The 57,671-nt window shown below is 41.0% G+C and carries 53 protein-coding genes, 1 tRNA gene and 3 pseudogenes (1 of these 57 running past the window's edge); 18 read left to right on the forward strand and 39 right to left on the reverse strand.

Annotated elements, in window-relative coordinates:
- Positions 1-55: 55 nt before the first annotated feature.
- From MF4640_RS05670 to MF4640_RS05710, 9 genes are all read right to left on the reverse strand, one after another.
- Positions 56-418: a hypothetical protein gene (locus tag MF4640_RS05670; RefSeq protein ID WP_078388966.1), complete on the reverse strand. Its 363-nt coding sequence runs from the start codon at positions 416-418 to the stop codon at positions 56-58.
- The gene (locus tag MF4640_RS05675; protein ID WP_078388967.1) at positions 415-678 is read right to left on the reverse strand and encodes a hypothetical protein; all 264 of its coding nucleotides are present in this window, start codon (positions 676-678) and stop codon (positions 415-417) included. Before MF4640_RS05675 ends, MF4640_RS05670 begins: the two co-directional genes overlap by 4 nt.
- Positions 675-1,508 carry a DNA adenine methylase gene (locus MF4640_RS05680; RefSeq protein WP_078388968.1) on the reverse strand — a complete coding sequence of 278 codons (834 nt, stop codon included), beginning with the start codon at positions 1,506-1,508 and terminating at the stop codon, positions 675-677. Before MF4640_RS05680 ends, MF4640_RS05675 begins: the two co-directional genes overlap by 4 nt.
- On the reverse strand, positions 1,505-2,113 hold the full coding sequence (locus tag MF4640_RS05685) for a restriction endonuclease (protein ID WP_078388969.1): 609 nt from the start codon (positions 2,111-2,113) through the stop codon (positions 1,505-1,507). Before MF4640_RS05685 ends, MF4640_RS05680 begins: the two co-directional genes overlap by 4 nt.
- Complete coding sequence (locus tag MF4640_RS05690; protein WP_078388970.1) at positions 2,110-2,988, reverse strand: hypothetical protein; 879 nt, start codon at positions 2,986-2,988, stop codon at positions 2,110-2,112. The genes MF4640_RS05685 and MF4640_RS05690 overlap by 4 nt, the downstream gene beginning before the upstream one ends.
- Positions 2,985-3,701 carry a phage antirepressor KilAC domain-containing protein gene (locus MF4640_RS05695; RefSeq protein WP_078389010.1) on the reverse strand — a complete coding sequence of 239 codons (717 nt, stop codon included), beginning with the start codon at positions 3,699-3,701 and terminating at the stop codon, positions 2,985-2,987. Before MF4640_RS05695 ends, MF4640_RS05690 begins: the two co-directional genes overlap by 4 nt.
- A gap of 71 nt (positions 3,702-3,772) precedes the next feature.
- Positions 3,773-4,156 carry a hypothetical protein gene (locus tag MF4640_RS05700; RefSeq protein WP_078388971.1) on the reverse strand — a complete coding sequence of 128 codons (384 nt, stop codon included), beginning with the start codon at positions 4,154-4,156 and terminating at the stop codon, positions 3,773-3,775.
- 49 nt (positions 4,157-4,205) lie between these two features.
- Entirely contained in the window at positions 4,206-4,697 is a 492-nt protein-coding gene (locus MF4640_RS05705; RefSeq protein ID WP_063454637.1) for a phage regulatory CII family protein, read from the reverse strand.
- Positions 4,698-4,755: 58 nt separating this feature from the next.
- Positions 4,756-4,944 carry a hypothetical protein gene (locus MF4640_RS05710; RefSeq protein ID WP_078388972.1) on the reverse strand — a complete coding sequence of 63 codons (189 nt, stop codon included), beginning with the start codon at positions 4,942-4,944 and terminating at the stop codon, positions 4,756-4,758.
- A gap of 106 nt (positions 4,945-5,050) precedes the next feature.
- On the opposite strand from MF4640_RS05710, the gene MF4640_RS05715 reads away from it, so the two are divergent.
- The 9 genes and pseudogenes from MF4640_RS05715 (at position 5,051) to MF4640_RS05755 (ending at position 9,098) form a co-directional block, all read left to right on the forward strand.
- Positions 5,051-5,704: a LexA family protein gene (locus MF4640_RS05715; RefSeq protein WP_078388973.1), complete on the forward strand. Its 654-nt coding sequence runs from the start codon at positions 5,051-5,053 to the stop codon at positions 5,702-5,704.
- Positions 5,705-5,743: 39 nt separating this feature from the next.
- Positions 5,744-6,490 (forward strand): DUF3800 domain-containing protein, encoded by a 747-nt coding sequence (locus MF4640_RS05720; protein WP_078388974.1) that lies wholly within the window; start codon positions 5,744-5,746, stop codon positions 6,488-6,490.
- Between the two features lie 280 nt (positions 6,491-6,770).
- Positions 6,771-6,986 (forward strand): hypothetical protein, encoded by a 216-nt coding sequence (locus MF4640_RS05725; protein ID WP_153042470.1) that lies wholly within the window; start codon positions 6,771-6,773, stop codon positions 6,984-6,986.
- Between the two features lie 83 nt (positions 6,987-7,069).
- Positions 7,070-7,342, forward strand: coding sequence for a hypothetical protein (locus tag MF4640_RS05730; RefSeq protein WP_062034568.1), 273 nt, complete (start codon positions 7,070-7,072; stop codon positions 7,340-7,342).
- Positions 7,343-7,350: 8 nt separating this feature from the next.
- Complete coding sequence (locus MF4640_RS05735; protein WP_078388976.1) at positions 7,351-7,611, forward strand: hypothetical protein; 261 nt, start codon at positions 7,351-7,353, stop codon at positions 7,609-7,611.
- Positions 7,611-7,793, forward strand: coding sequence for a hypothetical protein (locus MF4640_RS19415; protein WP_078388977.1), 183 nt, complete (start codon positions 7,611-7,613; stop codon positions 7,791-7,793). The genes MF4640_RS05735 and MF4640_RS19415 overlap by 1 nt, the downstream gene beginning before the upstream one ends.
- Positions 7,793-8,146, forward strand: a complete 354-nt coding sequence (locus MF4640_RS05745) for a DUF551 domain-containing protein (protein WP_078388978.1) — start codon at positions 7,793-7,795, stop codon at positions 8,144-8,146. Before MF4640_RS19415 ends, MF4640_RS05745 begins: the two co-directional genes overlap by 1 nt.
- A pseudogene (locus tag MF4640_RS05750) lies at positions 8,127-8,594 on the forward strand (SAM-dependent methyltransferase); the annotation flags it as partial. The gene MF4640_RS05745 and the pseudogene MF4640_RS05750, both read left to right, overlap by 20 nt.
- Positions 8,595-8,813: 219 nt before the next feature.
- Positions 8,814-9,098, forward strand: coding sequence for a hypothetical protein (locus MF4640_RS05755; protein WP_062034575.1), 285 nt, complete (start codon positions 8,814-8,816; stop codon positions 9,096-9,098).
- Positions 9,099-9,153: 55 nt separating this feature from the next.
- Here MF4640_RS05755 and MF4640_RS05760 read toward each other — a convergent pair whose 3' ends face one another.
- The 9 genes from MF4640_RS05760 to efp form a co-directional block, all read right to left on the reverse strand.
- Positions 9,154-10,164, reverse strand: a complete 1,011-nt coding sequence (locus MF4640_RS05760) for a tyrosine-type recombinase/integrase (RefSeq protein ID WP_078388979.1) — start codon at positions 10,162-10,164, stop codon at positions 9,154-9,156.
- A gap of 175 nt (positions 10,165-10,339) precedes the next feature.
- Positions 10,340-10,416 (reverse strand) — tRNA-Val (locus tag MF4640_RS05765).
- A 43-nt stretch (positions 10,417-10,459) separates the two neighbouring features.
- Positions 10,460-12,451, reverse strand: a complete 1,992-nt coding sequence (locus tag MF4640_RS05770; RefSeq protein WP_078388980.1) for a transglutaminaseTgpA domain-containing protein — start codon at positions 12,449-12,451, stop codon at positions 10,460-10,462.
- Positions 12,452-12,461: 10 nt separating this feature from the next.
- On the reverse strand, positions 12,462-13,361 hold the full coding sequence (locus MF4640_RS05775; protein ID WP_078388981.1) for a DUF58 domain-containing protein: 900 nt from the start codon (positions 13,359-13,361) through the stop codon (positions 12,462-12,464).
- A 16-nt stretch (positions 13,362-13,377) separates the two neighbouring features.
- Positions 13,378-14,334, reverse strand: a complete 957-nt coding sequence (locus tag MF4640_RS05780; RefSeq protein ID WP_078388982.1) for an AAA family ATPase — start codon at positions 14,332-14,334, stop codon at positions 13,378-13,380.
- Positions 14,335-14,454: 120 nt separating this feature from the next.
- Positions 14,455-15,474 carry a 2-dehydropantoate 2-reductase gene (locus MF4640_RS05785; protein WP_078388983.1) on the reverse strand — a complete coding sequence of 340 codons (1,020 nt, stop codon included), beginning with the start codon at positions 15,472-15,474 and terminating at the stop codon, positions 14,455-14,457.
- Positions 15,475-15,727: 253 nt separating this feature from the next.
- Complete coding sequence (locus MF4640_RS05790) at positions 15,728-16,030, reverse strand: YbdD/YjiX family protein (RefSeq protein ID WP_078388984.1); 303 nt, start codon at positions 16,028-16,030, stop codon at positions 15,728-15,730.
- A gap of 10 nt (positions 16,031-16,040) precedes the next feature.
- The gene (locus MF4640_RS05795; RefSeq protein ID WP_078388985.1) at positions 16,041-18,143 is read right to left on the reverse strand and encodes a carbon starvation CstA family protein; all 2,103 of its coding nucleotides are present in this window, start codon (positions 18,141-18,143) and stop codon (positions 16,041-16,043) included.
- A gap of 168 nt (positions 18,144-18,311) precedes the next feature.
- Complete coding sequence (gene efp, locus MF4640_RS05800; RefSeq protein WP_004693574.1) at positions 18,312-18,881, reverse strand: elongation factor P; 570 nt, start codon at positions 18,879-18,881, stop codon at positions 18,312-18,314.
- 309 nt (positions 18,882-19,190) lie between these two features.
- Here efp and epmB point away from each other — a divergent pair, with 309 nt between their 5' ends.
- From epmB to MF4640_RS05815, 3 genes are read left to right on the forward strand one after another with little or no spacing between them, the layout of a single operon-like run.
- Complete coding sequence (epmB, locus tag MF4640_RS05805; RefSeq protein ID WP_078388986.1) at positions 19,191-20,207, forward strand: EF-P beta-lysylation protein EpmB; 1,017 nt, start codon at positions 19,191-19,193, stop codon at positions 20,205-20,207.
- Between the two features lie 17 nt (positions 20,208-20,224).
- Positions 20,225-21,970 carry a GTPase gene (locus MF4640_RS05810; RefSeq protein ID WP_078389011.1) on the forward strand — a complete coding sequence of 582 codons (1,746 nt, stop codon included), beginning with the start codon at positions 20,225-20,227 and terminating at the stop codon, positions 21,968-21,970.
- The gene (locus MF4640_RS05815; RefSeq protein WP_078388987.1) at positions 21,952-24,078 is read left to right on the forward strand and encodes an EAL domain-containing protein; all 2,127 of its coding nucleotides are present in this window, start codon (positions 21,952-21,954) and stop codon (positions 24,076-24,078) included. The genes MF4640_RS05810 and MF4640_RS05815 overlap by 19 nt, the downstream gene beginning before the upstream one ends.
- 147 nt (positions 24,079-24,225) lie before the next feature.
- Here the strand turns inward: MF4640_RS05815 and rpmE are convergent, their stop codons facing one another.
- The 4 genes from rpmE to MF4640_RS05835 all read right to left on the reverse strand — a co-directional run bounded on the left by rpmE (position 24,226) and on the right by MF4640_RS05835 (position 28,474).
- The gene (gene rpmE / locus MF4640_RS05820; RefSeq protein ID WP_004693579.1) at positions 24,226-24,453 is read right to left on the reverse strand and encodes a 50S ribosomal protein L31; all 228 of its coding nucleotides are present in this window, start codon (positions 24,451-24,453) and stop codon (positions 24,226-24,228) included.
- Positions 24,454-24,658: 205 nt separating this feature from the next.
- Positions 24,659-25,639 carry a bile acid:sodium symporter family protein gene (locus MF4640_RS05825; protein ID WP_078388988.1) on the reverse strand — a complete coding sequence of 327 codons (981 nt, stop codon included), beginning with the start codon at positions 25,637-25,639 and terminating at the stop codon, positions 24,659-24,661.
- 167 nt (positions 25,640-25,806) lie between these two features.
- Positions 25,807-26,208 carry a lactoylglutathione lyase gene (gloA, locus tag MF4640_RS05830; protein ID WP_004693583.1) on the reverse strand — a complete coding sequence of 134 codons (402 nt, stop codon included), beginning with the start codon at positions 26,206-26,208 and terminating at the stop codon, positions 25,807-25,809.
- A 124-nt stretch (positions 26,209-26,332) separates the two neighbouring features.
- The gene (locus MF4640_RS05835; protein ID WP_078388989.1) at positions 26,333-28,474 is read right to left on the reverse strand and encodes an AmpG family muropeptide MFS transporter; all 2,142 of its coding nucleotides are present in this window, start codon (positions 28,472-28,474) and stop codon (positions 26,333-26,335) included.
- Between the two features lie 181 nt (positions 28,475-28,655).
- Here MF4640_RS05835 and MF4640_RS05840 point away from each other — a divergent pair, with 181 nt between their 5' ends.
- Entirely contained in the window at positions 28,656-31,289 is a 2,634-nt protein-coding gene (locus MF4640_RS05840; RefSeq protein ID WP_078388990.1) for a Lon protease family protein, read from the forward strand.
- A 56-nt stretch (positions 31,290-31,345) separates the two neighbouring features.
- Here MF4640_RS05840 and grxD read toward each other — a convergent pair whose 3' ends face one another.
- Positions 31,346-31,687 (reverse strand): Grx4 family monothiol glutaredoxin, encoded by a 342-nt coding sequence (grxD, locus tag MF4640_RS05845; RefSeq protein WP_004693588.1) that lies wholly within the window; start codon positions 31,685-31,687, stop codon positions 31,346-31,348.
- A gap of 162 nt (positions 31,688-31,849) precedes the next feature.
- On the opposite strand from grxD, the gene MF4640_RS05850 reads away from it, so the two are divergent.
- Positions 31,850-33,061 carry an aspartate aminotransferase family protein gene (locus tag MF4640_RS05850; RefSeq protein ID WP_078388991.1) on the forward strand — a complete coding sequence of 404 codons (1,212 nt, stop codon included), beginning with the start codon at positions 31,850-31,852 and terminating at the stop codon, positions 33,059-33,061.
- A 79-nt stretch (positions 33,062-33,140) separates the two neighbouring features.
- Here MF4640_RS05850 and sohB read toward each other — a convergent pair whose 3' ends face one another.
- The 7 genes from sohB to MF4640_RS05890 form a co-directional block, all read right to left on the reverse strand.
- The gene (gene sohB / locus MF4640_RS05855; RefSeq protein WP_289844555.1) at positions 33,141-34,112 is read right to left on the reverse strand and encodes a protease SohB; all 972 of its coding nucleotides are present in this window, start codon (positions 34,110-34,112) and stop codon (positions 33,141-33,143) included.
- Between the two features lie 282 nt (positions 34,113-34,394).
- Positions 34,395-35,309, reverse strand: coding sequence for a phosphate ABC transporter ATP-binding protein PstB (gene pstB, locus MF4640_RS05860; protein WP_004693593.1), 915 nt, complete (start codon positions 35,307-35,309; stop codon positions 34,395-34,397).
- A gap of 13 nt (positions 35,310-35,322) precedes the next feature.
- A complete protein-coding gene (pstA, locus tag MF4640_RS05865; protein WP_078388992.1) occupies positions 35,323-36,711 on the reverse strand; it encodes a phosphate ABC transporter permease PstA in 1,389 nt (462 codons plus the stop codon).
- On the reverse strand, positions 36,711-38,090 hold the full coding sequence (gene pstC, locus MF4640_RS05870) for a phosphate ABC transporter permease subunit PstC (RefSeq protein ID WP_005399667.1): 1,380 nt from the start codon (positions 38,088-38,090) through the stop codon (positions 36,711-36,713). The genes pstA and pstC overlap by 1 nt, the downstream gene beginning before the upstream one ends.
- A 104-nt stretch (positions 38,091-38,194) precedes the next feature.
- Positions 38,195-39,220, reverse strand: coding sequence for a substrate-binding domain-containing protein (locus MF4640_RS05875; RefSeq protein WP_004693599.1), 1,026 nt, complete (start codon positions 39,218-39,220; stop codon positions 38,195-38,197).
- A gap of 1,094 nt (positions 39,221-40,314) precedes the next feature.
- Positions 40,315-41,847 carry a pyridoxal phosphate-dependent decarboxylase family protein gene (locus MF4640_RS05885; protein ID WP_078388993.1) on the reverse strand — a complete coding sequence of 511 codons (1,533 nt, stop codon included), beginning with the start codon at positions 41,845-41,847 and terminating at the stop codon, positions 40,315-40,317.
- Between the two features lie 2 nt (positions 41,848-41,849).
- Complete coding sequence (locus tag MF4640_RS05890; protein ID WP_078388994.1) at positions 41,850-43,223, reverse strand: diaminobutyrate--2-oxoglutarate transaminase; 1,374 nt, start codon at positions 43,221-43,223, stop codon at positions 41,850-41,852.
- A 472-nt stretch (positions 43,224-43,695) separates the two neighbouring features.
- Between MF4640_RS05890 and MF4640_RS05895 the strand changes: the two genes are divergently transcribed.
- The 3 genes and pseudogenes from MF4640_RS05895 to MF4640_RS05905 all read left to right on the forward strand — a co-directional run bounded on the left by MF4640_RS05895 (position 43,696) and on the right by MF4640_RS05905 (position 47,511).
- The gene (locus tag MF4640_RS05895; RefSeq protein WP_078388995.1) at positions 43,696-44,397 is read left to right on the forward strand and encodes an SIMPL domain-containing protein; all 702 of its coding nucleotides are present in this window, start codon (positions 43,696-43,698) and stop codon (positions 44,395-44,397) included.
- Positions 44,398-44,667: 270 nt separating this feature from the next.
- Positions 44,668-46,786 (forward strand): annotated as a pseudogene (locus tag MF4640_RS05900) (TonB-dependent receptor family protein).
- Positions 46,787-46,914: 128 nt separating this feature from the next.
- Positions 46,915-47,511 carry a phosphatase PAP2 family protein gene (locus MF4640_RS05905; protein WP_078388996.1) on the forward strand — a complete coding sequence of 199 codons (597 nt, stop codon included), beginning with the start codon at positions 46,915-46,917 and terminating at the stop codon, positions 47,509-47,511.
- A 58-nt stretch (positions 47,512-47,569) separates the two neighbouring features.
- Here MF4640_RS05905 and proB read toward each other — a convergent pair whose 3' ends face one another.
- The 3 genes from proB to MF4640_RS05920 all read right to left on the reverse strand — a co-directional run bounded on the left by proB (position 47,570) and on the right by MF4640_RS05920 (position 50,624).
- The gene (proB, locus tag MF4640_RS05910) at positions 47,570-48,703 is read right to left on the reverse strand and encodes a glutamate 5-kinase (protein ID WP_078388997.1); all 1,134 of its coding nucleotides are present in this window, start codon (positions 48,701-48,703) and stop codon (positions 47,570-47,572) included.
- A gap of 26 nt (positions 48,704-48,729) precedes the next feature.
- Positions 48,730-49,944: an Obg family GTPase CgtA gene (gene cgtA / locus MF4640_RS05915; RefSeq protein WP_004980365.1), complete on the reverse strand. Its 1,215-nt coding sequence runs from the start codon at positions 49,942-49,944 to the stop codon at positions 48,730-48,732.
- Between the two features lie 299 nt (positions 49,945-50,243).
- The gene (locus MF4640_RS05920; RefSeq protein ID WP_004693624.1) at positions 50,244-50,624 is read right to left on the reverse strand and encodes a winged helix-turn-helix transcriptional regulator; all 381 of its coding nucleotides are present in this window, start codon (positions 50,622-50,624) and stop codon (positions 50,244-50,246) included.
- 112 nt (positions 50,625-50,736) lie between these two features.
- Between MF4640_RS05920 and MF4640_RS05925 the strand changes: the two genes are divergently transcribed.
- On the forward strand, positions 50,737-51,588 hold the full coding sequence (locus tag MF4640_RS05925) for an SDR family oxidoreductase (protein ID WP_004693626.1): 852 nt from the start codon (positions 50,737-50,739) through the stop codon (positions 51,586-51,588).
- Between the two features lie 54 nt (positions 51,589-51,642).
- Here MF4640_RS05925 and MF4640_RS05930 read toward each other — a convergent pair.
- From MF4640_RS05930 to uvrB, 6 genes and pseudogenes are all read right to left on the reverse strand, one after another.
- A pseudogene (locus MF4640_RS05930) lies at positions 51,643-52,313 on the reverse strand (hypothetical protein).
- A gap of 16 nt (positions 52,314-52,329) precedes the next feature.
- The gene (locus tag MF4640_RS05935) at positions 52,330-53,037 is read right to left on the reverse strand and encodes an MFS transporter (RefSeq protein ID WP_078388998.1); all 708 of its coding nucleotides are present in this window, start codon (positions 53,035-53,037) and stop codon (positions 52,330-52,332) included.
- A 297-nt stretch (positions 53,038-53,334) separates the two neighbouring features.
- A complete protein-coding gene (locus MF4640_RS05940) occupies positions 53,335-54,792 on the reverse strand; it encodes a glyceraldehyde-3-phosphate dehydrogenase (RefSeq protein WP_004980374.1) in 1,458 nt (485 codons plus the stop codon).
- A 323-nt stretch (positions 54,793-55,115) separates the two neighbouring features.
- Positions 55,116-56,051 (reverse strand): EamA family transporter RarD, encoded by a 936-nt coding sequence (rarD, locus tag MF4640_RS05945; RefSeq protein WP_078388999.1) that lies wholly within the window; start codon positions 56,049-56,051, stop codon positions 55,116-55,118.
- Positions 56,052-56,200: 149 nt separating this feature from the next.
- Entirely contained in the window at positions 56,201-56,785 is a 585-nt protein-coding gene (locus tag MF4640_RS05950; RefSeq protein ID WP_078389000.1) for a lipocalin family protein, read from the reverse strand.
- A gap of 103 nt (positions 56,786-56,888) precedes the next feature.
- On the reverse strand, positions 56,889-57,671 hold the 3' end of the coding sequence (gene uvrB / locus MF4640_RS05955; protein WP_078389012.1) for an excinuclease ABC subunit UvrB. The gene runs 1,239 nt beyond the window's last position; the window shows 783 of its 2,022 coding nt (coding positions 1,240-2,022); the start codon falls outside the window, past its right edge; its stop codon occupies positions 56,889-56,891.

Raw genomic sequence — 57,671 nt, forward strand, 5'->3', positions numbered from 1 at the left:
GTCTTCTGCCACGGCGTAGCCTGTGTTCACACCTGTATCAATGCCAATGAGATACTTAGTCATTCAATACAAACTCCCCATCACCTTTGCAAAAACACACATAGCCAACTTGAACGGTTAAATTGCGGTACCCGATGCCCTTGTCAAAATCAAAGAGCTTATCGCCGTGTATAAATCTCAAGTTTTTAAAGAGTGGTTGTGCTGTAAAAAATGCTTCAAATTCTTCAGTACGATCTACTAATTGGATAACCTCCACATCACCAGTAAAGCAACTAAACGGCGTTCCATCATCCAAGCGCCCAAATACCCGACCATCTTCAACACGATCTAATACACCGTATCCAGTGAAGCGTTTACCTGAGTAAATCGTTGCTGATTCACCAATAAAATCTACTTTTACGCGGTCGCCTTTATTCATCCCTTCACCTCAAATAACTGTTTAGCTTTACCACTCAGGTAATATCGATTTTCTAGGCCTTCACTGTGTTTTGCATACAGAAGCCCCATCTGAACCAAATTTTTTAAATAGCGCTGTACAGCACGTTTCGTCACCTGCGGCATTACCTGTAGCTGTATTTCTGATGCTGTTGCTACTGATGTGTTTTTAACAACTAAAAGAACATCGATTCCACGCTCTAGTACGGCGGCACTATTGAGCTTTGAAAATGCTTGATTCATGCTGCACCTCCGAATAAATCACCCTGTTTTTCTGCCTGAGGATTAATCCAGAGTATTTCCTCGCGCGTAACACCACCATTAGCACCTGAAGCCTGTGTAAACTTGGTGAGCTTTTTCCAGCTTTTTAATTTCAAGTCATATAAATCGCTGTGGTACCCGCATAAAATCACCTTGCCTCTTAATGAAAGAATGAGATCCAGCAACTGAACATGTTGCTCATCTGTTAAGTCATGGCGATATGCTTTGGTACCAGAATCACGAGTACTGCATAGGTATGGTGGATCTATAAAAAATAAAGTTTCTGGTGAGTCGTATTGCTGGATAATTCGCAATGCATCATCATTTTCGATATATACAGATTTAAGTCTTTTAGCTGCCTGAATAAGTCTTAATGGGTATTCATCCCAAAGCTTAGACTCATAGGGTTTGTCTCTACCGCCAGTTGCCCTAAAGCCTGTTTTACCCTTAGTAGCTCCCGCAGATCCAAAGCCCATTTGTGCACGAATTACTAATCTTCTAGCTTTTTCAATTTCACATTCAGTGTGACCATAAGCTTCAACAAATTCATTTCGCGCATATGGAGTTAATTCGAGTTGCTCAACAAGCTTCATGCGTTTTGTTTCATTGCGCAGTACTTTGAAGAAGTTGACGACATCAGAATCAAGGTCGTTGTAAATTTCGGTACCGCTCGGTATTTTACTAAGCAAGATCGAAGCACCACCACCAAAAGGCTCTACATAGGTTTCATGTTTTGGAAAGTGGCTAATAATCCAATCAGCTAAACGAAACTTTCCACCGTGGTACCGAATCAATGGATGATCTAATTTCACACTTCACCCCCAACACGATTATAAGTCTTCCCCAATGTCGCCAATAATTCAGGTGGACAAGGAACACAACTACGATTTCGATCATGGTTATCAAGCTGCTTTGGAGCCTTAGGCTTCACCCACATTTCTTGCGTCATACCCTTTGCCTTAGCGCGGCGTAGGTAATCCACATAAATATCTTTGAAAGCGAAGTGAGCTGATTTCTGCCCCTCTGCGGTCAACACATGGCGAACCTCATCAAGTACACGCTTGGTCAGCGTTGTGATCTTCGTTTGTGGATCTGATTCAAACTGCATGGCCTTTGCCCACGCCATATCAGCAGTCCACCAATCACCGCCCTGTTCACACCAGCTGCGGAATGTCGGTAAATTCTTCGGGCACCATTCCTCAGAGTTCATGCGCGCTAAGCCACGTGCGATATCTGCTGGGGTTAGGCCATTTAGGACTGTGCATGCCAATTGGCGAAGTTCTTCATCCGCATAAACCTCAAAGTTTTTCGTGAATGCTGATCCGTAAAGATCACTCATGCGCTGAAGAACCATGTCCGCTACTTCAACTGGGAAATCAATCGCAAATGCTTGTTCAAACAACTGGATATTGCTCATGCGCACTCTCCTTGAACATCACGCATTGGCGCTGGTTGATTTGCTTGGCTACCAAAACGACGGCGTTCCAAAGGTTGTTGAACTGGTGCGGGTGGTTGCGAAGTGCGGTTTTGCTCGTTGAAATACCACTGTGCCTCAAATGCTGCCCAAGGTTTTTGACGGTTTAAGCAATACTCGATGCCTTGAGCAAACGTTAAATTTGCTTTTGCAATTTGGCTTACAAGAAGTTTGAATGCACGTTCGGTATTCACCCCGCCTTTTGCCTTACGAACCTGCATAAATTCAGTTGCAGTTTTTTCAGATACACCGTTTTCGATCAACGTAGATTTGAAATCAAATTTGTTTGGTTTCTTGCTTGCACCAGTACTTAAATCTTTTGAAGTAATCTCTGTTGTAATCTCTGAAGTAATATTGTGTATAACGGATGTGCTTTTAGCTTCACCGCGGGTAAAGGATTCCTCCACCCCCGAATGTTGTTTTACTTCACCCCCGAATGTAGGATTTCGAGTTCGGGAATTTGCTGTTTCACCTTCGCTGTTTTGGTCAGAATTAATACACTTTTCAAACCATTCATCGAATGCATCAATGTTTAATTTGAAGTACAACTTATGCTCTAAGCGCTTCTCTGTTTCACTCAAAATACCCAAATCTTTAAGCAATTTACGGGCAGTTTTTTGGTGACTGTAAGTAAGACCAGTTTCTTTATGCCATTCTTCAGATGTCTTATATACACCCAATTCACAATCGGTTTTGTCGTGCCAATATACAAGCTGACTTAGGAATATACCCGCCAACGGATTACCCAGGTGAATGCCGAGCTGCGGGAAGTATGCAATCGCTCTACCCAGCCCTTTTAGTGTTGAATAGTGACTCATGCTACAAAATCTCCCTTCATGCGTGATTTCTCTACAAGACCTGTGATTCGTGTTAAACCAAAAGCAGTAACACGCATATGCAAAAACACGCGCTCTTGGCCGTCGTGGTGATTTTTGATAACTGGTGATGTGCGATTCGCAAATACACCATTTAACGTGTACTGAGCCATTGGCTGTAATTTTTTGGATGCATCTCGGTACACCCATTTCTTATCAATGAGCAACTGAATAAGTTCCGATTCTTTAATGCCAATCGTTTTTGAACATTCACGAATGCAGTATGTATTGCTTGTATCGGCAATAGTGTCTAAAGCCTGCGCTTTAGGTGCTAACACGGCGACATGGTCCTTAAGCGCTTGGTTTTCTTGTTCAGCAGCCAAGGCCAACTGGATTAGTTCCATTCGACTGAGTTCGACAGGTTTTGATGCTTTGTCTTCGAGTTCTTTCCAGCGCTTAATAACTCGATTGCGCAAAACGATGTTGTAGCCAGTGACCAAAGTCATTGTTAGCTCTTCATCTAACAAATATTCGGTTTGTTGGCGGTTTTGAGCATCAAAATAGATGTCCCCAAATTTGGGGATATCTAAACCAAGCTGCCCAAGCATGTTTTCAACATCACGCTTAACGTGGTCATGACGCTTTTCTGTCAAGTCAGCAATAACGCGAGTCGACATGGTTTTTTGATTTTCTTGAAACTGTGTTATCATCGGCATATTCATTAAGATTTACCCTCTGAATTGAATGCTAAAGCCCGATCTCAACTCTCGGGCTTTTCCTTTTTTTATCACGACACTTCACCCAAACTTTGCTCAGTCAATGAAAGACGGCGTTTATCGTTTAGCTCTACAGTCGTGGCGTGGCGTAATAAATCAGCTAATACAAATTTGCGATTACCATTAAGTAAAACCCCATCGTCTTGCACCTGGTGAACCGTCATAAGGTCGTCGGGCATAAATGCGTCAACAAATACAACCGTGTCGCCTTTCACGAAATCTGAGCATGTTGTTGCTTCCACCGATATGGTTTTCACATACGCCTCATCGGGTGCCAGACCTAATTCAAATTCGCGCTTTTCAACTTGAGTCACTAAACAGTGGTTGCACTGCTCTTCTTTAAAATTGCTGCACTTGTTAGCGCATGGGTGTTGTGTTAGATTGGTTTTGTTCACAAGATTGCCTCTATTAGTTTTTTGAACACTAAAAGCCTGATTTCTGCGATCAGGCTTTTTCTATTTGCAAAGCTGATAAATACTTAGCGCACTCACCTTTCATGGCTTTGCGTAGTGATTGAATTTTGAGTTCCATCTCTTCTAGGATGTGATCCGTCTCGTCCATCTCAGCGGGAGTCACAACACCGTCTTCCAATGCATTCAAAACTTGTTTGTTTGCTGCACCATTTCCAACATTCATACCTAGCAAAGACTCCAAAACGCTTAAGTGGTGCTCTTTACCATCAGTATTTTCTACGGGAACCAGCATCAAACCGATTTTGTGTGCCCAAACTTTTAAAACTGCTGGATTTTCTGTGTAGGTCAGCATTGCTTCAAAAGCTTTCAGGCTTGGCAAATGCGTTTCCATATTTGGGTTTGCATAATTCAAAACGGTTTTATGCGATACACCCAATACATCTGCGACATCTTTTGGGCTTACACCTGTAGATTGATGGACCATCTTATGCAGCGCTGTTTTTGTTTCTTTACTAATGTCCATATGTGAATCCTTGAATTTATTCACGTTTACCTATTTGGTGGAAAACGTGAAAATATGTTTATGGAGTTAAGGTTTCTAAATCAGCCTTCAATTTCCCTTTTGTGGTTAATTCAAAAACTGCTTGAGTACGCGGCGGGATACCTTTTTTTTCCCACTTCCATAAAGTGACTTCTGAATAACCAGTTTTTAACGACAGTTCACGGCGAGTTTTGCACTTGTTGTAGTGCATGAGGTCTACCACTTTCATTTACTTACCTAAGTTAGCATATTTATTTAATGTAAGTTAGCACGTACTAACCTAAGTTGCAATATTGTGTATTAACATTAGTTAGTGTTTTATATGGATATATGCCATGTTTCTTCATGAAAGAATTCAGCAGAAATTAGATGAGAAAAATTTGAAGCAAGCTGATCTTGCCCGAGCAACTGGCAAATCTTCAGCAGCTGTTACTAAGTGGCTCAGAGGGGAAAATATTCCTAAAACAGAAGCATTAAAACAAATTGCAAAACTATTAAATGTTGATGATGGCTGGTTATTAACAGGCAAAGGCTCGCCATCAAAATTAGATAACAACATTGATCTATCACAAAAAATCCCATTAGAAGGTCGCCCTATTCCTGTTATTTCATGGGTTGCGGCAGGCTCACTTTCTTCTATTGAGACTGTGTTAAGAGACACTGAAATTGATGAATGGCTCCCCCCAAATAAAGATTGTGGAAAAAGTGGTTACGGCTTAAAAGTTACTGGAATGTCAATGTCACCCTTCTTTCTTCCAGATGACCGTATTTATGTAAATCCTGAGGTGCAAACTTTTGATTTACAAACTGGCGATCTAGTTATCATTGCTTGCTATGGGGAAACAGAAGCAACCTTTAAAAAGTTGATTATTGAAGGTGATAATAAGTATTTACAACCATTAAACCCCAATTGGCCAGAGCAGATTATAAAACTTAGCGAAGACTGCCGATTAGTTGGAAAAGTTGTTGGCTTATATAGAAAAATATAATTACTCTTAAATCGATGTAATTATTAAGAGGGGTTTCTTGTGGAATATAGTGATTTTATTGTTTACGTAGATGAAAGCGGCAGTGTTGATATGCTGAACAATGATTCAGACTTCCCTGTCTTTGTGCTTTCTTTATGTGTATTTAATAAAAAATATTATACTGGAAATGTAGTTAGATCTGTTGAAAACCTTAAATTTAAACATTTTGGGCACGATATTATTATTCTTCATGAAAGAGACATTAGAAAAAGAACATCGCATTTTTCAGGATTCGATAAATGTCGTATGCAATTATTAATGGATGATCTTAATGACTTAATAAGTAATAATAATTTTATTTTAATAAGCTCAGTAATCCGTAAAGATAAATTAGTAAATCGTGATGCAAATCCATATGAAGTAGCTATGAAATTTTGTCTGGAAAGGCTTTATTACTTCCTTAAGGAAAAAGGACAGCAAAATAGGATGACCCATATTATTGTTGAGTCACGAGGAAAAAATGAAGATTCACAATTAGAGCTTGGCTTCAGAAGAATTTGCGATCCTTCCGGAAATTACCCTAATAAAGTTTTCCCATTTGATATTATATTTGCTTCTAAAAAGACAAACTCATCAGGTTTGCAGTTTGCCGATCTTGTGGCTAGACCAATTGGAAGGCATGTAATCAATCCAAATCAGCAAAACAGAGCTTTTGAAATATTAAAGACAAAATTTTATTGTAAAGGTGGTCGAGTTGCCCTTGGAGAGCAGTATATGGGGTATGGATTAAAAATTTACCCCAAATAAAAAACAAAGAGCCTTGATGTATGCACCAAAGCTCTTTGCCGACCGGGAATGCCCAATCCATAATTTAATTATAGTGTAGACACCCTCTACCATCAAGAATTATTAACGATTATTAACACTATGGCCCACCCTAACGGTGGGTTTTCTTTTGTCTATTAAAACACAAAAGTTAGCATGTATTAAAAAAGGTTAGTAAATAATGCTAACTTTTGTATTGACTATATCACTAACTAAAGTTAGCATTAAATTCACACACCAACCCAATGTGAGTAAACCAAAAATGAAAAATAGAAGCCTTCGCCTACAACTACTGCATATCGCTAATGGCAATGTAAAAGCCGCGAAAGAAATGGAAAACTACGTATTAGGCGAATCAACCGTTCATGCTGAAACGCATACTGTAGAAGCAAATGAAGGCAATCGTGATGAAGATTGCGGCTGTTTTATTTGTTGTATGCGCAAAGCTATCGAGGAAGGTGGCGTGAAATTTAATTGAATCCATAGACATTAAAAAGCCCTGATAACTTTGCACGGCGATCAGGGCCCAATGTAAACACTTGCACGCTTACGGGGCTCATTATGAAACAAACAGTATCGCATAGCAAATTACCTGAGTTTGGCGCAACCAAAAGCCAAACTTCTGCAATCCTCTACCAAGAACCTACCTTGGAGGAAACAAAGCCACAACATAAGCCAGTCATTGAGTTGGTAAAGAACTTTGCAGCAAGCACCCTACTAATGATCAGTATTTTCAGTATTTGTTTAGTTATTTTGAAAGGCTGTGCCGATGATGTTGAACATCAGAAAGCCATGGCTGTTAAGCATCAAATGCAGTTTGGCTCGGGTAAATAGGCCTCACCATGAAAAAAATCCCTAAAAGACACATGGACCAATTCACGATGTTTTTATCTGTTGTTGGTTTTACCGCAAAGACAAATGCTGATGGTTCTATCACTTGTATAAATCCCAAAATGCCGAAAGAGCGCAGACAAATAGTGCTTTGGCAGAACGGAAAAATGAATAAAGCATGCCAGTTGCTTTGGTGGGATTTTCTAAATCACTGGTTAATTATCGGCAAGCAATTTATTGAAGCGCTGAATAAGAAGATTGAGGTGGCGTGATGAGTACATTGTTAGATGAAAACGGCGCTGTAATTCAATCGCAAGACGATGGTTATGTGCCTAAAACCTTATGCCCCGCTGAACGTGGCTATGGCGATTACATCATCATGAACATCAATGAAAACGGTCTGATTGATAAATGGCGTTTTGATATTGATGATTTTCAGGAGGATGAAGACTGATGGATATTCAGAAAGAAAAAGAAGCGTTTGAGGCGTGGTTTGAATCACGCTATGGCGCCCATTTTATGCAGTTTGCGCTCGATCTAGACTTTTATGTTGATAAGCACACTCAAACCTGTTGGGAAGCATGGCAAGCCAAAGCCCAAGCGGTGCCTGAATGGATTTCGGTTGATGATGAGTTGCCAAGTGAAGGAGATTTACTTTTAGGCATCTCGACAACAAAACTTGCCAAATTCAATGTTTATCAAGTCGTCGCATTAGATGAATTTGATGATTGTGAAATCACACACTGGATGCATTTGCCGCAAGCACCAAAAGCACAGGAGCAAAGTCATGAATGCCCCAATCCTTGACCCCTGCTGCGGCTCTCGCATGATGCATTTTGATCGTACAAATCCAAATGTCGTATTCGGAGATATTCGTGCTGAAAAGCACATTTTATGTGATGGTCGCTCTCTTGAGGTCTCGCCCGATATTGAAATGGACTTTCGAGCAATGCCATTCAAAGATGGTCAATTCAATTTAGTCGTATTTGATCCACCTCATTTGATTAAAGCAGGAAAAGAAAGCTGGCTTGCTTTGAAGTATGGAAAACTTCAAGCAAGTTGGCGGGATGATATTCGAAAAGGATTTGAGGAATGTTTCCGCGTGTTGGCCAACGGCGGTGTTCTGATTTTTAAGTGGAATGAAACACAAATTAAAGTCAGTGAAATTTTAGCTTTGACTGATCAAAAGCCTGTCTTCGGACACATCAGTGGAAAGCGTGCAAATACTCACTGGATCACATTTATGAAAATGGAGCCGGCTCATATGACTAACCTCCAACACATCGCCCAAGACCTTGCTGAAGAATTCGCACCACTTGTTATAGGTCAATCAGGCACAACCAAAACATTCACGGCGGAGCAAGCCTCTGCCCTTTATCACATCCTTGTAAGTTTTGGATATAAGGATGAATGCAAGGGCTTGGATACCAAATTACCGTTTGAGTTAATTGATATTAAGAAGGAAGTATCTTAAATGGGAATTTTTCAAATCACCGTACAAGGTGAAGCACCTCAATTATTCGTAGGCTCTGAAGTTGGCGGTGCAAAGATCGTATCGATCAAGGATGTAAGCCCAAAACTGGTATCATCTACTGAATTGGCTCAGTACTATGGCATTAGTCCCGACGCTGTCCGTGACCGCTGTGCAGCAATCAACAAAGGTACTCGGGGGAAATGTCTTTACGATCCAGAACAAGCACACGCTATTTTGACAGCTAAACCTATTGCGAGACGCGGGCGACCAAGGAATAATCAATGAAAAAGGCCATACAAACTATATTTAAAGAAAAAGCCCCAATTTAAGGGCTTTAATTTTATGCATCCATCATATCCGCAATATCTTCAACATCCGGGTTGTAATAAGTATTCACTAGGACTTTAATATTTTTATGACCAGTGACCTTTGCCAGCACTTCAACCGGTAATTTTTGGTTATTCACAAAACGAGTAATAGCCTCATGGCGTGTGTCATGAAAGTGAATATCTGCCAGTCCTACTTTTGCCTTGCGACGCTCCCACATTAACCTGAAAGCATTTTCATTTTGTGGAATCAGCTTAGGCCCATCATGATCAATCAGATCCAACAAAGCCAAGGCCTTTTTAGTTAGTGGCACATTACGAGCATCACCGTTTTTGGTTTTAGGTAAATGCACATGCCGATCATAAATTTCAGACATGGTAATACCGAGAATTTCACCACGGCGCATTGCAGTCTCTAGAGCAAATAGAAATGCCCATGCAACATAGTGCTCTGGCAATGTCGGTGTCTGCCCTTCACGATAATTCAATCCCTCTAAAATGAGCTGAATTTCTTCATCACGAATACGGCGATTACGTGCTTTAGGCTTAGCCGGTTTTTTAATGCCCATCCATGGATTAGTTTCCAATAAGAAAAGCTCTTTAACCGCATAGCTAAAAACTGATGAGTACAGCGCAATTTCTCGCAGCACTGTATTTGCTCCAACTTGTTTTAAGCGCTTATTGCGCCAGATAGTTAAATGCTGTGGTGTGATGTCATGAATAGACATATCTGCCAGCGCACCAAACTTTTCATCAAATGGCCCTAATTGTTCTTTGATGTATTTGGATCCACGAAGCTTTCGCCCATGCTCGTCATAATATTTATGAAAAAGGGTTTTAAAGGGATAGTGTTGCTTTACGCCTAGATCTTCAGAAAGCTTATTTGCTTTTGCCTCAAGCATCTTTTGCGCAGCCCATTGCTCGCATTCTTTTACTGTGTCTTTGGTTACTGAATATGTTTTTCCAGCAATCATTATTTTAATTCTGTAGCTTTCACCGCGCTTGACCGCTTTAGGCATTCTCATGATCTATAACTCTATATTCTTGGTCTAATCTTGGTCTAAATTTAACGGCCATAACCGCCAAAAGGGCAGATCTAACGGATATGGCGGTTAAGGGTAGACTTTATTCAAGACAACAAAAAAGGGTTTTAAGCTATTGTTTTCGCTTAAAACCCTTATAACATAACGTTTAGAATCTTGGTAGGTATAAGCAGACTCGAACTGCTGACCTCTACGATGTCAACGTAGCGCTCTAACCAACTGAGCTATACACCTGAAGTAAAAGCATAATATTCACTTTTAAAAAGTATGACAAGCGCTATTTCTTGTTTTTTAAAGCAGATGCACAAGTTTTAAGCATCTGTCTAAATTGTTGAATGCTTTTTGAATTCAACCTATTGGAATAACGCATTTGTTGATAATAATCACCCGCCTGCTTAAATAAAACTTGCTGTTCAGGTTTAACGTCTTGAGCTAAACGCAACAACCATTTGTTTACCGTTTCGGCATCTTGTTTACGCTGCTCAGTTGTTAAGCTTCGAGAAAAAGATTGAATGACAATGTCATATTCAGAAGTTTGAGCACGTTTACACCAAAATATAGCGCACCAGTACAGTAAAACTAATCCACCAATGCTAATCATAATCAGCAATACCAATGAATAACTGGATTGGAGTCCTAGCTTCTGTAACCAACCTCGTTGAGTCTCTGCATTATAGCCAACCACCTTACTTTGCCATTGATAACTTGCATAGTCACTCCAAATGCGCATTTTGTTTAATACCGAATAGCGCTGTACATGCCATCGACTACTCTCACCCCAAACACTGGCATCTTGGCTCATTAAATCTTGCATACCCTGTTCAATACGCTGTGGTGCAATCATCGCTGTTGGGTCATAGCGTTTCCAGCGCCCATCCACAAAGACTTCCGTCCATGCATGCGCATCTAACTGTCGAACTTCCCAACTTTTTGCATCTGGTGAAGGCTGGCCACCTTGATACCCAACCACAATACGCGCTGGAATTCCCGCATAACGCATCAGCATCACGAAGCTAGAAGCATAATGTTCACAAAAACCTTGTTTGGATTGAAACAAAAACTCATCAATACGATGCTGTCCCAACAAGCCCGGTTGCAAGGTATAACTAAAACCATTGTTGCGGTACCATTGCAAAACATTTTGGATATAGCGTTTCGGGTTCTCGTTACTCTGGCTAAACAACTGCTGTGCAAATTGCTGCGCTTTCAAGTCCATGTCCTCAGGCGCTTTTAAGTTTATGCTTCGTTGTATTTTAGATAATTCTCTTTGGGAAAATTGAACATTTCCCATCCATTGCAATGCAATAGGTTCCACACGCTGGACTTGACGATAAGCCTGAATACTCCAATCCTGACGTAGCTGATAACGTCGCTCTAAGGGTTGTGAATATTCCAATGCCATAATCCACGGAATCGCGACATCAGCGGGTAAATATTGATAGTTCCATTTTTTGGATGTAGAGATATGCGTTAATGTATCATCCGAAATACTTTGTTGATTAATAAAACTACTGGTCCACTTTTGCCCATCATATTGATCTAAGACCATCGCGCGCCAATAAAGCTCTGAACGATTTGGAAGCTGAGTGACATCACCAATAATACGAAAAGCCAAATGGCTGGACTGGGATAATTGCGCAATATCTCCAGGTGACATAGTGTCACTCATTCCTGTCACTGCTTTATTTTCAGGAATTGGAATATGCCAAAGTGGAGGCAAGCGCGGAAAGAACATAAATAACAGTACAAAAAAAGGCAGTGCGAGACCTACAAATTTAATAACATGTTTTGCATCTTGCCTTAATGCCATACGATTCGAGTTTTCAGATGCAAAAGCATGGGTTTGCACTCGATACAGCCCCAACAAACAACTCAATAAACAGAGTAAAACCATCACTGCCGTCATAAATGACTGACTATGTAAAAACATACTCGCCGCAACAAATAAAGCAAAGTTAAACAGAATAATCACATCACGCTGCGTTTTTGTTTCTAAGGCTTTCGCAAAGAGAAAGATGCTTAAAACAGCTACGCCCGCTTCTACCCCTAAAAAGCTTTGATAGCTCCAAAAAGTGACCGCTATAGCAACAAGGGTCAAAATGTAAATTGCCCATTTCGGGAAATGGTTGCCCGTAGATTTCATGAAATGCCATAGACAACCGATACAAATGGCGAAAATGACACTCAAGAGCACAGGACTAAAACTTAGTTGTGTGATCCAAATCAAACTCAGTGTCAGTACAATGGCAATACGAATAGAAGAATGCATACTGTGCTCGCTATGCCTGCGCCAAAAGTAATTTGGCTTGAAGGTATTGTTCTCGCCCTATCCCTTTGGCTAATTCACTATGGGGTAAATACAGTGCATAGGCATACTGCAACTGCTCATATTGTTCAACCAAGCCCATCATTAAGCTCAATTTTTCTTCATGTGAAGGACTCGGCATATGTACATAGTGGATGTCTAAACTGTGTTGATCCTGATGTTGCTCAAAGACTTTAATAAATAAACCTTGTCCTTGTGCCACTTGTTTCCATGAAACCGCCTGTAAAGAGTCGCCCTCTTTAAAATTTCGTAATTCTCGAAATTCATCCATGTCCGGTTCAAAACTGTGCTGTTGCTGTTTATTTTCTGCCGCTAAAGACTTAGCTTTAGGCGCTATCCACACAGGTGCTTGGATAAAAAAATAACTCCATGCACGAACGAGACCAAATGGATAAGTCGAATATATTTTAATCTCTGGAAAACTAAACTGTCCGCGCTCTTTTGGAAAAAAATTTAAATCGAACACCTGATGGGTATCTTGAATAAACAACTGTTCTATATGATCAGCATAAGCGAGCCAAAGGTATCGAGGCCGTGAATGCTGTTGTTTGAAATGCATTTGTAATTGCAATGCACTCTCAACCTGCCCTATTTCAGGTAATACAAGGTCAACACTTAACCCATGTAGTTGTTTAAAGGTCAAATAAAAACTCATACATAGCACGGCACTGATTAAAAAACAAAACGCTAATATTAAGTTATTGGCATAATTCACCCCTGCAATAAAGGTGATTAAAATCAGCACCACATATACATATCCTTGCTGATAAATAAACACCAGTACATCTTTTTGGGTCAGTTGTTTTTCAGCTTTGAATTGAAAGCGTTTATTTATCCAGTTTTGCCACAGCATGCGTCAGCTTATCCTATTAGTGAACTTTGACTTGCTTCATCAGTTGCTCAGTTTCAGCTTCACCCAGCCCTATTCGATGCGCGGTGACTGCGACAAATACAGCCTGTACATCATCCGGTGTAACAAATGCACGGGCTTTAACCAAAGCATATGCTTGTGCTGCTTTCTTCAAAGCCAGTACGCCACGTGTAGATAACCCATGTCGACCTTTACGGGTCTCAGCCGCCAAATCTAGAATATAATCCAAGACTTCCTCAGACAGATAAATCTGTGGCACCAAAGTTTGTAAGGCCAGAATGTCTTGTTCAGAGAATACTGTCATCAACTGCTGAATCAAGTCATGACGGGATTGTTGCTGCAATAAAGCCTTTTCTGCCTGACGGGATGGATAACCTAAAGATAGCCGCATAAGAAAACGGTCGAGCTGTGACTCTGGTAGTGCATAAGTTTCACTTTGAAAAAGTGGGTTTTGCGTTGCAATTACCCAAAAAGGCTGCGGTAGTACATAACGACTTGCATCGATTGTCACCACACCCTCTTCCATCGCCTCTAAGAGCGCACTCTGCGTTTTCGGACTACAGCGGTTAATTTCATCTGCGAGTAAAATTTGAGTAAAAATTGGCCCTTGCTTAAACTCAAACAGATGTTCTTTTTGGTTAAACATATTCACCCCAATCACATCACTTGCCAGCATGTCATTGGTAAATTGAATCCGTTTAAATTGAAGACCGGCCAAATGTGCCAAGCTACTGGCCAATGTGGTTTTGCCTAAACCGGGTAAGTCTTCAAACAAAATATGCCCACCTGCTAACAGGCTGCATAAGGCCAACTGGGTTTGTTTATTTTTATCTAAAACGATTTGATTGACTTGATTGAGGAATTCTTGGACTTTTGGATAAAAAACACTTAACTGTGATTCATCGAGCATGGCAATTTGCTGCGTTTCTACCGTTTTTTCTTTTCCCCAAAGCACCTTATTCTCCCCAATCAAAATATAAATCAAGGTTTAACATACAGGTTTTTCAGACATACTCAAAGACGATCCTTATAAATCTTCAATGATTTGCGTATGAATGACCTACGTCACCTCAAACTATTGTTTCGCTGCAGATTTCAACTGATCTTTTAAAGCATCTGCGCTCATTGAAAATGAAGGAGATGATTTCTCTGCTTGCTTAATCAATTCTATGAGTCGTGCATTGATTGGCGCCTGTCTACCACATTGCTCTGCGAGTTTTAAAACCTCACTATTAATCCAGTCAACCTCTGTGGGGCGACCTGCAATTAAATCATCTTGCATAGACGACCGAGCCAATGGGTCAATCGCCAACATTTTACGACTTAATAATTTAAATAATGGATTGGGTAAACTCAGCAATTTGGGAATCAAATGAGTCGGAACTGCAGTTAATTTTGCAGGTGTAATTTGTGCGTAATCAAGCAGTGCTAAAGCTTCCTGCTGCGCCATTGCCACACATTGGCGATATTTACGAATCGACAATTGTTCCTTTAGCGGTTTTTTTGACAATGCATTGATTGAATTATTTAAATTAAGTAAAAGCTTGGCCCACTGCACAGCCAGCATGTCTTTTTCAAAAACAATCTCTAAACCTGCTTTTTGAAATGCATTCTCAAGCAAATTTTGATTCGGATATTGCTTAACACTTAATGCACCAGAGGTACCTTGATGATAATGCCCAGCTTCTTGCGTGGCGACGTTAAAAGGAACCATCCCCTCTAAAATCATCTGCCCTTGCAAAACTCTTTTTAAAATAGGGACATTGCTTAAGCCATTTTGAAAGCTGATGATCAGCCGTGTTTTAGTTCCTAAATATTCTTTAAGTTCATGCGCAACTTGTTCCGTTGCTGCCGATTTCACACAAATAAAAACAACATCAGCATCCACAACCTGAGCAGGATCAGTCGTTAGTTTGAGTTGATGAGGTGCAAGTTTGATATTTTTGCCTAAATAATCAGTTAAGACTAAGCCCCATTGGGAAAGCTCTGCATGAATACGTGGACGCGTGATAAAAGTAACATCATTACCTGCAGCAACCAACCTTCCGCCTAAATAACACCCAATGCTTCCAGCACCATAAATATATATTTTCATTCAATTTCCCTTTGCAAACATTCCAGTATTTTAAGAACTATAACAATCAAAAGCTGTCAAATATACGACATGAACCTTTTATGCCTCACACTCCGTGTTGCGTTATGATTGAATCCGTGATGTAACAACTTGCTTCATGCAAAAAGTACACTGTCGAATCTAACACGAGCAACCGCATGTAATTGAGTATTTTCACTCGATTTTTCACAAAAAAGACGGCACCGAAGTGCCGTCTTTCAACTGATTAATTACATTAACAAGGGCACTTTTTCATGCCATTCGTTGCAGATGGATAACGTGCATCCACACAGTGACGATAAAAAGTTTTAGCATCCATCGCTTCTAAATCAGGATGGTGCTTTTTCATATGCTCCAAATAGTTTGGATAATCAGGCACCCCCACCATCAAGCGGAAACTTTGCTGCAAACGTTGCCACAGCGTCGCAATTCGAGACCAATTTTTAGGGTTCAGAATCAAATCTTTCTGCGACATCACGGTCATTTTAATGATTTTATAAATCATCATTTTTCCACTTTTAGCAAATTTTAGATTCATCTGACTCTCCTTAATGTCCAGCTTTTGATGGCTGAATGTCTTCAGGATCACGATAAATGGCTTCTGCTTCATGCACAGTCGGAACTGGGCTTGCCAATGCACGACGAATCACTCTAATCGCAGCAAAGAGCATCACAATCGCCACAATCATAAAGAAGCCACACAGTGCAGCATTGATCTGATTCGACATCGCAACGGTCTGCATTTCAGCAACTGTTTTTGCTGGTGCTAAAATTTCATTGTTTGCAATTGCATTGTTAAAGCGTTCAGCTTGTGCCAAGAAACCAATTTTTGGATTTTCGTGGAAAATTTTCTGCCAGCCCGCGGTCATACAGGTTATCAACAAGAATACCGTCGGGATAATCGTGACCCATACATATTTCTCTTTCTTCATTTTGAAGAGGATAACCGTACCTAAGATCAATGCCATAGCTGCAAGCATCTGGTTACCCACACCAAACAGTGGCCATAAGCTATTGATGCCCCCGAGCGGATCGACGACACCTTGGTAAACAAAGAAGCCCCAACCTGAAACCGCAACTGCTGTACCCAACAAGTTTCCGAAAAAGTTATGTGAGTTTTTCACCGCAGGAATCACAATCCCAACTGTGTCTTGCACCATGAAACGACATGCACGCGTACCCGCATCAACTGCTGTTAAGATGAAAAGTGCTTCGAATAAAATGGCAAAGTGATACCAAAACGCCATCATTTCACGACTATTGAAAATTTCCGTAATGATGTGAGCCATACCAATAGCAAAAGTTGGCGCACCGCCAGTACGTGAAAGAATGGTACTTTCACCCACTTCTTGAGCCAGTAAAGTTAATGTTTCTGGAGTAACAACAAAACCTAAGTTACGAACAGCTTCAGCTGCGGTGTCGACACTTGTACCCAGTAAAGCGGCTGGTGAGTTAATCGCAAAATATACACCGGGATCAAGCACTGCAGCACAGATCAAGGCCATGATTGCAACAAATGACTCCATGAGCATACCGCCATATCCGATCATACGAATATCACGCTCATTGTTCACAAGTTTGGGCGTGGTGCCTGACGACACTAAAGCGTGGAAACCTGAAATTGCGCCACAAGCAATGGTAATAAATAAGAACGGGAACATTGAACCTGCAAACACAGGGCCAGTACCATCAATAAATTGCGTGAATGCTGGCAGCTTCATTTCTGGCATTGCGAAAATAATACCGATTGCTAAGCCTGCAATAACACCAATCTTTAGGAAGGTTGATAAGTAATCGCGTGGTGCAAGCAACAACCACACAGGTAGTGCTGAAGCCACGAAACCATAAATAATCAGCGCCCAAGTCAACTCTGTACCCGACAGGGTGAAGAACGCACCCCAATATGGATGCTGTGCAATATTTTCACCGTAGACAATGCCGAGCATCATCAAAACGAAACCAATAATAGATACTTCTGCAATTTTACCCGGGCGGATAAAACGCATGTAAATTCCCATAAAGAGTGCAATTGGAATCGTTGCAGCAATACTAAATACGCCCCACGGGCTGTGTGCAAGTGCTTTGACCACAACCAGTGCCAAAACAGCAAGGATAATAATCATTACCCCCAATGCACCAAGCATGACCACAATACCTGCAAAAGTTCCAAGCTCTTGCTTTGCCATTTCACCGAGTGAACGTCCATCACGACGGGTAGAAATAAACAACACCAAAAAGTCTTGTACTGCACCTGCAAGCACGACACCGACAAGCAACCAAATCGTGCCAGGTAAATAGCCCATTTGCGCTGCTAAAATAGGCCCTACTAATGGACCTGCACCTGCAATCGCTGCAAAGTGATGTCCAAATAGAACACTTTTGTTGGTTGGAACATAGTCCAGACCATCATTCAAACGATGCGCGGGAGTTAAGCGACGTTCATCAAGCTCAAAAACTTTATTTGCAATAAATAAACTATAGAAGCGATAAGCAATACTATAAATACAGCCCGCAGCAAGTACGAGCCAGATGGCATTGACATGCTCACCACGACTGAGTGCCAATATCCCAAAAGAGACTGCACCAACGATGGCTACCAGTAGCCAGATGATTTTTGAAGTCAGGGTTGACTTCGGCTGAACAGATTCCATTTCAATCCCTCATATTTGTTGCATTCAATCAGCGTCTTTAATTATTCGAGGTACTGCTGTTTTCCTTTGCGACTTTACTCTGCATCTCCTTGTTTTGATCTAATACTTTGGCATAAAAAAAGGGATGATTTTCATCATCCCTTCCGATAATAGTCTATTTTTAAACCATTATGCACGTTCTAAATAATCGCCAGTACGAGTATCTACACGAACGCTTTCTTCTTGCTGTACAAATAATGGAACACGTACTACAGCGCCTGTTTCCAATTTTGCAGGTTTACCACCACCGCCAGAAGTATCACCACGTACACCCGGATCAGTTTCAACAATTTTCAAAACTACGAAGTTTGGTGGGTTTACTGTTAATGGCACGCCATTGAACAACATAATGGTACATTTTTCATTTGAATCGTCTTTTAACCATTTTGCAGCATCGCCCATTGCTGTTTTGTCAGCAGCGATCTGTTCAAATGATACAGGATCCATGAAGTTCCACATTTCGCCGTCGTTGTACAAGTATTCCATTTCTACTTCTACAATGTCAGCCGCTTCTAAAGAATCACCAGACTTAAATGTTTTTTCTAAAACTTTACCAGAACGTAAATTACGTAGTTTTACGCGGTTAAATGCTTGACCTTTACCTGGCTTTACATATTCATTTTCCATGATTGAACATGGGTTACCATCAAGCATAACCTTAAGGCCTGACTTGAAATCATTCGTAGAATAATAGGCCATGACTGGCGCACTCCAAACTAACTAACTTAAATATTTATGTCTTTATCTTAGACACCAAAGCTTTGAAAAGCAGGGCCATAAAGATAGGGCATCTTTTTTGATGCCTCGTATTGTAAATGAGCAAGGTGTTATGAAGCAATGAAAATCCACTGCCTATAAGTCGAAGATCTTGATAAAATAGCCTCGTTCCGCGTGTTTTTGTGTATTGAAAAAGCCTTTTTAGACCGCACACATCCGAGCAACTCGTTTCGACATCACCCGATTTGATGACCTAACTTTCTTTTGACCTAGTATTTGACCCCTTATTGCATGACTCATTATTTGTACCAAGAGCAAAATTGGCAAGCTCAACTCAGTGATTTAATTACTGACCCTTTAGAATTACTTAACATTCTAGAGATTTCTCCTGAGCAACTGCTGTCAGGCGCACTGCTTGCATCGACCCAATTTAAACTCCGTGTTCCCCGTGCTTTTGTGACAAGAATGCAAAAAGGCAATCCGCTTGATCCTTTACTCCTTCAAGTCCTGCCCCATCATCTTGAGCTTGAAGAACATCCTGACTTTGTGACCGACCCATTGGGTGAGGAACAAGCCAACCAACAACCCGGTGTTTTGCACAAATATAAAACTCGTTTCTTACTTACGCTGACTGGGGCATGTGCCGTTCATTGTCGTTACTGTTTTCGCCGACATTTCCCCTATCAAGAGAACCTGCCAAAGTCAGAAGATTGGATCAATATTCAACACTATATTCAGTCCCAACCTGACATTAATGAAGTCATTTTGAGTGGCGGAGACCCCTTAACGCTGTCCAATCGTAAAATAAAATTATGGATTGAACGCTTAGAAAGTATTCATCAACTTAAATTTTTGAGAATTCACTCACGAGTTCCTATTGTAATGCCTAACCGTGTCGATGATGAGCTAATTTCCATCTTAAAAAACAGTAGGCTGCGCATTATTCTAGTGGTACACTCAAATCATGCATCGGAATTGGATGATTTTACCTGCCGTCAATTACAGCAATTAGTCGCAGAAAAAATCACCATTTTCAATCAAGCGGTTTTGTTGAAAGGGGTCAATGATCATGTTCAAATTTTGACAGATTTGAGCTACCGTTTATTCGATGCAGGTGTATTGCCATACTATTTACATGTTTTAGATAAAGTAAAAGGGGCTCACCATTTTGATTTAAACCCGCAAAACATTGATTTGCTGTATCAAGGATTATTGGCGAATCTACCCGGCTATCTGGTTCCCAAGCTGGTCAGGGAAATTGCGGGAGAAAAGAATAAGACACCACTTTTCGGGGTTTCAACTTTTTGAGTTAAATAATAACGATGATGACGACGAGTACTTCAGATATCTTCCAAAAACCAACTGAATTAAAGTTGGATAAGCTTAGTTTTTGCCCAAGCACAGTCAAAGGCTTACAAGAATGGTTAGCAAACTTATCCATTTTACAATTGGGTGACTCTTCTCGTTCCTTATTTCAAGCATTACTTGAAGTCTCCGAACTTCAAGCCAGCGAAACACTTCGCTTTGATTTAGTTCAAGTGCTGCATCCAAATTTGGAAAATGTGCTTACCAGTTTAGAGAAACATTTTTTTAATCAGGGCCTCATCACCACTGACCGAAATGACCATATTATTGAGCTTGCCTTATTAATGCGTAGTCATTTTGCTAAAGTCTATATCGACATTGCAAAACGTGTTTCTCAGCAAATCACTCAAAATAAGTTTTCTCTATTTGCTTTTAATCAAAAAAAGAACCTACAAACGGCTCGAACCGTATCGAGTTATTATGCTTTACAACAACTGTCACTGTTGTTGTACCAACAACACTTGCTCTATAGTTCCCCTATTCCGGGTCAGTGGCTAGCGGCTCATCAGCTCTTAGATTCTGCTATCCAAAATAACTTCTATTTGACCAACATTAATCAAATACAAGGTACACAGCATCAACTCAACAATATTAGCCAAGCCTATGCGCAGCTCATTCTATTGGATATTTTTAATACCCATCAAATCCGTCCAGGTGAGATTCAAGGGCTATTTTTGTGTAGTTTTGATTGGGCGAAACTGATTCAAATATTACCTAAAGAAACCACCTTATCTCGCTATATTGTCGATGCATCAAAAGACTATCCACCGACCTATAATTCTCAAAAAAACAGTCATATTCAACCCAATATTTTTATCTCGACGCAAGCCCTGCTTGATCATCTCTCAGAGATGCAAACTAAACGCGCTGAGCCACTGTCTCGCGATGAGAAGATTTTCCTTACCCCTGCTTTGCATTTTCACATTCATAACTTATTGACCAATAATATTGAACGTAAGCATGAACGATATGAATACTCGGCCCAATTACAAATTTGTTTTGGCCTGTCAGTCGCACATTTCTATTTGTCTAAAGGCAAGAACTTTAATGAAACTTTAGAGCTAGAAGGCAACTACAACTTTCAGAATGAAAGTCACGTGATCAACTCCATGAACAGTAATATTCCTGTGGAGACAAGTTCTGCTCGTATGATTGATCGTGAGTCAAAACAAATCTATCCTGCCGAAGTTTTAGATATTAGCGTGAATGGTTACCGTATTCGTTGGACTGGACCAACACCTGCACATTTAAAAACAGGTGAGTTTATTTTGGTCCAAGAAAATGCGCATAGCCAATGGCGCGGTGGTGTGATTCGCTGGATTAAACAATCAAGTGAAAAAAGCTTGGAACTAGGGTTAGAAATCTTAGCGCAAGATCTTTTCCCATGTGCCGTAATGGTAAAAACAGACCGAACCACTCAGAACTATCAGCCTGCATTATTGGTGCAAACGTCCCAGCTTGATGAAGTACAGACTAGTCTCATTGTCCCGGGTTCGAATATGTACCGAGAAAAACAAACCATTCACTTACGCCTAGGTGATGAAGATCTTAAAATTTATTTAGTAAAAGCACATTTAATTACACAAAGTTTTATTCGTTTTGATTATGAATTGTTGAATGACCAACAAGAACCATTGGTTCAAAGTTTTATTCAAAAGCAAATGAATGCTATTAAGAATCACGATTTATGGGAAGCATTGAAGTGAGAAATCCATTATTATCTAAAAAGTTAAAACGTACGGAAACACGTTTACTCATTATTGATGATAATCAGATCCGTTATAACCAAATTCGTGACCTTTTAACTTCTAGCGATCATCAAGTTCATGCCACTTTACTGGATGACTTACAAAACTTTGAAAAACAGCTTCATCTGCCTTGGGATGTGGTGATTTTTGGTCGCGCTTATGACCTAAAGTATGAACAAGCACTGACTTTGATTCGCAACTCTAACCAAGTCAATTTACCACTGATTTTATTAAAGCCCGATGAATATCAATCAACCCAATACGCAAGTTTTATTCGTAAAGGGATCTATGATATTTTGGACTTAGAAGAAGCGGATAGCTTTTACTTAGGTCTATTGCGTGCACTTTCATTAAGTCGTTTATTGCAAAGCCAACAACAACTCATGAATGAGCTTGAAACGGCTCAAAGCCAAGCACAGGCTTTAGTTGAAGAAAGTAATAAAGCCATTGCTTTAATTCAAGAAGGGATTCATGTTTCAGCTAATGCTGAATACTTACAACTGTTCGGCTTAAGCTCTGAAGATGATATTATTGGTCAACCGCTGCTTGATATTCTCCAGCCGAAAGATGTAAACGATTTCAAAATCCGTTTTAAGAAAATTTCACAAGGTCAGTTTGATTTAGGCGCTTTTGAAGTTGCTACTCTCAATAGCAATGCCCAAACTCAAAATCCTTTAAAAGTTGAGTTTTTAGCTGCACCTGAAGATGATGCTCTCCAACTGACGATTGAAGTCGAATCTGAACGCCCTGCTGCTCCATCAGCCAACACTGAAAAGCATGCGATACAACCTAATACGTATCAACAAATTAACCGTGCTATGACCAAACAGCCTTCTGATCAGAATGCTTTGGTTAGCTTTGCACTCAGCTCTTGTCCAGATGAAATTTTTAAAGCCAACTGGGCAACTACGCGTGATTATTTTAACAATATTTACAGCTTTTTAAATGAACAGACTCATATTCCTCTGTTTAAGGCGGGTGGGCAAACCATCGTTGGTTTATTCCAAGCAGAATCACAGGCCAAACTTGAATCTAAGCTGATTGCGTTAAATGCGCTCACCAAACCACAGCTCATTACCGTAGAAAACAATAGCTATCCCGTAAATTTGCGCATTGGCTATACTTTATTGAAAGGGGAAATTTCAAATCAAGATCAGTTTGAAAACTTGTTATGCTCAGCCTTTAAAACCGCTTTACCGACCAATCAAGACGATTGCGAAATTGAGCAAAAAGCCAGTATTGATATGCCTGTGATTGAGTTGATTAATCCTACAGTCAGCGATACTTTAGACACCCAGAAAACAGCAAATGAACCTACGGTACTTAAAGCTTTACATCTAGCTTTGGAGCGTGGCGAGATTCATCTTAAATATCAACAACTTTATGACAAAGAAGACACCAATTTATATACCTATGAGGTTACCAGTGGCTTTATTTATGGTAATACATGGAAAGATATATCGAGTCTCAAAGAGTTAAGTGAAGACCACGAACTGTCTATTAAACTTGACCGCTGGATTTTAGTTGAGTCGTGTAAACAGCTACACAATTTTATCACTCAGTATCCTGAAGCAAAGTTGATTGTAAACTTAAACAAGGCCGTACTGTTGAATGACCGCTCTTTCCCTGAATTTATCGCCAAGCTGATTACCATTGTACGCAGTAAGTTAAGTCACCCAATTATCCTTCAGTTCTCTGAGGATGATATCAGCCAAAACATTGCTGAAGCGCAAAAATACATTGCCCAGCTTCGCCAATATGGTGCTGAAGTTTCGATTCGTGACTTTGGTAATAGCATTTATAGTGAATCTATCCTACGTCAGCTCGATATCAACAATCTCACCTTACATGAAAACTTAACTCGCATGCTCAGTAGCGACGCCAACACGGAAGAGTTGCAAGAAAAAGTTGCTGTATATCATCAATTGAAAAACATTCAAATTATGCTGCGTGATCTGAATGATATGACGTCGTTTGCCAATGCGTGGAATGTCGATGCCCGCTTTATTCAAGGCGATTATTTCCAAAAGAAACTCGATCATCTGATTGATGTGCAGGATCAGTAAAAGTTAAATTTTTGGAAACTAGCCTCTAAATTTTAAGGCCTCTATATGGGGTCTTTTTACTATATGGTCTAACTAGCAGCCCTATGACTCTGTATCAAAATCATAGGCATAAAAAAACGGGCAAATGCCCGTTTTTTTCTTTTGCTATTAGTCGCGTTTGATAGAACGTGACATGCCAGCAAAACGTTGTTTGAACTTGTCGATACGACCGCCAGTATCAACGTTCTTTTGCTTACCAGTGTAGAATGGGTGGCAAGCTGAACATACGTCTAGGTAAACAGTTTCTTTACCAAGTGCTGAACGAGTTTCGATTACGTTACCGCAAGAACATGTAGCAACTAAAGTTTGGTATTTTGGGTGAATATCGGCGCGCATCGTCGATTACTCCATAAAAATTAAAGAAGGTTTTGCTGTCATCGCAATTGATCACTCTCAAAATTGAGGAAAGGGCCACTTAATTAAATTAAGTTGCAGATCAACACCATAACAGACCATTCTTTTGGCCCACCGAGACGGATACCGTCAGAGCTAAGCACAACAAGTGGCAAATATTATACGAGATATAGTATCAGATAGCCAATTATTCTTTCGTTTCAATTTCAGATTGCTTGGCCCAATAGTTGGCAATAATCCCACACACCATCAGCTGTATTTGATGAAAAATCATAATCGGTAAAACAATCATTCCCAAAGGCTGCCCAATAAAGAGAATCTGTGCCATTGGAACACCACTAGCCAAAGTCTTTTTTGAACCACAGAAAAAAATGGTTTTCTGATCAGCACGATTAAAGCCCAACCAACGTGGTAAAAACAACCCAAGTAACATAATAATCGTCAATAAGACCGAACACACAATGATCAATAGGATTAAAGTACCGACACTCACCTCTTGCCATAGACCGGCCACCACAGCACCGCTGAAAGCGCCGTACACCACCATTAATATCGATCCCTGATCGAATGCTTTGACGATGCTTGGCATTTTTTGCATATACGGAAATACATATGGTCGAAGTAGCTGTCCAAGGACAAAAGGAACCAACAGCAATAAGGTGATTTGAAGAATAGACGAGGTTGGATCAAAACCATGCTCTGATTGCCCCAAAATGAAAAAGGCCACCATCACAGGGGTAATAAACATCCCGATCAAATTCGAGAATGACGCACTACATACCGCCCCAGCCACATTGCCTTGCGCGACCGAAGTAAACGCAATTGAAGACTGTACTGTCGATGGCAAAAAGCACATAAACAAAAAGCCCCAATACAACTCCTGCCCAAGTAGTGGTACCAATACAGGTTTAGCAAGCAAACCTAAAACGGGAAAAAGGATGAAGGTAAATGCAAAAATCAAAGCATGGAGTTTCCAGTGCATCATGCCCTGAATCACGGCTTCACGGGATAGTTTAGCGCCATGCAAAAAGAACAATATCGCGATTGCGACCGTCGTCAGTACACCAAATACACTGGCAGCTTGACCTGAAACAGGGACAAAGCTGGCTAAGAGCACCATAACAAATAACAATAACGTAAACCGATCGAGTGCCAATAATTTCAACATACCAACATCCTGTCATTCCTCTAAAAATGAAAAAGCCCAGTGACTAATTTACCTTTGTGTAAATTCATCTTACTGAGCTATATAAATAAAGCTAGCTTTTACAGAATATGTTCAATATTTTTTTAATTAATACTGTGCATACACGCTGCATATGACCTAATAACGGTTTAGTTATTACGTGCATTATTATCTTGTTGAATCAGTTCAATTTTATAGCCATCTGGATCTTCTACAAAGGCAATAACCGTTACGCCACCCTTCATTGGTCCGGCTTCACGCACGACATTACCACCGCGCGCTTTGATTTCCTCACAAGCTTTATATGCATCGTCTACTGCAATCGCTATATGACCATAAGCATTGCCCAGTTCATAACTGTCCGTATCCCAGTTATGTGTCAGCTCTAAAACCGTATGATTTTCTTCATCACCATAACCCACAAATGCCAAAGTAAAACGACCTTCTTCATAATCACGCTTACGAAGTAAAGTCATACCAAGCACTTCAGTATAGAATGCCAAAGATTGTTCTAAATTGCCTACACGTAGCATGGTATGTAGCATGCGCATTGGAATTTTCCTCATGATTTATTCTCAGCCCCCAATATAGGCAAAGCCGTCCTATATTTCAAACCTCAACCACAAAAAAAGCAGCCACAAGGGCTACTTTTTTCATTCGAAACAAATCGATGCTTTAACTTTGCTCAGCGGCATGCTCACGTAGAAGTTTCGCCACCCAGATCACTAAGATTAAAATTGGGATTCCAATGAGTGTGGTCAGCAAGAAGAAATTTGGATAGCCAATATTGGACACAATTGTCCCTGAATATCCACCTAGTATTTTAGGTGTCAACGTCATCAATGAACTAAAAATCGCATACTGAACAGCAGTGAAAGATACGCTGGTCAAACTTGATAGAAATGCAATAAATGCAGCACCAGCTAAACCTGATGCCAAGTTGTCGACAATAATCGCAAAATACAGCCAGTTTGAACTATATTCCTTAATCACCTTCCCTTTAACTTCTAACTGCCCATCAACTGCTTTATTCAAATTAATCGGTTGAAGATCAAAATCTAAAGTTACAGATTTTGCAGCTGCGGGATCCACCTGATAATTCAGCGCAGTGTGTTGTTGCGCACGCTCATTTTGCATCAATATGGCATTCAGCTTTTTAGAGTTTGAATCAAGAAGCAGTTGAGCAGGGATTGCTGCGCTAAACACACCTTCTTTGTCTAACTTTGCATCAAAGCTTTGACCATCTAAGCTCAATTTAATACTTTGGTTTTCAGCCAGTGTAGCAAGGTATTGACCTCGTACCACGATACTTCCTTCAGACTCTCGTTGATCAATCACGTTATCAGCCGTGATCGGAAGCAACAGTAATGCCGTAGATGCACCCGTTTGACTGATATAAGGCAATGTGACCGAGACAGGCTGTGAAGTATCATTTTGAAAACTTGCCATTGCAGTTAGACTTCCATTTGCCTGAAGCTGCTCAACAGGAACCTTAATTGCCCATGCACCAGTCTCATCTGCTTGAGCTTTGAAACTTTGCTCACCAACATTGATCACAACATCATTTAAAGGTTGTCCTGATTTGACCAAACCAATAAAGATGAGATTGGTTGAACTGGCCAAGATTGCTCCGACAAACATCAACTTCATGATGTTCATGCGCTGCGCCAGTAGTCCTCCTAAAAATCCACCCACCAAACTAAAAATCACCCCATAAACTTTTACCGCTTCAGCAATCTGTTCTTTGGTAAAGTTTAAGTCTTGATAGAACACATTAGAGATCACACCTGCAATAATGTCGGAAATACGGTAAAAACCAATCAATAATAGCAATACCAACGCCAATTTCACGCCATAACGCTTAAAGAAGTCAGCAACAGGATTCACCCATGTTTCATAGGCCATTTGTTTGTTCACAGCGCCCATTTTGACAAGGCTTGAACCCACCATAAATGCAACCGCACCAGAGCCAATAAAACGTAAAGCTTCAAAACAAAACAATGCAAAACTATCTTTGATCGACCAGAGCTGGATCAGCATTTCTGTTAACTTGCCTGAGTAAATATAACTCAGTACAAAACTCACCACAGACACAAAGAAAACTGCCACTAAACGATAATAATCTACTCGTTTATAATCTTTACGTACCCGATCAACTTGTGGCTCACGTATACACAATGTGGTTGCGATCCCGACCAACATGACCGCCGCCATTGCCAAATACGTCCACTTCCATGCCTCATAAATATAGTTGCCCTTAGCTGTACCCAAATAAGCCGCTAAAAATAACGCACCCGCACCCGCAACGATCATGCCGATGCGGTAGCCTGCGTTATAGGTTGAAGCCAACACTGTTTGCATTTGCGTTTCTGCAAGCTCAATACGATAGGCATCAATCACAATATCTTGTGTCGCAGCAGAAAAACCTAAAAGCACAGCACCCGCAGCCATTTGGTAAAGATAGCTCTGACCAAGAGACGGATCTGAAAAAGCCATGATAGAAATGGCACAGATAATTAACAGTTGCGCGATCAATAACCAAGCACGGCGACGACCCAATAATTTGGTCAGCACTGGTACAGGTAATTCATCAACCAAAGGGGCCCAAACAAATTTGAATGAATAACCCAGAGCTGCCCAACTAAAAAAAGTCACAGCGCTCTTATCGATACCTGCCTCACCTAACCATAAAGATAAGCTCGAGAAAATTAACAGGATTGGAATACCTGCTGAGAAACCCAAAAACAGCATGATCAACGCACGGCGATCTAAAAATGCAGTAAAGGCGGATTTCCATCCTGAAGATTGTGTTGTCATTACGTTTTTGTTGTCTTAAAACCAATGCTGCTATTCAAACCCTTAATACAATTTGTTTCAACCTGATTTATAAAATCAATGTTCTATTTTTGTCGACAAACACTGCGACTTTGCTTGATCTTTTGCATTAAACCTGTATACCTTTAAGTTTCTAACGCAATCTTTAGTTTCGGATTTCAAAGTGACCCAAAAACACGATCAAATGAGCTCTTCTTTATCTGTACCACCTGCATTAAATAGTCAAGAAAATCCAGAAAACAACCTTAGTTCAGCATTTGACCAACCCGAAATTCAAACGACCTTAGCAAAGACACAACTTCAAGCAGAGCAACTGACGCATACCCCTGCTCTGGATAAGATTCCAGCCTCAACGCGTCGTATTAAACCGCTCAATAATTTTTTAGGGCAAGACCGTGCACGTGCTTCAGTTGAAGCAGGCATTTCCTTACCTTATTCTGGCTATAACATTTTCGCCGTAGGGACAGCCGGCTTGGGCAAGCGCACCATGGTCAAGCGGTTACTCCAGCAACACGCCAAAAATATGCCGACACCGTACGATTGGGTTTACGTTTATAATTTTAAAAGCCCACGTCAACCGATTGCTTTAGAGTTGCCTGCGGGTCAGGCGGTAAAATTTCAAACCATGTTACATCAAACATGGCAAACCACTTTAAAGCAGCTCGAGCGTCGCTTTACTGCTGAAACCTACCACAACCATATAGAAGCCATTCGTCAACAAACGGGTGACGTTCAGCAGCAAGCCTTGATTGAATTGACCCAAGAAGGCGAAGAACTCGACCTCAAACTTGTCTCTCGGAATGATGAGCACTGCTTTATCCCTGTCCAGTATGTAGACGATAAAGTATTGGAAATGACACAGGCCGACATCAATGCTTTAAGCTCTAAAGAGCGTTCTGAAATTAATGCCAATATACGCCACATGGATAAAAAACTTGAACGTTTAGGCATGCATTTAGGCGACTTGGAAGAAGATGCCCGCGATAAAGTTCAAGTGTTGAACCGCGATATTGCCAAGCAAGTTTTATTGCCTAAAGTCGAACAGTTACTGACTAAGTTTGCTGAGGTTGAAGGCTTAAAAGACTATTTAAAATATTATGCTGAAGACATTATTAACAATGTCGAGGTGGTACTCGAACAAGAAGAAGATGACTTTACCCCAGGCCTGTTTAGTCGTATCCCTTCGCGCTATCAAGCCAATGTCATTGTGTCACATAAACCCAATGCTGGTGCACCGGTTATTTTTGAAGACTTCCCAACTCACTACAATTTACTTGGTCACGTAGAGCAACTGACTCAACATGGCACCATTACTACAGACTTTACCTTAATCCGCCCAGGGACATTACATAAAGCCAATGGTGGTTTTTTAATGTTAGAAGCAGAACAACTGCTTGAACAGCCTTATGCATGGCAAGGCCTAAAACGCGCTTTAAAATCAGGCCAGTTAAAACTTTCTTCACTTGAGCATATGTTGACACTGACTGGAAGTATCTCAATTGAACCCGAAGCAATCCCACTGAATTTGAAAGTGGTTTTACTGGCTGAGCCTGAAATTTATTATGAAATACTTGAAGTAGAACCTGAGCTTGGCAGTGTCTTTAAAATCCGTGCCGACTTTACTGATACGTTGCAGCGTAATGAAGTAAATGAACAAGCCTATATGCAACTGATTGCAGACTATGTACAGGCCGATAAACTACTTCCTTTTGATCGATCTGCCCTTTCTGCACTTTTGACTGACTCTAGTCGTCAAGCCGAAGACCAAAGCTCCTTATCTCTACATGCCCTCACTTTGGGTGATTTGATTCGTGAGGCGCATCATCACGCCTTCCAATCAGGTGATAAAATGGTCTCGGATCAACACATTAATATGGCATTAGATCATCGTAAATATCGCTTAGGCTATTTACGTGAGCTCTATTGGCAGGATTTATCTCGTGGTACACAGCTCATCGAAACGCGTGGACACCGCCTCGGCCAAATTAACGCACTTTCGGTCATTCACTATGCGGATGTCGAGTTTGGCTTACCATCACGTTTAACGGCCTCTGTGTATCAAGGCGGTGGTGATATTCTAGATATTGAGCGTAGCGTCGAACTCGGTGGCTCTTTGCATGCGAAAGGTGTGCTATTAATGTCATCGTTTTTAAAAGCACACTTTGGTCGTGAACAAACCCTACACTTCTCTGCTGCACTTGCCTTTGAACAAAGCTATGGTCAAGTCGATGGTGACAGTGCTACGGTTGCAGAGCTGTCTGCTTTAATCTCAGCGATTAGCCAACTCCCGATTGATCAATCTTGGGCGATTACTGGCTCAATGAACCAATTGGGTCAAGTTCAACCGATTGGTGGTGTCAATGCGAAAATTGAAGGTTTCTTTGATGCATGTAAACTTCAAGGTTTAACTGGTAAGCAAGGTGTGATTATTCCACGTCAAAACATGCAACATTTAATGTTACGTAAAGACGTGATTGAAGCAGTTTCAAATGGCCAGTTCCACATTCATGCTATAGATACGATTGATCAAGCGCTTGAACTACTTATGGCTCGACCAGTCGGCACTTTAGACAAGAAAGGACGCTATACCAAGAAGTCTATTTATGCGGCGGTGATGGATCAGCTAGATTATTGGCAAGCCATTGAAGATGGTGCTGAGTTTGAAGAAGAGCCGAAGAAAAAGAAAAAAAAGAAGAAGGACAAAAAAAAGGCAAAAGCTGAAAAGAAGACTGTTGCAACTGAAAATGCAGCAGAACAAACTCCTGAAACCATAAACACAGCAATTACAGCGGATTAACCCTTTCCCTCAAACAAAAAAAAGCGCCTCAATGGCGCTTTTTTTACAACTGAAGATTAAGCTTCAGGTGCTGGACTATGCTGTTCAACTAAAGGTTGTAATTCACCTTTTTGGAACATGTCTAGAATAATGTCACTACCACCAATCAACTCACCATTGATCCATAACTGTGGGAATGTAGGCCAGTTTGCAATTTGTGGTAACAAAGCACGAATATCTGGATTTTCAAGAATATTCACATAAGCAAACGGACGACCAATTTGACTAAGCGCTTCTACAGCACGTGCAGAGAAACCACATTGTGGAAACTGTGGGGTGCCTTTCATATAAAGAAGTACAGCGTGTTTTGCAATTTGGTCACGAATTAACGCTTCGGTATCGCGTGCTTGTTCAGTCATTGATCAATCCTCAACTAATCTAACCCGCATTATACCCAAAACGTAGAAAAACAGTATGCCTAAAGCAATATTTCGACTTTTATTTAGATTTAGGCTTTAAAACTACAAGCATAATTGCTTAATATTGGATTTCACTTACCCTCTAACAGATAAGAGTTAGTCATGAATAACATTACCCTTGCTCCTGTACAAACTGATCAACCCTCTCATTTGATGCCAGTATTTGGCCGTCAGCCGATCAGCTTTGTCCGAGGTCGAGGCTCTTATCTGTACACAGAAGATGGTACTGAATACTTTGATGCGCTAACGGGTATTGCAGTCTGTGGTTTAGGCCATGCTCATCCTGTCATTGCAGAAGCGATTGCAGAACAAGCTGCAACGCTCATTCATACTAGCAACTTGTTTGAAGTGCCTTGGCAAACGGCTGCAGCACAAAAACTTGCTGAAGTTGCTGGCATGGAAGAAGTGTTCTTTTCAAACAGTGGTGCAGAATCCAATGAAGGTGCAATCAAAATTGCCCGTAAATTTGGCTACATGCAAGGCATTGCCAATCCAAAAATCATTGTTGCAGAGCACTCATTCCATGGGCGTACCATGGCAACGTTATCGGCAACAGGCAACAAAAAAGTCCAAGAAGGCTTTGGCCCATTGGTTGAAGGTTTTATTCGTGTCCCATTCGGCGACATTGAAGCCATTGAAGAAGCCGCAATTCACCATCCAGACATTGTCGCAATCTTTGTCGAACCAATTCAGGGCGAAGGTGGGGTCAACACTGCTCCGCAAGGCTTTAGCTACTTGGAAGAGATTCGTCAGATCTGTAATCAGCATAACTGGCTGATGATGTTGGACGAAGTTCAAACAGGTAATGGTCGTACGGGCGAATACTTTGCCTACCAACACACCAACATCATTCCTGATGTACTCACCACAGCCAAAGGTTTAGGCAATGGCTTCCCCATTGGTGCGGTGATGACTCAAGGTCGTGGTGTAGGCGTATTGACCGCGGGTAACCACGGTTCAACGTATAGTGGCTCAGCATTGGGTTCGCGTGTGGTGTATACCATCATCGACATTATGCAAAAAGAAAACATTGTACAAAATGTAGCTGAACAAGGCGCGTACCTCGTAGAACAACTGCGTAACCAACTTGCCGATCAAAATGTGATTGTCCGTGGCTTTGGTTTGATGATTGGTGTGGAGCTACCAAAAGCATGTGGTGACTTGGTCAACATCGCTCGTGATGAATACCACACCATTATTAACGTTACTGCGGGTTCTGTAGTACGTTTACTGCCGACCTTGAACATTACCAAAGATCAGGCGGATCAACTGATTGAACGTCTAGTGAAAATGATTAAAGCGTACTTAGCTTAAGACAAAAAAGTCTGGTTCTAAAATTGCTTTTTGCATATTTCGGAACCAGACTTTTTGAAATGAATCGGCCAACTAAATATTAAAGTTTTGGATCACGCATTTGAACCAAACTTGCATTGGTTTTAGTTAAGGTTTCTATCACTTTATTCATGACTGCTGGTACCAAGGCATCTGCCATTTGCGCAGCTTGTAAGCCTAACTTCTCACCTAAAGTCGGTTTCTTACGCGTTGAGATGACATAAACATCATGATCGGTCAGCAAATTAAGCAAATAAGCATCTGAAGTTTGTAACTGATCGACCAAATTCAAATCTAAAGCATCTTGTCCATACCAGTGCTCACCTGTCGCCACTTTCTCAACATTGAGCTGTGGACGATATTTTTCAACAAAGTGTTTAAACAGCACATGCGTCTGTTGTAACTCTTCTTCAAACTTCGCCTTACCTTCTGCTGTATTTTCACCAAACATCGTCACTGTACGTTTATATTGGCCTGCTGTGTACAGTTCAAAATCGATATTGTGTTCTTTTAGCAGACGATTAAAATTAGGGACTTGCGCGACCACACCAATTGAACCGACAACCGCAAAAGGTGCAGCAATAATCTGATTGGCGATACATGCCATCATATAACCGCCACTCGCTGCAACTTTATCGACGCAGATAGTGAGATTGAAACCTGCATCACGTAAACGTACCAATTGTGCAGCAGCCAAACCATAACCATGCACCATACCGCCTGGGCTTTCTAAACGCACCACAACGCGATCACGCCCTGCTTTGGCTGTCGCTAAAATCAAGGTAATTTCTTCACGTAAGCTTTCTACCGCTGTTGCCGCAGTATCACCTTTAAAATCTAGAATATAAACTTTTTGATTGGCTTTTTTACGGTGACGAGACTCTTTCGCTAACTGCTGAGTCAGTTGCAATAACTCCAATTTAGAGGCTGTAGTTTGCGCAATTTTTTTACGTTGTTCATTGATACGCGCATTTAAATGTGTAATTCGAATTTCAGCGGGAAGTTTCGGTAAATGAAATAACATAGAAATTATATTCTCTAAAATAATACGTCGGTATATGACCTAGATTAGGTCAATGGCATTTTTTTTCAATAGCCATTTTTTGTTTTATTCTGTAATGCGTTATCTTTCACATTTAATCATTTACAAGATGAGTCCAATCTTTCAGACAGCACACCTTCGCATCTTTTGTCCAATATGACTCTAATACACAATGTCCATTATCATGACTGTTGAATCACCAAACTTAATGCTCACTCATAAAAAAACAGAGCGCGTAGGCTCTGTTTTTTAAAATATTTCAAGTTGTGCGTATTAACCGAAACGACCTGTAATATAGGCTTCAGTTAACTGATGATCTGGCTGAGTGAAGACTTTCTCGGTTGAGTTCACTTCAATCAAGTCACCTAAATGGAAGTAAGCGGTACGATCTGATACACGTGCAGCCTGCTGCATCGAGTGCGTCACAATTGCAATCGTATACTGCGTTGAAAGCTCAGAAATAAGCTCTTCCACTTTCGCTGTTGCAATCGGGTCAAGCGCTGAACATGGCTCATCCATCAAAATTACTTCAGGGCTCACCGCAATGGTACGTGCAATACATAAACGCTGCTGCTGACCACCGGACAAGCCTGTGCCCGGTTGGTTTAAACGGTCTTTGACTTCATCCCAAAGGCCCGCTTTACGTAAGCTATTTTCTACAATTTCTTCTAAGTCATACTTATCACGTGCTAAACCATGGAGTTTAGGGCCATAAGCCACGTTATCAAAAATTGACTTTGGAAATGGGTTTGGTTTTTGGAATACCATACCTACTTGAGCGCGAAGTAACACCACATCAAGGTTAGGGTCATAAATATCTTGATTATCCAACATCACTTTACCCGTCACACGACAGCTATCAATGGTGTCGTTCATACGGTTCAAAGTACGCAAGAAGGTCGATTTACCGCAGCCTGATGGCCCAATAAATGCAATCACTTCATTTTCGTAGATATTCAGATCAATCCCTTTAATCGCTTCAGCTTCGCCATAGTAAACATGTACATCTGAAGTGCTGAGTTTGACTTGTCCTTGTGCCTGATCTTTCTTAGCAGAAGTCTGTGTATCAAACTGCGACACAAAAGAAGTACCCTGCTGACCTGAGGTCGTATTCGGGTTTGTAAATTGAGTGTGTTCTTGATTCACTGTTTGATCCTGATCTAAGGAATTTTTAACAACGGTATTCATATTTTGCCCTCACTTACCAACGGACTTCAAATTTCTTACGTAACCAAATTGCAATACTGTTGAGTCCAATCATCATTGCAAGCAGAACAATAATCGCAGCCGCTGTACGTCCTTCGAAGAAGTTACGCAGCTCATTACCTTGCCACAAGAAAATCTGTACAGGTAAAGCACTCGATTGATCAAATGGAGTTGTAGGTACACTTGCAACAAATGCACTCATACCAATTAATAACAGCGGTGCAGTCTCACCTAATGCTTGTGCTACACCAATGATTGCACCCGTTAGAATCCCCGGTAGTGCAAGTGGTAAAACGTGATGGAATACGGTTTGTATACGTGAAGCACCTAGCCCTAAAGCTGCCTGACGAATTGATGGTGGTACAGCTTTCAACGATGCACGTGTCGTAATAATCACCGTTGGTAAAGTCATTAAGCTCAGTACCAAACCACCGACCAATGGCGCAGAAAGCGGTAAATGCATCCAGCCAATAAAGATCGCAGCACCGAGCAAACCAAAGACAATTGATGGTACAGCCGCAAGGTTATTAATGTTGACTTCAATGACATCAGTGATCCAGTTTTTAGGCGCAAATTCTTCAAGATAAATTGCAGATGCCACGCCAATTGGAATCGAAATAATGATCACGATCAGCATCATGAACAGCGACCCCATGAATGCCCCTGCTAAACCTGAAGTTGCAGGAGAACTACGCGAGTCTGGACTGACAAAGATGTTTGTATTGAAAGTATTTTCCATTACCCCTGAAGCTTTCATTTCATCGGCAAGTTGACGAACTTCTGGGCTCAACTGTTGCTGTTCATCAGGCAAACTACGGTCAATATTTCCTGCGAGCCACACATCAACGTTTGCATCAGCAAGCACTTTAATGTCTTCCTTCTTACCGACCAATGATGGATCTTTCATCACCATATCACGTAAGCGATATGCTTCAGAACTAGTGTACAAAGAAGCTAAGTCATCTCGTTTAGAAGCAAGTGCTGGATCTTTTGCAATCATGGCATTCACAATTAAAGCATCCCAATCCACCATACCCATTTCAGTTTGCCAAGCAATAAAACGCTCTTCAAACTGTGCTGGAGATTCACCTGCACGCTGTACAGGTTTTGCACCTGTCGTAATAATGGCAGGGTCAAAGTACACGGGTAAACTCATGCTACTTTGCCAAAAAGCAGGTAAGCCTTTCGATAAAATACTGCCAAAAAGTAGCGCGACAAAGAATAAACCTGCAATCACTGCTGAGAAACCAAAGAAACGAAAGGTTTTTTCTTTACGGTGACGTTTTGCCAATGAATTACTGATCGTTTGCTTACGCTTTTCTCGTAATTCTGCCGCAAGTTGTGGATCAAATACTTGATCTGCTGTGCTATTAGAAGTCGTCATTAGTCGTATTGCTCACGATATTTACGCACGATGTACAGTGCAACAATGTTCAAACCAAGCGTAATCACAAAGAGTGTCAGACCCAATGCAAATGCCACCAAAGCTTGTGGGCTTGCAAAGTCAGTATCACCTGTCAATTGGTTTACGATGGTAATGGTCACAGTTGAAATAGCTTCAAGTGGATTGGCATGCAGTAAAGGACTGTTCCCTGCTGCAAGCACCACAATCATGGTCTCACCGATGGCACGTGATGCTGCAAGCAAGAACGCACCGATAATACCCGGAAGTGCTGCTGGTATCACCACCTGACGAATGGTTTCAGACTTTGTCGCACCTAAACCTAATGAGCCATCACGTAATGCACGTGGCACCTGCGTGATAATGTCATCAGACAGCGATGAAACGAAAGGAATAATCATGATACCCATGACGAAACCAGCAGTGAGTGCACTGGTTGCGTTGATGTGTAAACCAACGGACTCACCAAGCATTTTAAAGAATGGACCAATGATCATCAGTGCAAATACACCGTAGACAATGGTTGGAATCCCTGCGAGCACTTCAATGGTTGGTTTTGCCCATGAGCGGAAACCAGAAGATGCATATTCAGCAAGATAGATCGCGATCATTAAACCCACAGGGACCGCAACCAAAAGTGCAATACCACTGACCATTAAGGTGCCCCAAAGTAGCGGAAGCAAACCATAACTGCCATCTGCACTACCTGAAGTACTAAAGCCGGGGTTCCATTCTGTACCGAAGAAAAAGTCGAGTGGACTCACGAAGTGGAAGAATCGCATCGCTTCGCTGAACATCGACATCACGATACCAATCGTAGTTAGAATCGCGACACCAGAACAGAGCGCAAGTGCAACATTAATGGTTTTTTCAACTTGGTTACGAGCGCGGAACTGAGTTGCAATGCGCTTTTTCGCAGCGACTAAACCTGCCAGTGCAGCACAAATCACAACTGCAATTTTTGCAAATGTACCAATGCTTTGAAACTTAGCCAGTTGCTCCGCTGCAGCAAGCTCGTACGCGGCTGGTGTATCTGTTACACCAAAACCTGAGGCAATCGCTTCCACACGGTTGATCAACACATCCGTACTAGCAGCATCTAAGGTTGCAGCGACTTGTGCTGGCACGTGATTTAACACCACATGATTCAAAACATTTGGTTCAACAATATTCCAAACAATCAAAATTAAAAAAGCAGGGATACCACACCACAAAGCCACTAACGCACCGTAATACCCCGGACGTGAGTGTAATTTTGCAGAATTATTTCCCTTACCTGCTAAGTTACGGCTCTGGCTTAAGCCCATTTGATAGGCTATGGCGATCAGTGCCAATAACACACCTATAAGTAGCAGATTCATGTATTCTCCACGGTTCTTTCAATTTTCATTATTTGAAAAAACTTAATCCTAGTAAAAAACGTCAAAGGTAGGACTTGCCTACCGTTGACTGTTTCTACGCTTAATTACTTAACCGCTTTGCCTGCTTTGAAGTTCGCAAGAACTGCTGCACGCTCTTTGTCTGACATTGAGATCAAACCAGCACGCTCAAGCTTAGAACCTTTACCTGATACTTTCTTGCTGATGAAGTATTCCGTGTATTCTTTTAAGCCTTTGATTGATTTCAAATGCTCACCCTTCACGTAGAAGAATAGTGGGCGAGAAACTGGGTATGAACCATTCAAAATTGTCTTTTCAGATGGTGCAACATTGTTCACTGTAGCTACGCGTAACTTGTCTCGGTTTTGGTCGTAGAAACCTAAACCAAACACACCTACTGCGCTAGGCGAGGTTTTTAAGCGCGCTAAAGTTTCAGTGTAGTCACCCGCAATCTCAATCACTTTGCCGTCTTTACGGAAAGTTGAACATGCTTTCTTTTGTGCATCTTTATCCATTGCCTTGATTGCTGCATAAGTTTCGCAGCCTGCATCAACCATTTTTTCTTGGAACACTTCACGTGTACCGTGGTTTGATGCTGGAATCACTAAAGTGATTGGTTCATTTGGAAGGCTTTTGTCAATTTGGTTCCAACGTGTATATGGGTTTGCAACCATTTTACCGTTAGATGGTAACTGCGCTGCTAAAGCTGCATAGACGTGCTGTGGACGTAATTTGTATGCTGCTTTGCTTGCATTTGAAGCGAACACAATACCGTCATAACCAATTTTGATTTCGATCACTTGGTTGACACCAGCTTTCTTACAAGCAGCTAATTCTGTATCTTTAATTTTACGAGATGCGTTTGCGATATCAATTGTGTTATCACCCACACCATTACAGAACTGTTTTAAGCCACCTGAAGAACCGCCAGAACCAACAACGGGTGCTTTAAATTGTGGGAAAGTATTACCAAATTCTTCAGCAACAATACTTGCATATGGTAAAACTGTTGAAGAACCCGCAATTTGGATTGTGTCACGAGCTGCATTTGCCGTGGTTGCTACAGCTGCCCCAGAAACTACTACTGCAAGTGCGATATGGTTTAAGCGCATATTTGTTATCTCACATATTAAACATTTTGGAGTACGCCACTTTTTATTCAGTCTTGTACTTTTTTGGATAACTGCATTTTGATTTCAGAATATGACAAGCAAGTTACAGCATTGTGACACTTTCATGATGTTTATTTTTATTTGTCCATGATTCGTTACACTTTGTTCAATTTCACCCACTCTAAACACGTAAAGAATTTTTCTTATTTCGATATACCGAGAGTGCATAATTCATTTTACATCAACATCTTTTACGCTTTTATAAAAAATAAAACACATTTAGAATCAATACATAAAGCAAAAAAGAACTCCATAGACTTTGATTTCTTTAACATTGAATAGCCCTTCTAATCTATAAAAATTTGCGTATACCCATATGCAGAATCCATATAAATTTTCGCCATTTGTCAGAATTTCATAACCCATAAATGACAAATGAGTGGAGTAATATTTAGAAAATTGAGCGTCATTTAGGTCTTAATTTTTACCTTTTATACCCCATTTATTTCTTAGAAATTAGCATACTCATCTTGAATACAAGAGCCAATTTATGACTTTTAGACTCAGGTACCTTTCTTATTTTTAGAAATATTTGTCCGAATAATGGGTATTTCTGACGATACCGCTTTATCTTTTTTCTAAAAGATAGCTCAATGAAGGAGATTTTGGGCTTCATCTACCCTTTACTGCCGCCTTAACCTTTCATTTTTCGTAAGAAGCTTGACAAGTCATATGAATGCGGCTTTTCCCATGAGCGCTAGCCAAACACATTTATTTACCCCAAATTGCCGTGATTATGACAAGGACTTGCCTGTCGTGCAGGTCATACCTTTAACTTAAAAATTCATGAAGAAAATCATTTGCCTATTGAAAATCAAAAGCCCGAATATTTAGCTTTAGTCTTAACTATTGAAGTTCATTTTCCTGAAAATCATAGTTCAAGCAGATATCGAAAACTACTTCATAGAAAAATAAAGCATCTCCAACATAATTAAAATTAGATGCTTAGCCAATAGATGTTATGCATTTTAATATTTACAACATATAAAAAAAGGAGCTGATATCAGCTCCTTTTTTTTAACACAAACAATCGATTAAGCAATTGCAGGTGTATAGGTTCCATCTGCGATTGGACCTTTGATACGATCCGCTTCTGCAAGGACAAGACCAAGCAGGTTCTTCACGTTATCTAAAGTCGCAACTGGACTTAAAGTCGTCATTTTCAAAGATTGATTTTGACCCACTTTAGTGACACCAATATTCGCTTCACCACGTGCAAACAATTCGTCTGCAACGTTTTGGTTTAAGGTATCAAGCAATTCTACTGGATAGCCTTCTGGAACCACACGGAACAATACAGATGCAAATTGTGGATCAACCAACATCTCTAAACCAGCAGCTGCATTGATATAATCAGCAACGTCACGAGTTAAAGTAACGCCGTGGTCAATCATAGAGCCATACAGTTCTTCACCCAAGGCTTCAACAGTCATCCAAAGCTTTAACGCATCGAAACGACGTGTTGTTTGAAGTGACTTAGACACGAGGTTAGGCACGCCATGCTCTTCGTCATAAGCAGAGTTTAAATACTCAGCTTCATAGTGCATGAAACGATAGTTCGCTTCGTCTTTTAACAAGAACGCACCACAAGAGATGGTTTGGAAGTAATGCTTATGGAAATCCAGCGTAATTGAGTCAGAAAGCTCAATACCATCCAACATATCGCGATGATTGTTCGATAAGATTAAAGCACCGCCCCATGCCGCATCGATGTGCATCCACGCGCCATATTTGTTGGTGATTTCACGAATTTGCTTCAGTGGATCAATTGCACCTGCATCGGTCGTACCCGCAGTTGCAACCACACACGCCACAATCTTACCTTCAGCTTGAAGGTGAGCCATGGTTTTTTCAAGTGCATCCACATCCATCTGCGCGTTCTCGTTCACAGGAACGGTCACGACTGATTGGAAGCCCATGCCCATCATCGCCATGTTCTTTTGCACAGAGAAGTGTGCATTTTCAGAACAAATGACTTTGACGTTGCGCATCGCATCGCCCGGCACGCCATCACGCTGTACAGACCACGGATTACCGTTTTCGTCTTTCCAGTTTTTCGCAATACATGCATCACGTGCAAGCAGTACACCCATCAAGTTTGACTGTGTACCACCAGAAGTGAACACACCAGCTTGACCTGCACCATAACCCACTTTTTGACGAAGCCAGTCAATCAACTGAACTTCCATCAATGAACCTGCAGGACTTTGGTCCCAAGAATCCATCGATTGATTCGTTGCATTAATCAGCACTTCAGCAATTTGACTAGTCACCATGGTTGGGCAGTGCAAATGCGCGAGCGAGTGCGGGTGATGGACTTTTAAGCTTTTGTTTAAGAAAAGCTCAACCATACGTTCAAGTGACTTTTGTACACCCAAACCTTCTTTAGAAGGATTAAATGCAATCACACTGCGGAGCTCTTTGATGCTACCGCCCGTGTACATTTTGTCGTTTTGCAACCATGCTGCAACTGCTTTAGTCGCTTGGTCCATTGCTGACGAGTAGTCAGCAATAGATGCAGCATCATTGCAGAGTAACGCCTTACGGTGTTCTGCAAAATCAACCATGATTACGCGCCTCGAGTTGCAACAAGTGCTTCAGCAATTGCTTTCTTGAAGCGAGAAACCGCTTCAACACATTCAGCTTGAGTGATGATAAGTGGGCAAAGTAAACGAATGACTGTACCGTTACGGCCACCTTTTTCTAACAACAATTTGTTGTTAAAGCATGCCGCTTGAATCGCTGCTGCCAATTGACCATCTGCTGGTAAAGAACCCATATGATCCGCTGGTTTACGCTCATCAACAATTTCAACACCAATCATCAAACCACGGCCACGTACGTTACCGATACATGGGAACTCTTGAGCAAGCTTTTTAAATTCAGCTTGTAAGAAATCACCACGTTCTTGTGCATTTTGCGCAAGGTTTTGTTCTTTGATGGTTTTGATCGTTGCAAGACCAGTACCCATTGCCAATTGGTTACCACGGAAAGTACCCGTGTGACCTGCTGGCTGCCAAGCATCAAACTTACGTTTAATGCCCAACACAGCAAGCGGTAAGCTACCACCAACGGCTTTAGACATCACCACTACGTCAGGTTCAATACCCGCATGTTCAAATGCGAACATTTTACCTGAACGTGCAAAGCCTGCTTGAACTTCGTCAAGAATCAACACAATGTTGTGTTTTTCAGTCACTTCGCGGATTTTTTTCAACCATTTGGTTGGCGCTGTTACCACACCGCCTTCACCTTGAATTGCTTCAAGAATAACAGCAGCTGGCTTGGTTACACCACTTTCAACATCTTCAATGAAGTTTTCAAAGAAATAAGTCAAAGCATCCACACCCGCTTCACCACCTAAACCAAGTGGGCAACGGTATTCATGCGGATACGGCATAAATTGAACGCCTGGCATTAAACCATTTACAGCATTTTTCGCAGACAGGTTACCTGTCATTGCAAGAGCGCCGTGCGTCATACCATGGTAACCACCAGAGAAACTAATCACTGTGCTACGACCGGTATACGTTTTCGCTAATTTAATTGCTGCTTCCGTGCCATCTGCACCCGATGGACCACAGAACTGTAGACAATACTCTTCCTTACCGCCTGGTAATTGTTCAAGCAATGCTTCAGTAAATGCATCTTTTAAAGGTGTCGTTAAATCCAAAGTATGTAAAGGAAGACCACTTGCAAGTGTATCTTGAATACTTTGAATTACCGCAGGATGATTATGGCCCAAAGCCAATGTTCCTGCCCCAGCTAAACAATCGAGGTACTCTGTACCTTCAACATCAGTAACCCAGCAGCCTAATGCTTTGGCTATCGCTAACGGTAATTTCCGTGGATAGCTACGAACATTGGATTCCATCTGACTTTGGCGAGTCAAATAGTATTCGTTAGTAGTATTAGTGGCAGGGTTTACAGAAGAAACGCTCATATCGAATTACCATCTCTGATATGGGTTGAAAGAAATAAGTCGGGTGACTTTTGGTCCTTTGACTCGGCGCTTTATAAATCTAGTCAGATAGCGTTTGGATACTTCATAACTAGGAGGCGGATGATACAGAAATTTTCAATAAAATAAACAGCTTTTGGATATTATCTGCCAGAAATTTACTAAAAAAATATATCATGCCAAACCATAGCTTAAATTATCCTCTTATAGTGTGACAACGTAAAGAATAGACGATGAATTTATTTATTTTTCAACTTCACCACAAAATTTCAAAATACTCACCCTGGTCAAAAAATAAGTTTTTGAAATAAATCACTTTATCTAGGTTTTTCTGAAAAATATTTTGTACCTTTTTTTACAATCGAACCACAATATTTTCGCAAATTCACCACAAATTGGCTTTAAGCTTTTTACAAACGTTGCAAAACTCCTCCTAAATAAAAAAGGAATAAAAATGCGTCAATTCTTCATCCCAGCAATCGCTCTTAGTGCTTTATTTAGCTCAGCAGTTTTTGCTCAGTCTGAGAACCAATTGAACTACAATATTGTCAATGTTCAGGCAGAGGCAACACGCCAAGTATCCAACGATTTAATGAATGCAACACTTTATATTGAACGTAGTAACAAACAACCTGCTGAACTCGCAACACAAATTACGCAGCTGATGAATCAAGCCACAGCTTTAGCACGTAAATATCCAAGCGTAAAAGTCGAAACAGGTTCTCAAACCACCTACCCGATTTACAACGATGACAACCAAAAGTTAAAAGAATGGCGTGGTCGTGCTGAAATTAATTTAGAAAGTACCGATTTTAAAGCGGCGAGCCAGTTGATTGGTGAACTACAGCAAAACTTCCAAACTCAGTCAATCGGCTTTAGTGTGTCCGACACACAACGTAAAAAAGTCGAAAATGAGCTGATTATTGAAGCATCGAAAAACTTTCAACAGCGTGCGCAATCGTTAGCGCAAGCATGGAGTAAGTCAGGTTATAACTTGGTTAACTTAAACATTAATACCAGCAACTACTACCCTCGCCCAGTCATGATGCGTGCTGAAAGTGCGAAATTTGCAGCAGCTGATGCACCAATGCAAGATGTAGCTGGCGGTGAATCTAAAATCACTGTGAATGCAAATGGTACTGTTCAACTTAAATAACAGATTTCATTCAAATTCATCTAAAAAGCCATGTTAAACATGGCTTTTTATTGTGTGCCCCATCAAAAAAACTTTAATTCGCCTATTAATTTTAGTGTTTTAATAGCAATAACTGATAATGGTTATTATTTGATTTCAACAAAGTTCAGCATATGATAGCCGCGCTCTTTATTATGGATTGCGCACAAAAGAATAATTTCATCACGTCTTCATCTGCAGGATCGCAGATTATTCAAAGCCAAACAACTCAGTATTGCGATTGGGCTTTCTATGAGCTGCTTGACCTATGCACAAGCAGAAGAACTCACTGAAGCAACGAGCAACAATGTGCTTCCGACCATCAAACTTGAAGCACAAGGCAACTGGTTAGAAGATGCCAATGCAGAGAAAGTGCAAAAGCATGCAGGCGCTCGTACGATTATTACTCGCAATCGCTTAGATGAAGTTGCTGCGACTTCAATTAAAGATGCCCTCAAGCAAGTGCCTGGTGTTCAAGTCCAAGAAAATAATGGTACTGGTGGCAGTGATGTTTCACTCAATATTGGGGTCCGTGGTTTAGCCTCTCGTTTATCTCCTCGCTCTACAGTACTGCTTGATGGTGTCCCGCTATCATTTGCGCCTTATGGACAGCCTCAGCTTTCTCTAGCACCAGTATCATTAGGCAATATTGAATCTGTAGATGTGGTTCGTGGTGCAGGCTCTGTACGTTTTGGGCCGCAGAACGTTGGCGGTATCATTAATTTTGCAACTCGCGCGATTCCTCAAGAGTTTGCAGGTAATGTCAGCCTAACGACCGAATATGCTTCGGGTACAGATCAAGTCAAATACAGCCCGAACTTATTTGTAGGCGGAACCTTAGATAATGGTTTAGGCCTTGCTCTGCTTTATTCGGGCACAAAAGGTGATGGCTACCGTGAAGCCAATAATAAAACTGACATTGATGATGTCATGTTAAAAACGGCCTATCAAATTACAGATGCTGATGCGATTGCCTTAAACCTACATCACTATGAAGGTTATGGTGAAATGCCTGAAGGCTTAACTGCCGAAAAATATGCACAAAACCCTTATCAGTCAAATAAGTCACGTAATTATTTCTCTGGTCGCCGCTCAGATGTGTCATTCCGCTATACACATCAAGATGAAAAAAATAACTTTGAATTGCTGACCTATTATATTGACTCATTTCGCACGAGCGACTTAGAGACAGATCTTAGTGCAACGACTTCGCGTATGGACACCTCTCCACGCGACTACAAAGTTTTTGCCATTGAACCGCGCTGGTCTCGTGCATACCAATTAGGTAGCTCAAATAGCGAATTTACTATCGGCTATCGTTATTTAGATGAAGATAGTTCTGAGTTCTCAGGTCGCTCATCTACATATGCATTGAATGCACCTGTGACCGAAATTAAAGCACGTACCCGAGTGAAGGTGGCACTAAAGCACATGCAATTTATGCAGATAACCGCTTCGATTTAGGGAACTGGGTCATCACACCGGGACTACGTTTTGAATCTATTGAAACGCATAACAATTTTACTGCCTATAACCAAGGCGTAGCAGTTAATACCGTTTCACCAAAAATTGATTCAGATGAGTTTTTACCAAGCCTATCGGTTATGTATAAAGCGACAGACAATTGGAACATTTTTGCCAATGCGGGCGTTTCATTCGGCCCACAGCAATATAACCAATTGGCACGTTTAGAAGGTGGTGTTGCACAAAGCACAACGGATGGCTTACATCCTGAAAAGTCCAATAACTATGAAATTGGGACGAAGTATTTGGGCAATGGTCTAAATGCAGAATTAACCGCGTTTTACTTAGATTTCGACAAAGAACTCAGCTTATAGTACCTAGTGCTCAAAATAGTAATATTTGGACGGATCTTGGAGCAACTAGTCATAAAGGTGTAGAACTTGGTCTAGCATATGACTTTAGCTATCTAAGCGATGCACTAGAGGGCTTAAAACTCTACAGCAACTATACATTCACCAAAGCCGTGGCTGAAGCAGGCGACTTTGAAGACAAAGACCTTCCTTTCTACTCACGCCACACAGCAAATGTTGGTTTAGGCTATAAAGTGAATCAATGGAGCGTCAATGCAGATATGTTTGCGCAATCTAAGCAGCATTCTCCAGGTTCGGGTGATACCTATCAAACTGACGAATCGGCTGATGGAAAATTAGGTGATATTCCAGGTTATTCCTCTTTTGCCGTGCGTACTGCATATGACTTTGGTGAGCAATTCCACGGTTTAAAAATCGTGGGTGGCGTTAAAAACGTGTTTGATAAACAATATTTCACACGTTCTACTGACTCAACAGGCGGAAAATATGTAGGGCAACCACGTACCTTCTACCTTCAAACGTCATTTGACTTTTAAAACTGAAAGCCAATTAGTTCAACTACATTGAACTAGTAAAAAAGACTACATTTTTGTGGTCTTTTTTATTTTAACAATATGACAAAATTATGACTCTCTTCCGTACTTTATAAACACAATCCACTTTCATGACTCTTTCAGAACTTAATTTATCGCTTTTTTCATGGATTAATGCTTCTCCTGAAGCCAGTAATACCAGTATTCATTTTGCCATATTCATCGCCAATGACCTGCTCTATTGCATGATTTTACTGTTTGCTTGGTTTTGGCTACGTGGTAACTATGACACTAAAAAACAGATATTGAAGGCGTTTATCTTTACCAGTATCGCAATTTTGATCAGCCAATGTATTTCTCATGTGTATTATCACCCACGGCCTTTTGTCATGGAGGTCGGACGCACTCTCATTTACCATGCACCCAATGGCTCTTTCCCGAGTGATCATATGCTGATTTTTAGCAGTATCGCTTTTTCTTATCTATTCTCTGCGCAGCGTAAACTGGGAATTTTTCTCTTGATTATGGCTTGGCTGGTTGCATGGTCACGTGTCTATCTTGGTGTGCATTTTCCTTTAGATATGCTCGGCGCATTTCTATTGGCTTTTGCCTTAAACTTCTTTGGATTAAAGCTTTGGAATCTCTATAAAGATAAAATCATGCAATGGGCACTCACCATTCACTTTTACTTATTTAAGCCCCTCATTCAAAAAGGCTATATCAAATAACTTTCGTTCCAAAACAAAAAAATCCCGCTCGAAAGCGGGATTTTTTAATGCGTTTAAATTAGTAGATCGCCATGTGGTTGCGATGGATCATCTCAAGTGAACGTGCTTCACCTAGGACTTGGTGAACTTTATCTGACGCCAAGCCCTTTACCAACTCCGCAGAACGCGAACTAAAGTTGACACGTCCAACCGCAACACGTCCGCCTTGGATATCAACACATTCAACCACGTCACCGCGTTCAAAATGCCCTTCCACAGCTTTCACACCAACTGGAAGTAAACTACGATGATTATCTTTAATCGCCTTGACAGCACCATCATCCAACACCAAACGACCCGCAGTTTGTAAGTGAGCCGCTAACCACTGTTGATGAGCGGTAATGCGATCATTGTCAGTAATAAACAATGTCCCAAGCATTTCACCATCCATCAAACGTTCAAGCACATTGTCACTTTCACCACTGGCAATCAGCGTTGGACAGCCAGACTTTGCAGCTAAGCGTGCAGCACGGACTTTGGTCAACATACCACCACGACCAAACTTACCGCCACCGCCAGCCATATCAAATAAACTCTCATCTAGAGCACGCACAGTATGGAACAGTTTTGCATCTGGATTTGAACGTGGGTCTGAGTCGAACATACCCTGCTGGTCTGTCAAAATAATTAACAAATCTGCATGGACTTGACCTGCAACCATCGCAGCAAGCGTGTCATTGTCACCAAAGCGAATTTCATCGGTCGAAACCGTGTCATTCTCGTTGATTACAGGAATCACATGCCATTCAATCAAGTTCTGTAACGCGTCACATGAGTTCAAATAACGACGACGGTCTGCCAAGTCATCATGGGTTAATAACACTTGCGCAGTCTGAATGTGATGTTTTTCAAGCACACTCGACCACGTATGAATAAGGCCCATCTGACCAATGGCAGCACACGCCTGAAGACTGGGTAGATCGGTGGGTCGGCTGTCTAGCTTCATACGAACCATACCTTCAGCCACAGCTCCTGACGACACCAGAATAATCTCATGTCTGGCATTGTGTAGATCTGCAATTTGTTTCGCCCAATGCGAAATTGCATCTATATCTAGACCTTGCCCATTTGCTGTGAGTAAAGATGATCCGATTTTAACAACGATTCGTTTACAAGCTTCGAGCTTACGTTGCCCATCTACCACTTCTATCATCTTGTCCTCAGTTACTCATTACGAGCTTAACGTACGTAAAACACTTCCATTTCGCCGTCATCTTCATCATCGTCTTCATCATCATCAGCCAACAGGCCTGCAAGACGTTGTTGGCGACGCATTTCACGATATGCTTCTTTAGCGGCAATCGTTTGTTCGCGTGTTTCAGCTTCAAGCTGCTCACGGAATGCTTTCACTTCTGCTGCATAATCAGGATCTTCAAGCTCACGTTCACGTTGTTGCTCAATTTGATCCATCAGGTAATACACAACTGGTTTTGTCCCTTCAGACATCAAACCTGAAGTTTTAAATACAGGACCATCCCACTGCATTTCATCTAAGATATGCTGACACCATTCATCACGCGTATCGTCTGCAAGTTGGTCAACTTTGTTTAATACTAGAACGATAGGTAACTTTGAAAGTGTCGGAGAGAATTTCTCTAATTCACCCAAGATCGCTTTTGCATTGTATGCAGGATCAGAACCATCAATCGGCTGAACATCCACAATGTGAAGCAAAATACGCGTACGCGCCAAGTGCTTTAAGAAACGAATACCAAGACCCGCACCTTCAGAAGCCCCTTCGATCAAGCCAGGAATATCCGCCATCACAAATGAACGGTGACTGTCTGCATCAACCACACCAAGGTTTGGAACCATCGTAGTAAATGGATAGTCTGCAACCTTAGGTTTTGCTGCTGATACGGCACGAATAAACGTCGATTTACCTGCATTTGGCATACCTAGTAAGCCAACATCGGCCAGTACTTTTAGCTCTAAACGAATTTCACGGAATTCACCTTTAAAACCATGGGTACACTTACGTGGCGAACGGTTCGTCGATGATTTAAAGTGAGTATTACCCAAACCACCATCACCACCCGCTGCGACAAGCACACGCTGACCACTTTCAACCAAGTCGCCAATAATGTCACCTGAGTCAGTATCAACAATGGTTGTACCTACAGGAACCTTTAATACGGTGTCTTCACCACCACGGCCTGCGCAGTTCGCGCCACGACCATTTTTAGCTCGTTCCGCACGGAAACGGCGAGTATAACGGAAGTCTACAAGGGTACTGGTATTATCATCAGCTTCGATAAATACGCTACCACCACGACCACCATCACCACCGTCTGGACCACCAAAAGGTACGAATTTTTCACGGCGAAAACTGGCTACGCCATTGCCACCGTCGCCAGCCTCTACGGTAATGACTGCTTCATCAACAAAGCGCATGCTGCCAATCCTCTAAATACTTTAAAACCGCATATTCTGCCATATTTTACAAAATTTCTCGAATAGAATTATTGAGCGAAACATGAAATTTAGTGACAAATCACTTAAAAACGTGCATTTAGCTCTTTTTCTCTTGATTTTCTTCAGTTTTGTACCTGAAAACAATCAACCTAATCCCATGCTCAACTTACATAAATTAAGCAGCATATACTCTGTTACAAGCAAATCTATGACTTTTTGTGAAACCTATAACTCACTTAATTCAAACCATTTATTCTGCTTATTTTGATGTTAAGTCATTATTTTAAAGCTGAGACTCGCTCTTTATTTTCCAAGATCTCAGGCAAACTTTTTTCAATCCATCCAATTAGATACATGGTTTTTTCGGCCGCTTGAGAGCCCAGTATCGTCAATTGATACTCAACTTTAGGTGGAACTACAGGATAAACTGTCCGTAAAATAAAACCATCTTGCTCAAGTGTTTTAAGGGTTTGAGAAAGCATTTTCTCACTCACCCCTTCTATACGCTGTCTCAATTCACTAAAACGGTGTACGCCATCACTCAAACAACGCAACACCAGTACTGACCATTTGCTCGTAAGATGTTCCAATATGTCACGAGATGGGCACTCAGTGGATAAAACTTGACCTAATAGTTTGCTTGTTGCATAGGTGTGCATCATTTCTCTCCATTTGGTTTATTACTTACTTTTTGGTACGTACTTTCATTTAGTAAGTTATCAGATTAAGATAAAACCATCAAGTACAGAAAACAACCAATATAGGTGACTTATGAAAATTGCAATCACAGGTGCAACAGGCCAATTGGGTTCTATTGTGATAGAAAAACTTTTACTACAAACTGAGGCCAACAACATTGTTGCGCTTGTGCGAAACCCAGCCAATGCGACACATCTCACAGCACAAAATATTGAAGTGCGTGAGTTTGACTATGACCGACCTGAAACTTTAGTCCCTGCTCTATCAGGTATAGATAAATTATTACTCATTTCTGCAAATGAAGTCGGTCGCCGTACACCTCAGCACAAGGCAGTGATTGATGCTGCAAAAGTGGTCGGTGTTCCTTATCTTGCTTATACTAGCTTACTACGTGCAGATACATCGCCACTCGGCTTAGCCCAAGAACACCGTGAAACTGAAAAACTGATTCAAGATAGTGGACTACGCTACACCTTCTTAAGAAATAACTGGTATAGCGAAAACTACCTTGCAGGTGTTGCTCACACCATTGAAATTGGGACGCTTTTTGGAGCAGCTCAAGATGGTCGCATTAGCTCGGCATCACGCATAGATTATGCTGAAGCTGCAGCGAGAGTCTTAACGTCAACTGTCCATGATAATCAAACCTATGAACTAGCAGGTTCACAAAGCTTTAGCCTCTCAGAGCTTGCAACATTGATTGGTCAAGCAGCGAGTAAAACCATTAATTATCAAAACCTAAGTGCGGAAGAATACACTCAAGGCCTAATTCAGGCGAGCTTACCTGCTGGCTTAGTTGAGGTCATCGTTGATGCAGACATTCAAACTATACAAGGTGCAATGTATAGTGACAGTCAAGACCTAGAACAATTGATTGGACGTAAAACTACGAACATTCAAGATGCGATCAAAGCTGCACTTTAAGCCACCCTTTTGATTTTCACATGAAAACACCACCAATGATTGGTGGTGTTTTCTTTATGGATGAATATTCTTCACAGGTAGTGTCATATTCATCTCCAAGTTCGCTGTCGTACTCCGCTCCGTGTTATACATGGTGGCATTGAAGCTTGCTATTTTTCGCATAGTCATTGGGTCATTCAAATTTAACTGTGGCGCAAACTGATGCAACACATGCAGACGCACTTGCTCATCAAACTCAAAATAGACCAAGCCATTAAACATAATTTTGATCGGGACCTGATAGTCTTGCTTTAAATGAAATGGTACAGCCAGCTTAATCGGAATATCTAAAGTGAGTGGAAACTTAGGCAACAGTTTATTCTGATAAATTAGGTCTGTAGTTGTCTCCAACGGCATATTTTGATCGATGAGTACCTCGGTTTGATAATCAACAGATACTGAAACGGGTACTTCTACTTCGAACTCTAAATTTGCCAAATATTTCCCTGTCAAAGGCAGGTTGATTTTCTGATCAATTTTCAGTTGCGTATCTAAAGTCCCAACGGATTGGGTTTCTAAATAATTACCCACTTGGATTTTTGTCGGTAAGGAGTCTGACAGTTGAATTTGTGCTTCACTTGCATACTGGCTTGAATATTCAGGTACAACCAAAACAGCGCACCCACTAAAATTACAACGCACACAAAACTCAATATAAGCCGCTTCGCAGACTGGAATATCCACATACTCCCTCCTATGGCTTCACGTGTTCTTGAGGTAGAGGTTTTTCACGCAGTAGTTGCAGACTATGAGTGGAATTTTCAATTCACCCTGCTTAATTTCAATTGGTAATGTATTTTGCACATCCACTGAAGCTTTCAACGCCGTTTTAATGGGAACGTTTAAATGTCCCTGTATGGGAATATTGGTTTTAACCACTGTATTGACTGGAATATGTAGGTTTTCTTTAAGCACTGTTTTCACAGACGCATCAAACTTGAGGTGTACCTGCTGTTCAAGTGGCACATCGATATGAATCGGCACATCCAGCTGAATGGGAATATTTCCTTTTAAAGGTAAAGTCACATCTCGCCCCATGACTTTCACCTGTACCTTGGTATCTACAGGCATGTTCTGGTTAATTTTCAAGGTTTCACGTACTGGAATGATGGTTTTAATCGGAACCTGATTATCAAAATACACTCGTGGCGTCAGAGTTTGGGTCAGTGGAATATTCAGATTTTCACGGATCGGAATTTCTGCATTAACGCGCCCTGTGACATCAACATCTAAGGCATCATGAATTTTAACCTCAGCTTGTAAAGGCTCTTGCAGATCAATACTGACTTTTTGATTTTCTAAGGGAATATAAATATTAAAGTGTTTAAACGTCCAAATAGCGATAAGCACACCGCATACAGATGCCAACACAATGAATGTCAATCCACTTAGCACATGCTTCACTTGCAAATTCAAATTCCTTTTGTTTTATTTTGTTTTATTTTCTTTTATCTGACAAATATCATCCTTTTGTCAGCTTAGAGAGTCTAAGGGGACGGTATACCAACCAGACTCTTTAGTTTTTATCGTTCTATTTTACACAGTATTCTAATTATTCTAAGTAAATTACTAGGGATTAAACATTGGCAACTCTTACCACTCAAGCCAATACTTATGTCACTCCAACGCACCTGATCAACCTCACCCCACAACAACAGCACAAAAAAAAGAGCCTCAATCGAGGCTCTTTTTAGTCGCTATTACAAATTATGCATTTGTTTCAGCAGGAATCTTAGGATAGCTTACGCCGCCCATTTGCTCTGCAATACGTAAAACTTGGCAGCTATAACCGACTTCGTTATCGTACCAAACATATGCAGTTAAACGGTTACCCGAAGTGATTGTTGCTTGCGCATCAAATACACCTGCTGTACGAGAACCGATAAAGTCAGATGATACAACTTCAGTCGAGTTGGTATAACCAATCTGACCTTGAAGGCTAGAGCTGATTGAAATTTTACGAATGTATTCGTTCACTTCATCACGATCAACTTCTTTATCTAAAGTTAAGTTCAAAATCGCAAGTGAAACGTTTGGTGTTGGAACACGTACAGAGTTACCTGTCAGTTTACCTTGAAGTGCTGGAAGTGCTTTAGCAACCGCTTTAGCCGCACCTGTTTCAGTAATTACCATGTTCAACGTTGCAGCACGACCACGACGGTCTGCTTTATGGTAGTTGTCGATTAAGTTTTGGTCGTTTGTGAACGAGTGAACTGTTTCAACGTGACCATTCAACACTGTGTATTTGTCATGCAAAACTTTAAGTGTTGGTGTAATTGCGTTGGTTGTACAGCTTGCAGCAGAGATAATCGTATCTTCATCAAGAATGTCAGCTTGGTTCACACCAAACACCACGTTCTTCATGTCGCCTTTACCTGGTGCAGTCAAGATCACACGTGCAGCGCCTGGGCACTTAAGGTGTTGAGCAAGACCTTCAGCATCACGCCATTTACCCGTGTTGTCGATCACTAACGCATTGCTAATACCATAATCGGTATAATCAACTTCAGTTGGGTTCGACGCATAAATCACTTTGATGAATTGACCGTTGGCAATGATTGCTTCGTTTTCTTCATCAACAGAAATCGTACCAGAGAATGGACCATGGATTGAGTCACGGCGTAATAAAGACGCACGTTTTTCCAAATCACCATCAGATGATTTACGAACCACAATCGCTTTTAGGTTCAAACCACGGCCAAGACCAGACTGACCAATCATTAAACGTGCAAGAATACGACCGATACGACCAAAACCGTAAAGGACAACGTCACGACCTTCTACTGAAGTCGCACGACCTTCTACAGATTTAACAGCTGCTGCAACAAATGCGTCAACATCGCCACCTTGCTCTTTAAATGCAACGGCTAATTTGCCTAGATCAATTTCAGCAGTACCGATATTTTCAATTTTAGCCAACGCTTCAAGAATTGGGAACGTGTGTACAACTGAAAGCTCAACGTCCATCATACGAGTGAAACGGTGCGCTTTTAAAATTTGGATAACTGAACGGTTAACTAAAGAACGTCCAAACACTGAAACCACAATATTTTTTTCACGGTAAAGCTGACCGATCAAAGCGATCATTTGTTCCGCGATTTCTTCACGGTTTTTCCAGCGACCTTGGTGTTCTGCGTGTAGGGCGATGATAGTCTCTTTGCTCACAGATACGTCCTCTAATTAATTTAATCTAAGCATAAATTTTAAAACCCAACAATTGTAAAGGATTTAGCGCCAAGTTTGAATCGAAAGCTGTAAATGCATGATGTTTTTTGTCGTATATCCATTATTAATTTAAGAAATGATTGCATTTACTCTGATGATTTTGCAGTATAAAAATTAAAAAAATATTTTTTTATATAAAAAATAAACAGTTACACAAATAATGTTTTATCAAACAGTCAACTATTCTAAAAGGGCAAGAAACAAATAAGAAACATGCTTATTGCCCAAATTGCAGCACAATGACAGCTCCGAACTTCATCAAATTAGTCTGAATGGTGCTGTTTTTCAAAATGCTCAATATTTCGTTCGAGCTGTTTTTTATTTTGTTGCTGTTTATATAAATGCAACACACCTTCAATAATAAGCAATAAGACTGCGAACCAAATTGGAATATAGGTAAACCACTCACCTGCCTCTATACGCTCTCCCATGGCAACTGATGCTCCTGCTAATAAAACAGGCTCCAAATAACTCAGCAAACCAAAGATCACAAAAGGTAAATAACGACTCGCAAGTATATAACTTCCAAGTCCCATCGCACTTAAGAAACCCAGTCCGATGACCGCCAAAATCAGGTGTGGAAACTGTTGTATCAAAGCCAAACTATCGCTATGCACAAAGCCCAAATAGAACACGACAGGTAAAATTAAAAACAGATCCCACCAGAAGCCACCCAAATGATCCGTTTTACAAACACGGCGCAGGAAGAAATACAAAGGATAAGCCAAAGCGATATAAACCGTTTCCCATGCTATGCTACCAATACGCCAAATTTCATGTCCTACCCCAAGCACAGCAAAGGCTACCGCGGTCATTTGCCAGCGGGATAGTTTTTCCTTGTAAAGGATGCAACCAACCAACACCATGACCAAAGGCAGCAAAAAATAGCCAAGCGACACCTGTAGGCCGCGACCATTCATAGGTCCCCATAAAAATAGCCACAACTGCGTGGTACATAAAACCGAACTAAACAATAACCAAGCAATCATCCAAGGTTGTTTAAAGATACGCTTAAACAACTCCGAAATGAGTTTTAAATCGCCACTCCACCACATGAATGCGGTTAAAAAGGGTAAGGTCGAAAGCATACGCCAAGCAAAAGTTTGCTCACTATCTAAAGGCTTTAAAAAAAAGGTATAAAAATACAAAACCCCAAAAGTGACGGATGCTAAAACCGATAGTGCGACACCTTTATACATCCTTCACCCCACATTGATTTACACGATTTTTTACCAGGTTCCGATTATAAAGCGTTCGACTGTATAAAGCTTTATTATTCAAGTTTTAAAATACGTATATGAAACTAAAAAAGCCATGCTTCAGCATGGCTTTCAAGGCTTAATAGATTTTACTTTTGCAATTGTTTGGTATGAATCAAATCATTCAAATCATAACCCACTGACTTTGCATATTCTAAGTATTCATTAATGACCTTTTGGTCTGGTTGTGGCGAGCGAGAAAGCACCCACATGTACTTACGACGTGGCTCACCCACTAAAACCGTTTCATAGTCATCATCAATTTTTAAAATCCAATAATCCCCCCGTGCCACAGGTAACCAACGCACCGCCTCAGGTAAAAAACTCACTTTCAACTTACTGTTAAAAGGTGGGTTTTGTACAAATGCCTCACCTATGGACTGCATCAACTTACCATCTTGGGCATAACAGCGGTTATCTACGGTCACATTGCCATTTTCATTCAGGGTATAGGTAGCCGAGACATTACTTCCGCATTTATTTTGGAAGTACATGGGCTTACGTGCAATTTCGTACCAAACACCCAAATAACGGTCTAATTCAACCTTATCTACCACGGCTAAGGGTTTGCTCTGGGCATAAGCCATGGTTGCCATGCCTAACCCGACTAAAACAGCACCACCTACAGCAATTTTGGCAAGCGTAAAACCCGCCTTTGGAAGATTTGCAGACATAAACTGTACCTTTAATATTTCAGAATTTATGATCTAAAAATAAACATCTCTTTAAAAAATAATGCTTTCTGCCCAAATTACTGTAGCGTTATGTAAATGCAACTTAGGTTAGAAGTTGTGCTTTTAAGCGCAAAATTTCATCTCGCAGACGCGCAGCTTGCTCAAATTGTAACTCTTTAGAAGCTTTGAGCATTTCTTTTTCCAACTTGCTTAAATGCTTGGCAAGAAGTTTCGGATCGGACAGCAAGTGCTGCTCATCTGCACTGAGCGTTTGATGTTGATCTGTGATACCACTTTCAACTTGATCATCTGTCAGCACTTCGCCTGTATCAATATCCTTTTTATTTTGTCTGATGGTGCTACGCGGAATAATGCCATGCAGCTCATTAAAGGCCATTTGTTTTTCACGACGACGGGCTGTTTCATCGATGGCTTTTTGCATCGAATCGGTAATCCGATCACCATATAAAATCGCTTTGCCTTTTACATTACGCGCTGCACGCCCAATGGTTTGAATCAAAGAGCGCTCAGAACGTAAGAAACCCTCTTTGTCTGCATCCAAGATAGCCACTAAAGACACTTCAGGCATGTCCAAGCCTTCACGTAGTAAGTTGATCCCGACGAGAACATCGTAGACACCCGAACGTAAGTCATGAATAATCTTCACCCGCTCAACAGTGTCAATATCTGAGTGCAGATAAGCAACTTTGACCCCATACTCTTTCAAATACGAGCTTAAATCCTCTGCCATACGTTTGGTTAAGGTGGTAACCAAGACACGCTCGTCTAAATCTTTACGGATATTGATCTCAGACAAGACATCATCAACTTGAGTCAATACCGGACGTACTTCAATTTCGGGGTCAATCAACCCTGTAGGACGAAC

The sequence above is a fragment of the Acinetobacter sp. MF4640 genome, assembly GCF_002018895.1.
In the GTDB taxonomy this organism is placed as follows: Bacteria; Pseudomonadota; Gammaproteobacteria; order Pseudomonadales; family Moraxellaceae; genus Acinetobacter; species Acinetobacter johnsonii.

Coding starts and splice junctions, on each gene's coding strand:
- MF4640_RS05670 (WP_078388966.1), bottom strand. CDS start 418: ATGAATAAAGGCGACCGCGTAAAAGTAGATTTTATTGGTGAATCAGCA.
- MF4640_RS05675 (WP_078388967.1), bottom strand. CDS start 678: ATGAATCAAGCATTTTCAAAGCTCAATAGTGCCGCCGTACTAGAGCGT.
- MF4640_RS05685 (WP_078388969.1), bottom strand. CDS start 2,113: ATGAGCAATATCCAGTTGTTTGAACAAGCATTTGCGATTGATTTCCCA.
- MF4640_RS05690 (WP_078388970.1), bottom strand. CDS start 2,988: ATGAGTCACTATTCAACACTAAAAGGGCTGGGTAGAGCGATTGCATAC.
- MF4640_RS05695 (WP_078389010.1), bottom strand. CDS start 3,701: ATGCCGATGATAACACAGTTTCAAGAAAATCAAAAAACCATGTCGACT.
- MF4640_RS05705 (WP_063454637.1), bottom strand. CDS start 4,697: ATGGACATTAGTAAAGAAACAAAAACAGCGCTGCATAAGATGGTCCAT.
- MF4640_RS05710 (WP_078388972.1), bottom strand. CDS start 4,944: ATGAAAGTGGTAGACCTCATGCACTACAACAAGTGCAAAACTCGCCGT.
- MF4640_RS05715 (WP_078388973.1), top strand. CDS start 5,051: ATGTTTCTTCATGAAAGAATTCAGCAGAAATTAGATGAGAAAAATTTG.
- MF4640_RS05725 (WP_153042470.1), top strand. CDS start 6,771: ATGAAAAATAGAAGCCTTCGCCTACAACTACTGCATATCGCTAATGGC.
- MF4640_RS05730 (WP_062034568.1), top strand. CDS start 7,070: ATGAAACAAACAGTATCGCATAGCAAATTACCTGAGTTTGGCGCAACC.
- MF4640_RS05735 (WP_078388976.1), top strand. CDS start 7,351: ATGAAAAAAATCCCTAAAAGACACATGGACCAATTCACGATGTTTTTA.
- MF4640_RS19415 (WP_078388977.1), top strand. CDS start 7,611: ATGAGTACATTGTTAGATGAAAACGGCGCTGTAATTCAATCGCAAGAC.
- MF4640_RS05745 (WP_078388978.1), top strand. CDS start 7,793: ATGGATATTCAGAAAGAAAAAGAAGCGTTTGAGGCGTGGTTTGAATCA.
- MF4640_RS05755 (WP_062034575.1), top strand. CDS start 8,814: ATGGGAATTTTTCAAATCACCGTACAAGGTGAAGCACCTCAATTATTC.
- MF4640_RS05760 (WP_078388979.1), bottom strand. CDS start 10,164: ATGAGAATGCCTAAAGCGGTCAAGCGCGGTGAAAGCTACAGAATTAAA.
- MF4640_RS05770 (WP_078388980.1), bottom strand. CDS start 12,451: ATGCATTCTTCTATTCGTATTGCCATTGTACTGACACTGAGTTTGATT.
- MF4640_RS05775 (WP_078388981.1), bottom strand. CDS start 13,361: ATGCTGTGGCAAAACTGGATAAATAAACGCTTTCAATTCAAAGCTGAA.
- MF4640_RS05785 (WP_078388983.1), bottom strand. CDS start 15,474: ATGAAAATATATATTTATGGTGCTGGAAGCATTGGGTGTTATTTAGGC.
- MF4640_RS05790 (WP_078388984.1), bottom strand. CDS start 16,030: ATGAATCTAAAATTTGCTAAAAGTGGAAAAATGATGATTTATAAAATC.
- MF4640_RS05795 (WP_078388985.1), bottom strand. CDS start 18,143: ATGGAATCTGTTCAGCCGAAGTCAACCCTGACTTCAAAAATCATCTGG.
- efp (WP_004693574.1), bottom strand. CDS start 18,881: ATGGCCTATTATTCTACGAATGATTTCAAGTCAGGCCTTAAGGTTATG.
- epmB (WP_078388986.1), top strand. CDS start 19,191: ATGACTCATTATTTGTACCAAGAGCAAAATTGGCAAGCTCAACTCAGT.
- MF4640_RS05810 (WP_078389011.1), top strand. CDS start 20,225: ATGACGACGAGTACTTCAGATATCTTCCAAAAACCAACTGAATTAAAG.
- MF4640_RS05815 (WP_078388987.1), top strand. CDS start 21,952: ATGGGAAGCATTGAAGTGAGAAATCCATTATTATCTAAAAAGTTAAAA.
- rpmE (WP_004693579.1), bottom strand. CDS start 24,453: ATGCGCGCCGATATTCACCCAAAATACCAAACTTTAGTTGCTACATGT.
- MF4640_RS05825 (WP_078388988.1), bottom strand. CDS start 25,639: ATGTTGAAATTATTGGCACTCGATCGGTTTACGTTATTGTTATTTGTT.
- gloA (WP_004693583.1), bottom strand. CDS start 26,208: ATGCGCATGCTACATACCATGCTACGTGTAGGCAATTTAGAACAATCT.
- MF4640_RS05835 (WP_078388989.1), bottom strand. CDS start 28,474: ATGACAACACAATCTTCAGGATGGAAATCCGCCTTTACTGCATTTTTA.
- grxD (WP_004693588.1), bottom strand. CDS start 31,687: ATGACTGAACAAGCACGCGATACCGAAGCGTTAATTCGTGACCAAATT.
- MF4640_RS05850 (WP_078388991.1), top strand. CDS start 31,850: ATGAATAACATTACCCTTGCTCCTGTACAAACTGATCAACCCTCTCAT.
- pstB (WP_004693593.1), bottom strand. CDS start 35,309: ATGAATACCGTTGTTAAAAATTCCTTAGATCAGGATCAAACAGTGAAT.
- pstA (WP_078388992.1), bottom strand. CDS start 36,711: ATGACGACTTCTAATAGCACAGCAGATCAAGTATTTGATCCACAACTT.
- pstC (WP_005399667.1), bottom strand. CDS start 38,090: ATGAATCTGCTACTTATAGGTGTGTTATTGGCACTGATCGCCATAGCC.
- MF4640_RS05875 (WP_004693599.1), bottom strand. CDS start 39,220: ATGCGCTTAAACCATATCGCACTTGCAGTAGTAGTTTCTGGGGCAGCT.
- MF4640_RS05885 (WP_078388993.1), bottom strand. CDS start 41,847: ATGGTTGATTTTGCAGAACACCGTAAGGCGTTACTCTGCAATGATGCT.
- MF4640_RS05890 (WP_078388994.1), bottom strand. CDS start 43,223: ATGAGCGTTTCTTCTGTAAACCCTGCCACTAATACTACTAACGAATAC.
- MF4640_RS05895 (WP_078388995.1), top strand. CDS start 43,696: ATGCGTCAATTCTTCATCCCAGCAATCGCTCTTAGTGCTTTATTTAGC.
- MF4640_RS05905 (WP_078388996.1), top strand. CDS start 46,915: ATGACTCTTTCAGAACTTAATTTATCGCTTTTTTCATGGATTAATGCT.
- proB (WP_078388997.1), bottom strand. CDS start 48,703: ATGATAGAAGTGGTAGATGGGCAACGTAAGCTCGAAGCTTGTAAACGA.
- cgtA (WP_004980365.1), bottom strand. CDS start 49,944: ATGCGCTTTGTTGATGAAGCAGTCATTACCGTAGAGGCTGGCGACGGT.
- MF4640_RS05920 (WP_004693624.1), bottom strand. CDS start 50,624: ATGCACACCTATGCAACAAGCAAACTATTAGGTCAAGTTTTATCCACT.
- MF4640_RS05925 (WP_004693626.1), top strand. CDS start 50,737: ATGAAAATTGCAATCACAGGTGCAACAGGCCAATTGGGTTCTATTGTG.
- rarD (WP_078388999.1), bottom strand. CDS start 56,051: ATGTATAAAGGTGTCGCACTATCGGTTTTAGCATCCGTCACTTTTGGG.
- MF4640_RS05950 (WP_078389000.1), bottom strand. CDS start 56,785: ATGTCTGCAAATCTTCCAAAGGCGGGTTTTACGCTTGCCAAAATTGCT.